This is a genomic window from Bradyrhizobium sp. DN3 (assembly GCF_041357655.1).
Taxonomy (GTDB): Bacteria; Pseudomonadota; Alphaproteobacteria; order Rhizobiales; family Xanthobacteraceae; genus Bradyrhizobium.
In genome coordinates, this window is record NZ_JAULLN010000014.1 from 114,500 (window position 1) to 171,110 (window position 56,611).

At 62.4% G+C, this 56,611-nt stretch carries 54 protein-coding genes and 1 pseudogene (2 of these 55 cut by a window edge); 15 read left to right on the top strand and 40 right to left on the bottom strand.

Features of this window, described 5'->3' with window-relative positions; translation table 11 throughout:
* A protein-coding gene (locus AAE027_RS21380; protein ID WP_370986889.1) for a class I SAM-dependent methyltransferase crosses the window boundary here: on the bottom strand, window positions 1-26 show its 5' end (the start). The gene continues 589 nt to the left of window position 1, outside the view; the window shows 26 of its 615 coding nt (coding positions 1-26); its start codon is at window positions 24-26; the stop codon falls past the left edge of the window.
* Between the two features lie 204 nt (window positions 27-230).
* Window positions 231-1,103, bottom strand: coding sequence for a calcium-binding protein (locus AAE027_RS21385; protein ID WP_370986621.1), 873 nt, complete (start codon window positions 1,101-1,103; stop codon window positions 231-233).
* Between the two features lie 589 nt (window positions 1,104-1,692).
* Between AAE027_RS21385 and AAE027_RS21390 the strand changes: the two genes are divergently transcribed.
* Entirely contained in the window at window positions 1,693-2,337 is a 645-nt protein-coding gene (locus tag AAE027_RS21390) for a nucleotide-binding protein (protein ID WP_370986620.1), read from the top strand.
* A 99-nt stretch (window positions 2,338-2,436) separates the two neighbouring features.
* Here the strand turns inward: AAE027_RS21390 and AAE027_RS21395 are convergent, their stop codons facing one another.
* Window positions 2,437-2,796, bottom strand: coding sequence for a transposase (locus tag AAE027_RS21395; protein ID WP_370986619.1), 360 nt, complete (start codon window positions 2,794-2,796; stop codon window positions 2,437-2,439).
* A 1,461-nt stretch (window positions 2,797-4,257) separates the two neighbouring features.
* Here AAE027_RS21395 and AAE027_RS21400 point away from each other — a divergent pair.
* A complete protein-coding gene (locus AAE027_RS21400; protein WP_370986618.1) occupies window positions 4,258-5,070 on the top strand; it encodes a hypothetical protein in 813 nt (270 codons plus the stop codon).
* 132 nt (window positions 5,071-5,202) lie between these two features.
* On the opposite strand, the gene AAE027_RS21405 is transcribed toward AAE027_RS21400, so the two are convergent.
* The 14 genes from AAE027_RS21405 to AAE027_RS21470 form a co-directional block, all read right to left on the bottom strand.
* Complete coding sequence (locus AAE027_RS21405) at window positions 5,203-5,772, bottom strand: tetratricopeptide repeat protein (protein WP_370986617.1); 570 nt, start codon at window positions 5,770-5,772, stop codon at window positions 5,203-5,205.
* A gap of 40 nt (window positions 5,773-5,812) precedes the next feature.
* Complete coding sequence (locus tag AAE027_RS21410; RefSeq protein WP_370986616.1) at window positions 5,813-6,211, bottom strand: hypothetical protein; 399 nt, start codon at window positions 6,209-6,211, stop codon at window positions 5,813-5,815.
* 12 nt (window positions 6,212-6,223) lie between these two features.
* Window positions 6,224-7,876: a type II and III secretion system protein family protein gene (locus tag AAE027_RS21415; protein ID WP_370986615.1), complete on the bottom strand. Its 1,653-nt coding sequence runs from the start codon at window positions 7,874-7,876 to the stop codon at window positions 6,224-6,226.
* Between the two features lie 558 nt (window positions 7,877-8,434).
* Window positions 8,435-8,851 (bottom strand): TadE/TadG family type IV pilus assembly protein, encoded by a 417-nt coding sequence (locus AAE027_RS21420; RefSeq protein ID WP_370986613.1) that lies wholly within the window; start codon window positions 8,849-8,851, stop codon window positions 8,435-8,437.
* The gene (locus AAE027_RS21425) at window positions 8,851-10,221 is read right to left on the bottom strand and encodes a pilus assembly protein TadG-related protein (RefSeq protein WP_370986612.1); all 1,371 of its coding nucleotides are present in this window, start codon (window positions 10,219-10,221) and stop codon (window positions 8,851-8,853) included. Before AAE027_RS21425 ends, AAE027_RS21420 begins: the two co-directional genes overlap by 1 nt.
* 8 nt (window positions 10,222-10,229) lie before the next feature.
* The gene (locus AAE027_RS21430; RefSeq protein ID WP_245473187.1) at window positions 10,230-10,730 is read right to left on the bottom strand and encodes a hypothetical protein; all 501 of its coding nucleotides are present in this window, start codon (window positions 10,728-10,730) and stop codon (window positions 10,230-10,232) included.
* Between the two features lie 24 nt (window positions 10,731-10,754).
* Window positions 10,755-11,402, bottom strand: a complete 648-nt coding sequence (locus AAE027_RS21435) for a methyltransferase family protein (RefSeq protein WP_370986611.1) — start codon at window positions 11,400-11,402, stop codon at window positions 10,755-10,757.
* A gap of 2 nt (window positions 11,403-11,404) precedes the next feature.
* Window positions 11,405-12,313, bottom strand: a complete 909-nt coding sequence (locus AAE027_RS21440; RefSeq protein WP_370986610.1) for a type II secretion system F family protein — start codon at window positions 12,311-12,313, stop codon at window positions 11,405-11,407.
* Complete coding sequence (locus tag AAE027_RS21445; RefSeq protein WP_370986609.1) at window positions 12,310-13,242, bottom strand: type II secretion system F family protein; 933 nt, start codon at window positions 13,240-13,242, stop codon at window positions 12,310-12,312. Before AAE027_RS21445 ends, AAE027_RS21440 begins: the two co-directional genes overlap by 4 nt.
* Window positions 13,239-14,615, bottom strand: coding sequence for a TadA family conjugal transfer-associated ATPase (locus AAE027_RS21450; protein WP_370986608.1), 1,377 nt, complete (start codon window positions 14,613-14,615; stop codon window positions 13,239-13,241). Before AAE027_RS21450 ends, AAE027_RS21445 begins: the two co-directional genes overlap by 4 nt.
* Window positions 14,612-15,814: a CpaE/TadZ family protein gene (locus AAE027_RS21455; protein WP_370986607.1), complete on the bottom strand. Its 1,203-nt coding sequence runs from the start codon at window positions 15,812-15,814 to the stop codon at window positions 14,612-14,614. Before AAE027_RS21455 ends, AAE027_RS21450 begins: the two co-directional genes overlap by 4 nt.
* Window positions 15,814-16,770, bottom strand: coding sequence for a Flp pilus assembly protein CpaB (cpaB, locus tag AAE027_RS21460; protein WP_370986606.1), 957 nt, complete (start codon window positions 16,768-16,770; stop codon window positions 15,814-15,816). Before cpaB ends, AAE027_RS21455 begins: the two co-directional genes overlap by 1 nt.
* A 1-nt stretch (window position 16,771) precedes the next feature.
* Entirely contained in the window at window positions 16,772-17,275 is a 504-nt protein-coding gene (locus AAE027_RS21465) for an A24 family peptidase (RefSeq protein ID WP_370986605.1), read from the bottom strand.
* Between the two features lie 103 nt (window positions 17,276-17,378).
* The gene (locus AAE027_RS21470) at window positions 17,379-17,588 is read right to left on the bottom strand and encodes a hypothetical protein (protein WP_370986604.1); all 210 of its coding nucleotides are present in this window, start codon (window positions 17,586-17,588) and stop codon (window positions 17,379-17,381) included.
* A gap of 344 nt (window positions 17,589-17,932) precedes the next feature.
* Here AAE027_RS21470 and AAE027_RS21475 point away from each other — a divergent pair, with 344 nt between their 5' ends.
* From AAE027_RS21475 to AAE027_RS21495, 5 genes are all read left to right on the top strand, one after another.
* Window positions 17,933-18,136: a hypothetical protein gene (locus tag AAE027_RS21475; RefSeq protein WP_370986603.1), complete on the top strand. Its 204-nt coding sequence runs from the start codon at window positions 17,933-17,935 to the stop codon at window positions 18,134-18,136.
* A 361-nt stretch (window positions 18,137-18,497) separates the two neighbouring features.
* A complete protein-coding gene (locus AAE027_RS21480) occupies window positions 18,498-19,892 on the top strand; it encodes a hypothetical protein (protein WP_370986602.1) in 1,395 nt (464 codons plus the stop codon).
* Between the two features lie 251 nt (window positions 19,893-20,143).
* Window positions 20,144-20,602, top strand: coding sequence for a hypothetical protein (locus AAE027_RS21485; RefSeq protein WP_370986601.1), 459 nt, complete (start codon window positions 20,144-20,146; stop codon window positions 20,600-20,602).
* A gap of 141 nt (window positions 20,603-20,743) precedes the next feature.
* On the top strand, window positions 20,744-22,480 hold the full coding sequence (locus tag AAE027_RS21490; RefSeq protein WP_370986600.1) for a type I secretion system permease/ATPase: 1,737 nt from the start codon (window positions 20,744-20,746) through the stop codon (window positions 22,478-22,480).
* Window positions 22,477-23,949: an HlyD family type I secretion periplasmic adaptor subunit gene (locus AAE027_RS21495; protein ID WP_370986599.1), complete on the top strand. Its 1,473-nt coding sequence runs from the start codon at window positions 22,477-22,479 to the stop codon at window positions 23,947-23,949. Before AAE027_RS21490 ends, AAE027_RS21495 begins: the two co-directional genes overlap by 4 nt.
* 15 nt (window positions 23,950-23,964) lie before the next feature.
* On the opposite strand, the gene AAE027_RS21500 is transcribed toward AAE027_RS21495, so the two are convergent.
* From AAE027_RS21500 to AAE027_RS21515, 4 genes are all read right to left on the bottom strand, one after another.
* Window positions 23,965-24,747: a LuxR family transcriptional regulator gene (locus AAE027_RS21500; RefSeq protein WP_370986598.1), complete on the bottom strand. Its 783-nt coding sequence runs from the start codon at window positions 24,745-24,747 to the stop codon at window positions 23,965-23,967.
* A 209-nt stretch (window positions 24,748-24,956) separates the two neighbouring features.
* Window positions 24,957-25,541 (bottom strand): hypothetical protein, encoded by a 585-nt coding sequence (locus AAE027_RS21505; protein WP_370986597.1) that lies wholly within the window; start codon window positions 25,539-25,541, stop codon window positions 24,957-24,959.
* A gap of 309 nt (window positions 25,542-25,850) precedes the next feature.
* On the bottom strand, window positions 25,851-29,180 hold the full coding sequence (locus AAE027_RS21510) for an adenylate/guanylate cyclase domain-containing protein (protein WP_370986596.1): 3,330 nt from the start codon (window positions 29,178-29,180) through the stop codon (window positions 25,851-25,853).
* 46 nt (window positions 29,181-29,226) lie between these two features.
* Complete coding sequence (locus AAE027_RS21515; RefSeq protein WP_370986595.1) at window positions 29,227-30,669, bottom strand: FAD-binding oxidoreductase; 1,443 nt, start codon at window positions 30,667-30,669, stop codon at window positions 29,227-29,229.
* 659 nt (window positions 30,670-31,328) lie between these two features.
* On the opposite strand from AAE027_RS21515, the gene AAE027_RS21520 reads away from it, so the two are divergent.
* The gene (locus AAE027_RS21520) at window positions 31,329-32,747 is read left to right on the top strand and encodes a cytosine permease (protein ID WP_370986594.1); all 1,419 of its coding nucleotides are present in this window, start codon (window positions 31,329-31,331) and stop codon (window positions 32,745-32,747) included.
* Window positions 32,740-32,919: pseudogene (locus AAE027_RS21525) on the top strand (acetamidase/formamidase family protein); the annotation flags it as partial. The gene AAE027_RS21520 and the pseudogene AAE027_RS21525, both read left to right, overlap by 8 nt.
* Before the next feature lie 3 nt (window positions 32,920-32,922).
* Here the strand turns inward: AAE027_RS21525 and AAE027_RS21530 are convergent.
* The 8 genes from AAE027_RS21530 to AAE027_RS21565 are packed head-to-tail and all read right to left on the bottom strand — an operon-like array spanning window position 32,923 to window position 42,186.
* Window positions 32,923-33,693: a polysaccharide deacetylase family protein gene (locus AAE027_RS21530; RefSeq protein WP_091883575.1), complete on the bottom strand. Its 771-nt coding sequence runs from the start codon at window positions 33,691-33,693 to the stop codon at window positions 32,923-32,925.
* Window positions 33,690-34,535: a polysaccharide deacetylase family protein gene (locus tag AAE027_RS21535; protein ID WP_370986593.1), complete on the bottom strand. Its 846-nt coding sequence runs from the start codon at window positions 34,533-34,535 to the stop codon at window positions 33,690-33,692. The genes AAE027_RS21530 and AAE027_RS21535 overlap by 4 nt, the downstream gene beginning before the upstream one ends.
* Window positions 34,532-36,073 carry an ABC transporter substrate-binding protein gene (locus AAE027_RS21540; protein WP_370986592.1) on the bottom strand — a complete coding sequence of 514 codons (1,542 nt, stop codon included), beginning with the start codon at window positions 36,071-36,073 and terminating at the stop codon, window positions 34,532-34,534. Before AAE027_RS21540 ends, AAE027_RS21535 begins: the two co-directional genes overlap by 4 nt.
* 14 nt (window positions 36,074-36,087) lie before the next feature.
* Entirely contained in the window at window positions 36,088-37,695 is a 1,608-nt protein-coding gene (locus tag AAE027_RS21545; RefSeq protein ID WP_091883588.1) for an ABC transporter ATP-binding protein, read from the bottom strand.
* Window positions 37,692-38,504, bottom strand: coding sequence for an ABC transporter permease (locus tag AAE027_RS21550; protein WP_370986591.1), 813 nt, complete (start codon window positions 38,502-38,504; stop codon window positions 37,692-37,694). The genes AAE027_RS21545 and AAE027_RS21550 overlap by 4 nt, the downstream gene beginning before the upstream one ends.
* Window positions 38,501-39,445 carry an ABC transporter permease gene (locus AAE027_RS21555; RefSeq protein ID WP_326898749.1) on the bottom strand — a complete coding sequence of 315 codons (945 nt, stop codon included), beginning with the start codon at window positions 39,443-39,445 and terminating at the stop codon, window positions 38,501-38,503. The genes AAE027_RS21550 and AAE027_RS21555 overlap by 4 nt, the downstream gene beginning before the upstream one ends.
* A 12-nt stretch (window positions 39,446-39,457) precedes the next feature.
* The gene (locus AAE027_RS21560) at window positions 39,458-41,023 is read right to left on the bottom strand and encodes an ABC transporter substrate-binding protein (RefSeq protein WP_370986590.1); all 1,566 of its coding nucleotides are present in this window, start codon (window positions 41,021-41,023) and stop codon (window positions 39,458-39,460) included.
* A complete protein-coding gene (locus AAE027_RS21565; RefSeq protein WP_370986589.1) occupies window positions 41,023-42,186 on the bottom strand; it encodes a C45 family autoproteolytic acyltransferase/hydrolase in 1,164 nt (387 codons plus the stop codon). Before AAE027_RS21565 ends, AAE027_RS21560 begins: the two co-directional genes overlap by 1 nt.
* Window positions 42,187-42,285: 99 nt before the next feature.
* On the opposite strand from AAE027_RS21565, the gene AAE027_RS21570 reads away from it, so the two are divergent.
* Complete coding sequence (locus AAE027_RS21570) at window positions 42,286-43,200, top strand: GntR family transcriptional regulator (protein ID WP_370986588.1); 915 nt, start codon at window positions 42,286-42,288, stop codon at window positions 43,198-43,200.
* A gap of 17 nt (window positions 43,201-43,217) precedes the next feature.
* Window positions 43,218-44,564, top strand: a complete 1,347-nt coding sequence (gene aptA, locus AAE027_RS21575; RefSeq protein WP_370986587.1) for an omega-aminotransferase AptA — start codon at window positions 43,218-43,220, stop codon at window positions 44,562-44,564.
* 69 nt (window positions 44,565-44,633) lie between these two features.
* Here the strand turns inward: aptA and AAE027_RS21580 are convergent, their stop codons facing one another.
* The 11 genes from AAE027_RS21580 to dapA form a co-directional block, all read right to left on the bottom strand.
* A complete protein-coding gene (locus AAE027_RS21580; protein ID WP_370986586.1) occupies window positions 44,634-45,563 on the bottom strand; it encodes a dihydrodipicolinate synthase family protein in 930 nt (309 codons plus the stop codon).
* A gap of 18 nt (window positions 45,564-45,581) precedes the next feature.
* Window positions 45,582-46,373 (bottom strand): amino acid ABC transporter ATP-binding protein, encoded by a 792-nt coding sequence (locus tag AAE027_RS21585; protein WP_370986585.1) that lies wholly within the window; start codon window positions 46,371-46,373, stop codon window positions 45,582-45,584.
* Window positions 46,370-47,101, bottom strand: a complete 732-nt coding sequence (locus AAE027_RS21590; protein ID WP_370986584.1) for an amino acid ABC transporter permease — start codon at window positions 47,099-47,101, stop codon at window positions 46,370-46,372. The genes AAE027_RS21585 and AAE027_RS21590 overlap by 4 nt, the downstream gene beginning before the upstream one ends.
* A gap of 19 nt (window positions 47,102-47,120) precedes the next feature.
* Window positions 47,121-47,957, bottom strand: a complete 837-nt coding sequence (locus AAE027_RS21595; protein ID WP_370986583.1) for an ABC transporter substrate-binding protein — start codon at window positions 47,955-47,957, stop codon at window positions 47,121-47,123.
* 122 nt (window positions 47,958-48,079) lie between these two features.
* Window positions 48,080-48,382, bottom strand: coding sequence for a hypothetical protein (locus tag AAE027_RS21600; RefSeq protein WP_370986582.1), 303 nt, complete (start codon window positions 48,380-48,382; stop codon window positions 48,080-48,082).
* A gap of 11 nt (window positions 48,383-48,393) precedes the next feature.
* Window positions 48,394-49,335 (bottom strand): dihydrodipicolinate synthase family protein, encoded by a 942-nt coding sequence (locus AAE027_RS21605; RefSeq protein ID WP_370986581.1) that lies wholly within the window; start codon window positions 49,333-49,335, stop codon window positions 48,394-48,396.
* Between the two features lie 8 nt (window positions 49,336-49,343).
* On the bottom strand, window positions 49,344-49,775 hold the full coding sequence (locus AAE027_RS21610; RefSeq protein WP_370986580.1) for a MaoC family dehydratase: 432 nt from the start codon (window positions 49,773-49,775) through the stop codon (window positions 49,344-49,346).
* Between the two features lie 3 nt (window positions 49,776-49,778).
* Window positions 49,779-50,186: a MaoC/PaaZ C-terminal domain-containing protein gene (locus AAE027_RS21615; RefSeq protein WP_370986579.1), complete on the bottom strand. Its 408-nt coding sequence runs from the start codon at window positions 50,184-50,186 to the stop codon at window positions 49,779-49,781.
* A gap of 11 nt (window positions 50,187-50,197) precedes the next feature.
* Window positions 50,198-51,361, bottom strand: a complete 1,164-nt coding sequence (locus AAE027_RS21620; protein WP_370986578.1) for an acyl-CoA dehydrogenase family protein — start codon at window positions 51,359-51,361, stop codon at window positions 50,198-50,200.
* On the bottom strand, window positions 51,358-52,548 hold the full coding sequence (locus AAE027_RS21625; protein ID WP_370986577.1) for a CaiB/BaiF CoA transferase family protein: 1,191 nt from the start codon (window positions 52,546-52,548) through the stop codon (window positions 51,358-51,360). Before AAE027_RS21625 ends, AAE027_RS21620 begins: the two co-directional genes overlap by 4 nt.
* 16 nt (window positions 52,549-52,564) lie before the next feature.
* Window positions 52,565-53,470: a 4-hydroxy-tetrahydrodipicolinate synthase gene (gene dapA / locus AAE027_RS21630; RefSeq protein WP_370986576.1), complete on the bottom strand. Its 906-nt coding sequence runs from the start codon at window positions 53,468-53,470 to the stop codon at window positions 52,565-52,567.
* Window positions 53,471-53,657: 187 nt separating this feature from the next.
* On the opposite strand from dapA, the gene AAE027_RS21635 reads away from it, so the two are divergent.
* The 4 genes in view from AAE027_RS21635 to AAE027_RS21650 are tightly spaced (at most 15 nt apart) and all read left to right on the top strand, a layout consistent with a single transcriptional unit that may run on beyond the window.
* Entirely contained in the window at window positions 53,658-54,749 is a 1,092-nt protein-coding gene (locus tag AAE027_RS21635; protein ID WP_370986575.1) for a LacI family DNA-binding transcriptional regulator, read from the top strand.
* Between the two features lie 3 nt (window positions 54,750-54,752).
* The gene (locus AAE027_RS21640; protein ID WP_370986574.1) at window positions 54,753-55,121 is read left to right on the top strand and encodes a tautomerase family protein; all 369 of its coding nucleotides are present in this window, start codon (window positions 54,753-54,755) and stop codon (window positions 55,119-55,121) included.
* Window positions 55,122-55,136: 15 nt separating this feature from the next.
* The gene (locus AAE027_RS21645) at window positions 55,137-56,279 is read left to right on the top strand and encodes an acyl-CoA dehydrogenase family protein (protein WP_370986573.1); all 1,143 of its coding nucleotides are present in this window, start codon (window positions 55,137-55,139) and stop codon (window positions 56,277-56,279) included.
* 4 nt (window positions 56,280-56,283) lie between these two features.
* A protein-coding gene (locus AAE027_RS21650; protein ID WP_370986572.1) for an acyl CoA:acetate/3-ketoacid CoA transferase crosses the window boundary here: on the top strand, window positions 56,284-56,611 show its 5' end (the start). It continues 1,256 nt past the right edge of the window; 328 of the gene's 1,584 nt are visible here — the first part of the coding sequence; the start codon lies at window positions 56,284-56,286; the stop codon falls past the right edge of the window.

Genomic DNA, 56,611 nt, shown 5'->3' on the forward strand with positions numbered 1-56,611 from the left:
GAGCCCGCATTGAGCAAGCGTTTCATCTTGGCAGACAAGATCCGTTCCTGGCATCGGGCGCCCGGTGAGCGCCAGGTGATAATATTAGCAAATCAGAACTTCTCCAGCATCGAAGCAAGACATGGCAATGATAAGACGACAGGAGGCGGAGGACGGCTTAACTCTCGAACTCCAACGCAAAAGCCCCGCCGTGAGCGGGGCTTTCACACACGTAGCTTGCAGGAGCCGGATCAAAGCTTCGGCAGATGGACGTCCTGATCGGTGAAGTGGAAATCCTCGACGCCACTGACCGCGACCGTCTGGTTGTCGCTGAAGTGTAGGGTGTAGGTGCTCGTTTTCGCGTCGACGTCGATCTTCGTGACATCGAAGAAAGAGCGATTGGCAAAGTCCACGGTGTCCGTGCCGGTGCCGCCGACGATCGTATCGTTTCCGGTGTGGGTCTGGACGTGGAACGTATCGTCGCCGCTTCCGCCTTGCAGCGTCGAGTTCGCAGCAGCCCCGCCGCCGTAGACCCAGAACACGTCCTTGCCGTCACCGCCTTGGAAGACATCGCCCTGCGCGCCGACCAGCGTATCGTTGCCGTCGCCACCGGACAGCGTGCTGTGCCCCGACGCCAGATCTTTCAGGAAGTCGTTGCCACCGTCGCCTTCGAGCAACTGAGCGCCGGAGCCCGCCTCGAGACGGTCGTTGCCGGTGCCGCCGGTCAACGTATCGTTGCCAGTGCCGCCATAGATGCTGTCATTGCCGGCGCCGCCGAACAGCGAGCTATTGCCGTGCCCACCGTGGATCGCATCGTTGCCGCTGCCGCCATAGACCGTGTCGTCGCCGCTATCGTACAGGTTCACGCTGTCGGAACCCTTGCCCATGGCGACGAACACGTCGTTATCGCCGCCGATCACGTCGAGCGTCTTGCCGCCGGCGTCATCGAGGATGATCGCCTTCAGGTTCGGCGTGGTCTCGACCGTGGTGGACTGCGAAACGTCGAGGACGTTAACGACCGGCGGAACGCTCCCTCCGGAGAACGATCCGGACTCGAACCATGCTCTCGAAGCATCCCCGGGATCGTCACTGAATACACCGCTTTGCTCGAGCGAGTCGATCAACGCCGATCTGACGCTCGCCTCGATGTGGTTTCCGTTCTGGTGAAGAAATTGGCCCAGCTCAGTCTTCGTCAGGTACGAGACGGCCATGGTACCCCCTTTCAAGTTTTACTGATGATGATCCGACGCGCCAATCAGCGGCAAAGGTGCTTGAGGCTGAATGTGCTGCGACTTGAACGGGAGCAAACAGGTTGCATCCGCCCGGCTCACCCGCGCCTTATGTTAGAATGTTAAGGCGCTGGCTAGTTTTGTTATGGTGAATGTTAGTCGCGGCGCACAATCACTGTCAAGGATCAAATTCACGCGCTGTTAACTCGAATTTGAGGCAATGTCATATTGTGTTAACTATCGCGCGGCGATGCAGGGGAATCCGTGATCGAATGACGCTTTTCTCGCCATGTGCCGGCGGTTTGATCCGTACCCATACGAAATTCGTCGACGAGGCATGTGTGGAGACCATATGTACGAACTTCGCCCGCCTCACTGCGCGAGGAGCAAGCGGTCGGCAGCCCGCGAGATGAAGGGCACCGACCGAATCTGCCGAGAATACGATCACTTGTTATTGTAGCGCCGCATGAATTCTCCCCGACCGATGCGGACAACCATCACAGTCACCCAACGCAAGGGCGGGGTCGGCAAAACGACGATCGCGATCTGTATCGCCGCCGAGTTGACCCGCAGGGGTCACGATGTCGCGCTGGTCGACAGCGATCCTCAGCGCTCCGCCGCTCATTGGGCGGAGTTGGGCAATCTGGAATTCCCGGTCTACGAGATGGCCCTGGAGGACATTTCCGTATCCGCTTGGGCTCAGGAGGTCCGAAACGTCGAGGCCGGCATGGTGGTGATCGATACTGCCCCCAACGCGCGCGGAATGGGAGCATCGATCGCGGTGGCAGACTTGATCCTAGTCCCCTGCACTGCCTCAGGGCTGGATCTCGATGCAACGACGCAGACGCTGGCCATCATTGAGGCGGCGCGCGAGCGCCGGCGAGATCGAGTTCAGGTCATTCTGGTTCCGAACCGGGTCGATGGCCGTCCCCTTGAGGGGCGCCAGCTTGTCGAGGAACTGAGTGAATTCGGCGAGATCGTTGGGCCCCCGATCGCAAGCCGCCTCGCGTTCGTTCGGTCCTTCACTTACGGACAGTCGGTCGCGAGCTTCGTGGCTGGCGATCCGGCCGATCGAGAAATTCAAGCCCTGGCAGACGAAATCGAGAAAATCGTCGGAATCGCGCGATAGCAGCAGCCGACAATCGCACGACGCGCGCTCAGCACATCCACTGCATGATCCGCAGAGATGCAGGTACTCGTTCGACCAGTGAGATGAATGATATTCGAATCAGGCTTTGCGTGCCTGGCCAGCGCGGAGCGCCGGTGTCGAAGTCTCTTCAAGCCTCATCTTCTCGAGCATAAGATCCGTGACAAGCTTGCGCAGGCGCTGGTTCTCGACCGTGAGTTCTTCCAGCACACGACGCATTTCACTCATAGTCGGGAGATCGGTGGGCGCGTTCGTGCCAGCTTCGCGAAGGTTCGAAGATTGCGCCTCGTCCTTGCCTAGCGACAGTTTCCGCCAACGATGCAGTGTCATGATGCTCACCCCAAGCGCTTTGCAAATCTCCACCTGGGAATTGCCCGCTCGGGCCAGTTCATCTGCCCGGACAAGTTTCAGCATGATTTCTTCGTGAGAATGCTTCTTCATATTCGCGCCTAGTATTCGTTGCGGCCCGTAAGCTCGCGCAGAATTCGCTGTCTGGCTTGGCCAGGGCTCGACCTGACCAGCGTCAAATAACATATACGCCGGGATTCGGAAAATGACTCAAGGTGATGCTATCATACTTATGCCAAGTTCATGAATGATATTTTTGGTTATGCAAACTAATTCCTAAGTGTTAGCTGCAGTGCAATTAACGTTTCCGGAACTTTAATTGCAATTCGGACGCCGCTTTCAGTCGGGCACCTGCCTAAGTTGCGGAGGTCGCGTGTCGCGCCGTCGACATGGGTGAAGCGAGTTGTATTGGGCTTCCTCAGCCATCCGAGCTGGACGATAGTTTGTGCTTCATGCCCGTGCCGGCCAGTCGGGCGATGTGACGTTTGCCCAAAAGATCGCGCCCGAAACATGAGAGCAAAGTGAACGCGGTCGCCACTAGGTTTACTCGAGCGGCTTTTAATTCAGATTGGCTAGGCCTCTCCGTTAGAACAGAGAATAATCGCGAAACTGAGTCGCTGTGGTCCCGCCTGCGCTGCGTGATAGGAGCCCACTTCGCCGCCGCTCGTTCGGCAGACTTCCTTCCGACGGTCAGCAGCGCTTCGCACTTCTGGCAAATGTCCGCTTCGCGCCGCCAACAGCAGACCTCTCGCTCTAAAACGGCGAGCGAACTCGCCGCCCACGTTGCGCCGACTGGGGCGGGTATGGATCATGTCCCGTGGCATGGTGTAGCTGAGTGCGGGTCGCATTCGCCGGCATGGGGCCGGATCGGTCAGCTGGCGATTGCCGGGAAGCTGATGGCTCTCGCTCCAATCCATCATGGGCCAATTTGAGCAACCTCCAGCCAAACGACGCAAGCTAGAGCATGCCGCCAGAGCTCCTCCCAATGCGGCGAGAAAGACACCGAGCGAGAACGCCAAGATGAGGGTCCGGTTGATATCGATGCCAATTGACTACGCCATCTCGCGGTCGCTGGTGACCGCCGGAATCAGGCGCCCAAGCCGGATATGGTTGATCAGGAGCCCGCAGGCCGATGACGACGAGGATGGCCATCCCGACAAGCAGAATCTGGTAGCTTGGATTCATGACGCCATCAATGCTCGACGTGCAAAGCAATCGTATCGGTGCATCTTCGTAGAACGATTGCAAGCGGATCAGGCGCTCGAAGTCCTCCAGAAGGCGGCGAAGTCGTTCGTCTGTAAGGCGAACCGTTGTGCGCGGTGCCCCGCGCATAGGGCTTGTGCTACGAAACGATATCTGTGGTTCCGATGTCCTGATCCAATGCTGCCGCCGTTGTCCTCAATTGACATAGGCTTTGCCTTTCGGCACGCTTTGCGCCCACGGAAATGGTGAATGATTTACAGACCCGGCGACGTCGGCACGCAAACGCAGCGTGCAAACGACCGTTTGGTGCCCTATTCGAAGCCGCGTCGGCGCACCCGCTAAAGTTGATAGATGACTCTTTCGAAGAAAACTATCCGCCAGCCTGATCAGCCGATGGGGCGTGATCCGTTCCACACCGCCGCTCATCGGCCGGTGGAGCGTCACCTGCCCGAGAACCAAAAGCCGGAGCCACGCGCCGAGCAAACCAACAAAGCACCTATAGTTCATCCGGCCCAGGAGGCCTCTGCTGCGTCATCCGCACATTTCGGTTCTGTACGAGGTGTGTCCGCCAGTGTGACCGCCTATACAGATTGGATGAAGCGAGGACGCCAAATTTGGCACGAGCATTTGCAGCGCGGTCAACTACCCGAGGGGCCCACAGGGTCGATGGGAAACATCGAGCGCTGGTTGCTCGGATTGCTGAGCGTTGTTGTTCTCGTGAGCTGCGTTTGCGCGACGATTGTCTTCACGCAGGTCAAGTCGCTCAAAGTGGAGATCGCCACGCTGCAACGCGAGATCATCGCGCTCAAGCTCCGCGTAGCCAGGCTTGATCAGATCGCAACCGCCAACGAGGCACGTGAGAAGCCAAGCAGTGAACCGCCTAAGCCGCCGCCAGAGACCCGGCCTGATCAGGCTTCGCTCATCCTGTCGCGCGAAGAGATTCAGCTGATCCGCGACTATATCAAGCCTGCCCCGGTTGCGGGGTCCGTGACTGAGTCGATCAAGGTCGGCGATCCCGTCTCGGGAGAAACCATCCCCTTCCCTTCTCCGATCACGGAGAAGGTGCGGAAACTGCTTGGCGCGAGATTTACCATTCGCAACGGCGTCATTGTCATTACGCGAAATGGGAGCCACTACGCTGATGCTGTGATCGGGTCCAATTGACGAGCGGCGGCCCAACGCCCTGCAACGACTGTGAAGCTTATAGAATGGCGCGCAAGGTTCGATAACCGATCTGCACGTTCAAGGGCGAGCGCCAAAGCCCGCCTGCAATAGCTTTGCAGGTAGTTATTCGACTTATGGCTGGTTGTTCGGCGGCCGTTCAATGAACCGTCGGCTGCCGTTCAGTAGCTCAAGGTTATTGGCGATAACCGGGTTGCCTGGATCGAGCGAATAGGCCTTCTCAAATTTCCGCCGCGCCGCACTCAGATTGCCACGCAGCATGTACGAATATCCCTGATCATTCAGGACTTGCACGGTTTCGCCTCCCAGCCGGATCGCCTGGGCATAGGCTTGGTCAGCCAGATCAAAACGACGTATCCGATCATAGCTCGCAGCCAACCCGATCCAAGCGGTCACGTCCCTGGGCGATTTCTCGACGCCGTCCTTGAAATAGCGTTGGGCAATCCCGTAGTTGCCGCGGTTGAAATGCTCCAAGCCCAGCCGTACCGGTTCGTCCGAGGGATAATATTTGACGTCGGTCGGCTCCTGGACGGGATCCCCGCCAGGCGGCTCGACGGGAGCCACGACGGCGGCCTCCCTCAGTGTCTGGTCACAAGCCGCAAGGCCTATCCCTAACCAACAACAGGTCAGCATCAAGAAGATGCGCCGCATAGGCACTGCCCCCACCCGGATCAGCGGCCTCATGGAAATATCATTGCTAAATTACGCAAAGCCCCCGCGCCCCTTACCTGCCTGGTGCACCACCGACCGGCACCGATACTCCAGCAGTCGATCCAGCCCCCAATCCGGTTACGTTGACATTCTGGGTGACGGGAGGCCGCTGGCCCATTTGTTTCGTCGGATCGCCCATGTCGGGAAGCTGATCCACCGGCTGTTGCGTATTGCCGTAACGCGAAACGGCTGCCCCCACGCGCCGAGCATCGTAAGCGATCCGGCGATCACCGACGTATCGCGGCCATGGGTGGATGGTGTGGGTGACGGCGTTGACCTCTTTGGCGTTGCCGGCGCTCATCGTGATGGTGTCGGAACGCTGGAAGTAACGGTCCACCTCGTCGTGACCGGCGAGCCCGTAACATCCCCCGAGCAGGAGCGGTGCGAACAGAGCCAGATACCTGATGGTCATCTCTCGCTTCCTCTAGTTCAGTGTTTTCACGACCGGCTGCTCGACAGCAGCGGCCGGAGCTACAACGGGCGCCCTGACTTCAGGAGCGATGATGTGCCCGTACGGCCCCTTCACGTCGCCGCCGGAATTGACGTAGTCATTGTAACGCTTGCGGACTTCCATCTGGCCATTGAGGAAAAAATCGACGTCGTTGGCCGGCAGGCGCGAGTCGAGCGGTGAGGCCAATTGCTGACCGGGCGCCGCCGGCGCGACCAGGCGCGGGGTGACGATGATAACGAGATCGGTTTCCTGCTGCTGGTACGACTTGCTGCTGAACAAGGTTCCAAGCACCGGCACCGAGCCGATCCACGGCAATTGGGACACAGCCTGCTGATTGCGGGTCTGGAGCAGGCCGGCGATCGCAAAGCTCTGGCCGTCGCGCAACTCGACCGTGGTGCGCGCGTCGCGGCGGGTCAACGCCGGGATTTGTGTGCCCGCGATGGTCACAGCATTGCTGAAGTCGAGCTCGCTTACAGAGGGTTCAACACGCAGATTGATTGTACCCCGCGAAAGCACAGTCGGAACAAAGGCGAGTTCGACACCGAATTTCTTAAACTCGATTGTCACTGTTGGCAATGAACCGGCGACGGGCGTTGAAGCCACAGGCACAGGAAACTCGCCGCCGGCCAGAAATCGAGCCGCATCTCCGGAGAGCGCAATCAGGTTCGGCTCCGCCAACCTCCGGAGGACACCTTTGGTCTCAAGCGCAGTTATCAGGAGGTCCAACGTGTTGCCATTGTTGAGCTTCAAAACACTTGTCAACAAGCTGCCGAACGGTACAGCGTTTCCTGCCAACGTAGCGGCGGTACCAATCAGCGGAAGACCGCCCGGGGTTGACACATGGCCCTTAGTCACGGGATCCTGCAAAGGCGTGCCGGTCCTGTCCGCCTGGATACGTCCGGCTGAGGTCACCGCACCAGCTGATCCGCCAGCGCCAAGGCCGGTGTTGAATCCTCGCGATCCGCTAGCGTTGCCACCATAAAGATTGACTCCCAAATCGCGACCAGCATCCCGAGCAACTTCCAGGAACCGCACCTCCAGCATCACCTGCTGCGGCGCCGCGACGCTCATCGCGTTGACGACGACACCGCCTTTCGCAACTGTGCTGGTGGCGATGGCCATAGCCCGCTCAGCCGCGACCGCGTCATTGGCGGTTCCGCTGAGCACCACCTGTCCCTCGGAGGCCGAGACGCGAATGCCCTGCATGCCGGTGCTGGATCGGATGTTCTGCTGCAGATTCCCGGTGTCGATCACAACCTCGATGTCGAGGATTCCGATCTGCTTCATCGACGAGTCGAACAGGATGACGTTGGTGGTACCGGTCTGCTTACCCTGGATGTAGATCATGTGATCGCTCAGGGACTTCACGTCGATGATGTCGGACGAGCCCGCGACGATGGTCGAAAAAGCCGTGTCGACCTTGAAGGTGCGTGACTTGTTGACGACCACCCTGACCCGCTGGACGTCGCTCATTTCGCTGACGATCACGCCGCCGGAGGAGCCCCGCCGGTCTGCAGCCGCCGCGAGGTCTGCGGACCCAAGCAAGGCGAGCGCCGCGCCAAAACTCATCACGCTGAAGGCGAGAAGCCCCCCTACCGCCTTATCCGAAACGCGACCGCCACCCATTCGAGTCCCCCCGCCGCGATCCGCGGCATCCCCGCAAATCTACGTGCTCGACGTCCCTCAACAGTTCCCCTCTGCGCACCACGTCGCAGAGCTTACAATCTGTCCCACTACAATTCGTTACTTCATGTTTCCAAGATCATCGCCCTTCATCCTGCCTCCTTGCAACAAGAGACACTTACCGCACAGCCACAAGCTGCAAAGAAAACTTTCCAATGTTGCCAGCGAGCATCATTTTCTCTGCAGCTCTGTTCAGAACTATCCTGCCGCACAACCACCTTGCGCGAGGTTCCGTCGTCGCCCCGCCATCGAACGGGTCGACTCGCAGTCTTGAGATGCGCTTGGCCAGGCGCGAATTGCTCTGACGCAGTTCGATGCCAAGCGTTTGGCCAGTTCCACCGGCGCCGCCGCGAAGCGGCGCCCGCCAATATGCGTCAGGTATATTGCCATATTTAGGCCTGCGGCGGGGTGGCACTTGCCATGGCATGTCTTGGCTTCGCGTCCGGCATCATCGCCATCGCCAGGGGGGCGGGTGTTCATTGGCCGATGCTCGGGAGTGCGCTAGAAGGGAATTTGCGTGGACGCGCTCGGCGCATTGAGTGCTGTGCCCCATATCGGCATCAGCATGGCGAAGCCGGCTTGAGAAGCTGTAACAGTCAAATTGTTGCCGCTGGACGCCACACTCAGCGTCGGCGTGAGACCGCCGAAATACAGGAACGGCGCCGCGTTCTGCTTAGCGCTGGTGGACATGGGATCGCCGGTGCAGCCGGCCGGCGACTGAGGCGGGCTCTGAAGCAAGTCAGGCGTATAGCAGTTGATCATGACCGCCCGGGCGCCGGCGCTCGCGAGCGTCCGCAAAGACTGCATCGTGATGGCATAGCGTCCGAGATCGAAGATGGCGAAGATCAACATGAAAAGCGGCACGAAGACGAGGACGAATTCGAACGCCGCGATACCCCGCTGATCGAGCTTTCTCATCACTGCACCAAGCGGACAACTTGGGTGTAAGGGACGGTGACCGGATTACATCCATCCGTGCTCAGGAAGCCGCCACCGCCCATGGTGAGTGTTTTGGCGATCACTTGTGAACAGGTCGTATTAGAACTTTGTGTCGCTCCGTTCCACGTAACGTCGACGTGCGGGAAATACATCGCACCACCCAATTTCACGTTACCACCATTGATGGTGACCTGATTACTGCTCTTGCTCGGTGCCTGATCATCAATCAGAACGCCGTTCAGATCAGAAGAGAAGGTGTTGGTGTAAGGGGCGGACAGCTCAACGCTGGCGCCGCCAGAGATCGAAATGCTCGAATCCCCGAGCAATACAAGGGTTACGCCTAAACCCGTGCCCGCCGGTGGCCAACGTGTACAGCCACTGCAGGTGATGGTTCCGCCATTAAATTTTATTGTCCCATTGTAGAAGAAGTACGTGCCCGGAGTAAAATCTACCGTGTTCCCAGTCGTGCACGTTAGGTTGCGGTACAGGTTAGTGCTGCTTGGCGGGGTATTGGGCCTCAACGTACCACTGCAGGCCAAATCGTTTGGCCTCCCGCTCGAGGTCAAGCTGTTGAACGTTTCGCTGTCCAATTTGCTAAGTGGATTGTTTGCGTACGGCATAAAATAGTTGTGTGTGACGCCGGGATTGGCGCAGGTGCTGGCTGGACTACAGCCAGTTGCACCCAAGACGGCCCATCCCGAACCGGTGAAAGAGGCAGTGCTGGCAAATTGAACACTGGCATCCGACATTATCGGGCAACCCGTTCCGTTGTTGCTGACGTTGCCGGCAATTTTAAGCGCCCCTCCGCCGCCGCTCGGATCAGGCCCAAGCGCCAAGGCGCACACCTTGCTCGGCAACTCGACCAGAGCGATGGCTTGGGCGGGGATGTTGACGGTCGTCAAACCCAGCACTCCCGACAAGTAGGCCGGCTGTTGCTGGCTGACCCTGGCGCGAACGGCGTTACCGCCTCCTGCGGGCGGCGTTGTGAACGCACCCGCACTGTAGCTGCCGATATCGATCTGCACGGCCCGCGAGATTCCTGTCGGAAGGCTGGTCGCACAATTGGTGCCCGGATAGGCCGTGTCGCCGGAGTTGCAGAACCCGTTCTGTGCCGCGAATTCCTTTGCGTGATAGTCCACTGATGTATCGCAGAGCACACCAGCATTCGCGCATGCAAGCCGCAAGGCGCCCGAATAGGCCGCCGCGTCGGCGGCATTCTGCGCCTGTTGCCTTGTGACGTACCACGATCCAGCCTCAGCCCCGAGTGCGACCACGCCGATGAGGGGGACGAGCGCGATGACGGTTGCGAATGCGGCGGAGCCTCGTCTGGAACGGAGCAGACTACGCATGGAAACACCTACTGGAAGCGTTCAGAGTAAGGCAGCGTGTAGGTACAACCGCTGGGACACAGCACCGACGTCAACACAATCGGGGCCAAAGTGACAGTTGTCGAAAACGTAAAGTACTTTGGAGTCGAACCAAGATTGCCGGAGTTGCATGCAGTGCTTCCGCACATGACCTGGATGTTGCCGATCGTATGCCCTGCGACTGTTGTCTGCAGCGTTGACACCCAGGTCCCCGGGTTCGCCGGGTCGGGCGGATTCTTGTATTGGATATATTGCCCGAAGGAGCGCAACGCGGTCCACGCGGAGATAAAGCGGAAGCCCGCGGCGGCTACGTCGGCGAGCGGCATCAGCAGGAACGACACCAAGAATATGTAGACGAACACTGTCTCAAACGCGACGGCGCCGCGCTGATCTGCGATGAAGGACTCCCTACGGCACGCGCGCCTGACTTGACCGATACCTACGACTTCCGATCGCGGAGCCCGAGCCTTGGCGATTTGAACCATGTCCATGACAATCCGGCCACGCATAGCCGCTCACCAAACATACGGGATCACGCGCCAACGTGATGCTTCGTAGCTGGAATATTCAGGGCAATTGCGCCGAAGCAGGTCTTCTTCGTAAAGAATCCGGCATGCCTGGATGCCCATATGCAGGACCAGTACCATCACCGTAACCGGTGTCAGGTATTGCAGCACGACGCCCAGGACCACGATCTCTTCTGCGACATAGAGTGGGTGCTTGATCCATCGATAAGGACCGGTCTGCACTACCGAACGCGCCTGCGGCACCAAACTGAACGACCGACCTAGATGTCGGATGGTGACAAGCATCATGATCGTGCCGACCAGCACGCAAGCTGTCGATGCCAGGTTTGGCAGCGTTTCGTCGGTTTTGCCCAGGAAGCTGATCGTCCATGGCAAATAGCTCCCGACGAACGCAGCTATTCTCGGAAGTAGGCCGTCTGCATGCGCCTTTGCTGGAGAGCGAGTGATGATCAACAGCGCCAGGAGCATGTAGAAAATGGCAAGGCAAAAACCCGACAGAAGCGATGGCCAGGGATCGGCAAGCGATGCCCCAATCTTGACGGCCACGCAAAGCGCCAGCAACAAGAACCACATGCTGCCGAACAGTCGCATGATCCGATCGTGCGAATAGTTTTTCGAAAGGGCGATTGTGCTCATGGCTACTTACCGAAGCTTGCGAACGAACGCACGAGGTGCAAAACGGGGCTTCCTCCCATGATGACAAACATGGCTGGAAGCAGGAAAAGCACCATAGGAATGGTCAGCTTGGCGCCCAATTTGTGTGCTCTTTCCTCGAGCTTGGTAATACGTTCTCGCCGCAGGTCGACCGCTATACTGCGTAGTGCTTGGCTCAAGGGCGTTCCGTATTGCAGGCTCTGGCTGATCATGGTGCCGAACCGGCGAAGCCCCTCTGAGGTATTTGCCAAATTCTCGAATGCATCGATGCGATTTGGCAATATCCGGAGATCATCAAGGAGACGGTGCAATACCCAAGCCATGGCAGGATTGGTCTGCTTCATTTCTTCCGCTACACGTCCCAGCGCGCTCTCCATGCCCATTCCCGCTTCGCTGCACACGACCAGCAAGTCGATCATGTCCGGCGCGCCCAGCCGAATGGTCGCATCAAAACGGCGCTTCAGCACCGTCAGAATCAATCGTGGCCCCATGATTCCGATCACGACGCCCACCAGCGTGAAGACCAGCACGTCGGCAGGCCCCCTTCCCGAGAGTTGCGCAAGAAGAAGCGCAATCACCGGGAAAAAGAACATGCTGACGACCTTGACGCCGATCCAGATCGGCAAGCTTCGATGATGATTGAAACCAGATGAGTGAAGGATCGTTCGCAGTTCTTCCAAATTCTCCTCGGCGTAGAAGCGCCGATACCGCATGCCGAGCCATGAAAACCAGCTGGTCACGTCTTGGAAGGTCGCTGACCGGTAAGGGATACCCATCACGGCGTTTGACACCCGCGTGTCCATCGCGCGGACGTGCATTTCGCGGATGATCAACAGGCAGGCCGCAGTTCCAGCTGCTACTGCGAGGGCCACCAGACTGAGACCAAACGTCATAGTTCTGTTTCCCGTCTGACCATCCAGCTTATCACTAGGTGTCCGATAAGCACCGAGGCTATTGCGTAAGCCAGAAGCTTGTTTCCCACCGGATCAGAGAACAACAGATCGACATTTTGCGGATTGGCGGCGTAGAGCAACGCTCCGGCAATCAGGGGCGAGACCGTAAGTGCTCGCGAGGAGAAAATCACCTCTCCTGCCAGCGCCTTGGCGCGAGCAGCTAGCGCAACACGCTGACTTACTGTGTCGCCTAGCGTCTGCAAGGTTTCACCCAAGCTGCCGCCTGACTTCAATTGGACTGCAAGTGTCACCGCGAACATCGCATACTCTGCCACCTGCGTTCGCCGATAGATGGCTTCGACGGCTTCCTCCGGCGGTCTACCCAGATTCACTTCGCTGCATACGATGGCAAACTGTCCAGCCGTTGGTTGCGGCATCTCGCGCGCGATGGTACGAAATGCTTCGTGCACCGGAAGACCCGATCGAACCGTACTTGTTACCAGCTGGATCGCGTCAGGCAGCTGTCGAAAAAGTTGACCGGCGAAGCGACGTTGCTGCCATCCAAACAGACCTCGCACGACCACTATGGCGGCAACTGCAGCCGCGACGGACACGTATAGAATGGAAAATCCCAGCAGGCTATTGGCGTAGAAGATTGCGGCCACCGTGATGGCGGAGGCCAGTAGTACATACGCCGGATGCCAGGCGTGAACCATCTCAGGCCTGTAATTGGCCAAACCGTGGAGAAGCAGAGATCGGGATCCGGTCTCCGCCCGACGAATGGATGGCAGGCTGGCCGGATGGGAGGCCGGTAGAGCTACCGCCAGCCGGCGATGCATGCGTCGTTCTCGGGCGTCGAGCCACAACGAACCGACTGCTGCGCAGATCGCGAGCACCAGAACAGCGACGATCACGAACTCAGGTATCATATTTGCCTCATGACCTCGGCCCAAGCGCGATCAAGGCCGAAATAGACAAGACGGCTTTTGAATTTCGGGACTGCAAGGGTAGACTTGTAAGTGCCCGATATCCGCCCATGCTCATCCTCCTCCTGGTACTCGAAGGCTGCGATGTCATTGGTGGTGACCACATCCCCTTCCAGCCCCATCACCTCGGTGATCTGGATAATGCGACGTTGTCCATCGCGCATGCGTTCGACTTGCACGATGAGATCCAGCGCAGCGACGATCTGAGCTCGAATGGCCCGCGACGGCAGATTGACCTGTCCCATCTGCACCATATTCTCGATGCGGGTCAGGGCATCGCGGGCACTATTGGCATGGACCGTGGAGATCGAACCATCATGGCCCGTGTTCATCGCCTGCAGCATGTCAAACGCTTCGGCGCCGCGCACCTCGCCCACGACGATCCGGTCAGGACGCATGCGCAGGGCATTCCACAACAGATCGCGTTGTGTCACCTGCCCAGTGCCTTCAAGGCTGGGAGGCCGGGTCTCCAGGCTGATCACGTGCGGCTGCTGAAGCTGCAACTCTGCCGCATCCTCGATGGTGACGACGCGTTCACTGTGATCAATGAACTGGCTCATGGCATTGAGCAGCGTGGTCTTGCCGGAGCCGGTGCCGCCGGAGACCAGAACATTGAGCCGAGACCGAGCGGCAATCTCCAGTAATTGTCCGATGGCTGCGGTCATTGAGCCGTTTTCGACCATTCCGGCGATGTCCAAACGGCGGCTTGGAAATTTTCGGATCGAAATACAGGGGCTGTGGATCGCTAGCGGCGGAAAAATGATGTTGACCCGGCTGCCGTCGGGCAAGCGGCAATCCACCATCGGACTGGATTCGTCAACGCGTCGCCCAACCTGACCGGCGATTTTCTGCGCCACCGACGCAATGTGATCATTGTCGCGGAATCGCACCGCGATCCGTTCCAGCCTGCCAGCTCGTTCCACGTAAACGTTACTCGGTCCATTGATCATGATATCGTTGATCGATTGATCGAGCAGAAGCGGACGCAGCGGCCCGTAGCCGGTCATGTCGTCCGCAATCTCGTCAGCCAGCTGAAGCTGCTCGCGACCTGACAGTTCGAGCCGTTCCTCATTGGCGATTCCATGAATGATTTCCTCGATCTGCCGGCGAAGGACATCGCGCGAAACAGTCGCGGCCACCGACGGCTCAATCTGCTCAATGACCCGTTCGCGGAGCGATGCTGACATCAGGGGCCGCTGAGGCAATGGCTCGTGCCTGGGCGCAGTTGCAGGCAAGCTCGGCGTCGACGCGGGCCGTGGCATCGATGCAGGCAAACGAGCTGGCGTGTCGTCGTCGCGCCGACCAAAGGTCTTCATAATCCGAGCAGCCTCCTCAGCCGTCCCTTCCGCTCGGCGCCGAGCCCTGTAATCTCGCGCACAATCGGGGCGAGGTGACGTCGCAGTCCTGATACGTGCTTCAGCGCTGGAATTCCGAGATTGACCGCCTGGGTCATCCCCTTGCCGAGATCGGGTACCACCATGTCTGGTTCTGCGCCCAAAGCCTTGACAATCGCAGCCCTGGGAAGGCCGCCGGGGCGATTGGCGCGGTTGAGCAAAGTAAAGACCCGATCTTTGCCGGCGATGTTCGTGACAGCGGTGCGCAGTGCGTGGGCATTGCGAAGTCCGGTTATCTCGGCTTCCAGCAGCACCAGCACGTGACGAGAATGAGTGATCACCGGATGGATAGATGGCGGAAACGGGACCGGTACATCGACAACAATGTAATTGAACCGTTGGCGGAGCAGACCAAGCACGTGTCTCACGCCCGCTTCAGTGATGTCGAGCTGCGCATCCAGTTCCTCATCGGCGGAGATCAGGCAAACCCGTTCATTGACCTCAATTGCCGCGCGCTCCAGGAACAGTGTGTCCGCCCGCATGGGATTTTCCAGAGCGATGCGCAGCCCTGGTCCGGGCTGAACACCCAGCATCACGGCCGTCTCGCCGGCTTGCAGGTGAAGGTCGAGCAGCGCGACCTTGGCCTTGGTGGTCTCGGCCAGCTGCAGCGCGAGATTGATTGCGATACTCGTTGCGCCGGCACCGCCCTGCGCACCGCAGATCGAGATCACATGTCCGCCCCGATCAATCGAACCGGCCGTCACGTCGCCAAGCAGCTTCGGACGCAGCTGGTCCAGCACCATGTCCCGCGTGAGCGGCCTGGGCAGGTACTCGGTCAAGCCGAGTTCCATAAGCTCGCGGTAGAAGGTGATCTCCCTGCTCTCACCGATCAGAGCCACCCGGACATCGGGTGGGCAGACGCCGGCCAGCCTCTCCAGTTCGGCAAATGGATCATCGATTCCACTGATGTCCGTCACCAACGCGAATAGTTCGGTGTCGGTTTCGAGCATCCGTATGGCATTACGGATCGTGCCACGCTTGATCGATATGTTACTGCCTTCGAGGCCCTTGCGCAGAGCCGCAGCACTAAGCTCGTCATTTACAAAACAGACGATCCGGTTGCGCGCTACGACAGATGTGGCGTCTTCAGGCGAACTGACGACTGCAATGTTAGCGCTCATCAATGTTTCTCCAGCAACTTGCCTGCCTGAACCACCATCGTCGTACCCCGGCGGGAAACTTCCGACCCATCGCAGTTGACCATCGTGTCGCCGTCGCCTGAATCCTGTTTCCTGACCGAGTATTGCTTGACCTGACCGCCAGCATGAACGACCACCGCCGCTGTGCGGCCGGCAATTGCATTCTGGCGAGCAATTTCCGGCGACACATCGCAGCTGGACATGGCGCCAGTGTCCGCCGTATCCCACTGCTCGACTGCTGCCCGTACGGCCAGAGAGAGCGTTCCGAGCTGCCTTGCGACAGTGATCTTTTTGACCTGGTCTGGCGCAAGCTCCAACGACACTGTTTGCGCTTGCTTGCCAGCCACCGAGCTTATGGTTCGCCCGCCTTGCACAATCTCCTGGTCAATCGCAATGACTCGGACGTTGCCTAGGACGGTTTCACTCAGGGCCCGACGCGCGGGTTCTGCCTTTTCGAACACCTGGGTCAATAAGACATCAACATAATCACCCGGCCTGATCAGCCCCGAGACGCCAGACTCCTCGTCCACCTTGATGCTGATTGCACGGCTATCCGGTGCCAAGACGCTGGCCAGGAAACCCCGATCCCGCGGCCGCAATACGTCCTGCAAGGTGATCGGACTGCCGGCGTCGACGAACTTGCGAACCAGAGAGCCGGGAAGTCCGACCTTGGAGTCTGGCGTTTCAAGAATCGCCCCTGCTGGAAGACGTTCAGGCGGCACCGAGCGTACTGCGAAATCTTCTTCGCGGGCCAATGTACCTTTCGACAGCGGACGTGCCGCAACAAAATAGCCGACGGTCGAAGGAGGCGCCGGCGCCGGCTCCGCGACCGCCACCGGAACCTGCTTCGGCAGGTTCATGTTGTAGCCAATCAGCCCGAACGCAGCGGTTGCGAGCAATAGCACCAGGATAATTGAGAGACGCAACGCGGATGACATGTCACAATCCTTTGCTCAAGATGGCCCAGATGCCACCGCACGCTATGGCCACGCCGTAAGGGAGCGGCGCGTGTCGCACGTGGCGCCAGCGCTCGATCGCGTAGACTCGGCGTGCGAGCGATGATCCGACTGGCGCCAGCTTCGGATATGGCAGGACGCGCATCATCAGATGCACCAGGGCCAGCACGCCGCCGGCCAACGAGGTTACGGTCACCAACTGCATCAACGCTGTCGGCGGCAGACCAATGGCCAAAGCTACCAGCAATTTGACGTCGCCCCCGCCAATCCACCTCCGCTGGAAAATCATGAAAAGCAACAAGAACAGGATCGTCGCGGCAGTCAGGGATTCGATCAGTTGCATCGGGCTAGCAAGTTGCCCAGCAATCCCGAGGAGCGCCAGCACCAGACAGACGTCATTTCTGATCAAGCGGGTCGCGACATCGAGCGTTGCGACGTACAGCAACAACAAGATTTCCAGTATTGAGACTATGTAAACCCAGCCCATAGGAATGCATGCCTCAAGGAGGTGGTAGGCACACTAAAATCAAGGGAGCCCATTCAGGAGGGGGACACGTTCCAATGCCCCCCTCTGGCGTCAGTTGGTAGAATCAAACTGCCGCAGTGAAAGCGGTGGTGATGGCGGTAATCCCGCCTGTCAGCGCCGTCCCGATCGCACCACCAGCCCCAACACCGAACACCGCCGACACTGCGCCAATGATACAAACCGCGACGATGATGTACTCGAACGACACCACGCCATCCTGGTCCGTCCGCAGACGCTTCAACGCTTCCTTGGTCTCGACGTAATACTTCAACATAGGAGAAACCCCTTCTTTCAACATGGATTTGTAGACACCTCGGCAACTTTTAGCGGCTGCGGCTTTTAAATCCCAGCCGCCACCGATAAACTCTTCATTAAATATCCGCCCCAGTCAATATTTAAAATAAAATTGTCCTTAAATTAACCAATTTGAATTTTATCGCCAAAGCGAATCATCGTTGGATCGCGCCTAGGACGAACAGAAACTCCCGTGATACGAATACGATAGCTACCCCCTCCCTTCCGGTCAGACTGTTGGCAGAGAGCCGGAAGCGTTCTCCGGAATAATACGGGGCACGTCCGAGAGATAATAATCGGAATATTGGAGAAAGACCGCCTGTTGTGCGGCGGCATTTAATTTGCGTGCCACGCCGATGTGTCAGGCTCCCACAATCGCGAGGACGCTGCGAGGAAGTACTCGGCCGGCACGCCTGGAGCAGTTTCGCAAGGACGATCGACGTGCAAGGGCGCGAAGCGGTACACCTACCCACGAGGCTCAGGCGCGATCCTTCTGAAGGCCCTGATCGCTGCGTTGCAGCCACATGATTTCGCCAGTTGTACTAGGGTGACGCAATCATCGATTCGAGCTCGCTCATCGATATCCGCACCGTCAGCCAGCAGAAGCTCGACTACCTCGTCATCATCCCGCGCTTGCGGCATAGTGCAGCGGTGTCCAGTCGCTCAATCCGCGTTGCTGCACGTCAGCACCTCGCGCGCCACATCAAACTTAGTCCGCTCTGCGCCCCAAGAGCGGCCCACTCGAACGGATGTAGCCGATGTAACGGCTGTCACCCGAAGCGCTATATCCGAACTGACGACTGGGCTTTCGATCTTCCCAGGATGACATTCCGTCCGGACTGCAGAATCCCTCCGATTGCGCGGAGCGATTGCGATGAGGGAGGTTACAATGGATTTTTCACGACTGTCGGATGGAATCCGGCTGCATCACGCCTCCCATCACCACCATGGCTACGATGGTGACGACGACTCCGGTCCGGCACCGCGTGTCCCGCACCTGATCGACAGTGGCGTCAAGGTCCATAGTCCAAGCCCGATTGCGGGCCATGGAGCCGCTCATGCCCTGCCCCATGACTCTGGCCCAATTCAATTCGAACATCTCACCACATCGGTGGGGCACTTCGGCCACCACACCGCGGCGGGCCAGAATCCTTGGGCCACCGAGTCGGCTTCGGGCGCAGGCCATTTCGGGATGGGCGCCGCCACGGTCGAGAGCGGAACGAACACGGCTGGGAACGGCGGAGACGGCTACTTCTACGGCGGCATCGTTCACGCGTCTTTGCTGATCTATGAGCCGATCAACATCTCGGTGAGTTCAGGATACGGTTCGGTCGCTCTGGCCAACCAGTCCAACAATTTGAATGTCGACCAATCCGCCTTTCAGATGGCCGGCGGCGGCGGACATGGTGGCAGTGAAAACGTTGCATCGGGAGGGAGCGTCAGTACTTCCTCGGGGACGAATGTGATCGCCAGCGGCGACAACAGTGCCGGTAACGGCGGCAGCGGCTATTTCTCGGGTGCGTTGGTGGACGTTCCTGTGGTGATCTATCATCCGATCAACATTGCGTTGGCGAACTCGGGCGGCTCTGCTCATGCAAGTCAATCGAACACGGTCGACATCGATCAATCGGTCTCGCAGATCGCGGGCGTCGGCGGAAATGGCGGACATGGCAATGTGGCGGCCGGCGGTAGCATCCTCACGCTCGACCCTAGCTGGGGATCAAGCACCGGAGTGAGCGCCTGGGACGTTCAAACCGGCGGGAGCCAGGCCGGCAATGGCGGGGACGGCGCGTTTTACGGGGAACTCGTCCATACCTCGTTCGTGCTGTACAACCCGATCAACATCGCGATCGCGGGCTATGGCTCCGGCGCCTACGCGGTCCAGACAAATGATGTTTCCGTGGATCAATCCGCGGTTCAGATCGCCGGCATTGGCGGACACGGCGGCAACGACAACGCCGCAGCGGGCGGCCATGCAAACCTTCTCTCCCATAATCTGTGGGGCGGCTCCGATACGGTCGCGACCGGTTCGAACAGCGCAGGCAATGGCGGCAACGGCTATTTTGCCGGCAGTCTGATCGATGTCAGCGTCGCGATCTATGCGCCCATCAATATAGCCATCGCAGGTCCACATTCGACGGCCGTGGCCGATCAGGTCAACAACGTGCACATCGACCAGAGTGCGGTTCAGATCGCCGGAGTTGGCGGGGACGGCGGCTACGGCAATCTTGCGCTAGCTGACGATGCCGCGCATCTCTTGTCAGATCTTCACCTGGTGGCATAGCGACACTTCGTACCGCTTGCATGATCGATTGCATGGCGGCACGTGCAGTTGCCACTCCTCGCCTGCAAAGCCCCACGTAGAGGCCCCCTCGCCTGACGGATGGCGTACTTTCGTACGTAGGCCGACAAAGCCGGATTGTATTCGATTTGACATCTATCGCACTCGCGCACGGGCGGATCAGACTTGCCGCGCGCGTCCGCCTGATCGGGATGGATGTTGCACGACAGCCAACAGAACGACGGAGGCCTCAAATGATGCCAAAGGCAATCAACATCACGGATACGATCGACTTCAAATCGATCAACACCGGTGGTCAAAGTGCCGGAAATGGCGGCGACGGTACTTTCAAGGGAGCCATCATCAGCAAGCCGACTCTCAACTTCGATCCAACCAACAAAGCCGACGGTGCCGATGTGCATGTGAACACCGGCGATCACGTCAAACAGACGGCGGATTGGGACGCTGGGGGTGCAAGCACCAAGGCCTCATGGTTTTCCAAGGCCCATGGCGGAGACGCCGAGTCGAACGGAAGCCAGAAATCCTACAGCGGCCACGATACCTCCAAGGTATACGCCAATACGGATGCCACCCAGATCAACAAGCTCATTGTGGACCAGCACCAGGAAGTCGTGGCTGGCATCGGCGGCGATGGTGGAGACGGCAACTTCGCGTGGGGTGGAGGAGTGACCTTCCACCTCGATACGCTCTGACCAGCGGCTCGTCCGACTGGCGGGACCGGCGGCCACTGCCGCCGGTCCTGGATTTCACGTCAATGCTCCCGTGATGCCGTTGCCAGATTGCATTGGCCGTCGGGCAAGTGCGCCGGACCTCGATTTCAGGCGGTGACGATCATGCTGGTGCCGCCCACTCGATTGCCCATCCTGCCGCCAATCCGGACGCCGCTGCACGCGGCCCTCTGGTCCTGCGCGGGGCCGCTTGGTCTCGTATTCGCATATAGCTGCAGCTACAATTTGCTTCTTTTTGCGCCCCCCATCTACCTTCTTCAAATCTACGACAGGGTTTTGTCGAGCCGGAGTGCCGACACGCTGCTTCTGCTCACGCTCATTGTCGCGATCACGGTCATGGTCGGCGGTGTGTTCGATGCGTTGCGGCGTGCCGTCCTGGGCCGCCTTGGCTCCTGGCTCGACGGTCGGCTTCGTCCTTGCGTGCTTTCGGCCAGCCTCGAATCCGCGCTTCGCAGCGATTGGACGCGGGCGTCGGACGCATATCGGGATCTCACGGTCCTGCGCCAGTTCGTGGAGTCCGGCGCATGTCCGATGCTGTTCGACGCGCTCTGGGCGCCCCTGTTCCTCCTGGTCCTCTTTCTGATCCATCCCCTGCTTGGCGTGGTGGGCGCCTGCTGCGTGGCCTTCCTGTTCGCTCTCACGGTTGCCGGAGATCTGGTGACCGAGGACGTTCTGCTCAAATCCAACGCCGCGCTGTCCAGAAGCTACGGCCGCCTTCAGGCTGCCGCCAGCAACGTCCACATGATCCGCGCCATGGGAATGTTCGATAGCGCAGCGCGAACGATCTACCACGACGCGCAGGACGCCCGCAGAGAGCACGATCAGGCACTCCGGCGAGGCGAAATCGTGATGCTGGCCACCAAACCGGTCCGCGCGTTGTCGCAAGTCCTGATCATGGGAGCAGCCGCCTGGCTCGTCCTTGATCACGGGAAAAGTCCGGCGATCATCTTTGCCTCTACGCTGATGTTCAGCCGGGCGCTCGCGCCAGTCGAGAGTGCAATCGCAGGCTGGAAATCGCTTGTTACGGCCGTGAGTGCCTGTCAGCGGCTCGGCGCTCTTCTCGCCGCATTCCCCTCCACCGAGCAGCAGGATACGGAGATCTCGCCGCAACCAGCGCGGAGCGGTCTCCTCGTCGATAACGTTGGCGTAAAGCTACCGGGGCCCGACCACTTTCTGCTGAAAGATGTCTCGTTCAGCCTCGCGCCCGGAGAGTGCCTTGGCATTATCGGTCCGTCCGGTTCTGGCAAGTCCCTGCTTGGCCAAGTGATCGCCGGGCTGTCGATGCCAACGCAAGGCGGTGTCCGCCTCGACAATACCGACGTCTCGCTGCTTCGCGAGCAACGAAGCGGCCACCGTCTCGGATATCTCCCCCAGGACATCAATCTGCTCGGCGACACCATAAACGACATCATCGCACGGCTTGATGATGCCGATCGGCGGAAGGTGGTCGATGCGGCCAAGCTCGTCGGAATCCATGAGGCGATCATGCGCCTACCGCTCGGGTACGACACGGTGGTTCACAGTGAAAAATCATTCTCGCGCGGATATCGGCAGCGCCTCGGTCTGGCCCGAGCCTTTTTCGGCAGTCCGCGTCTCGTTGTTCTAGACGAGCCGAACGCCAGCCTCGACTACGGGGGCGAGCGAATGCTGCTGGATGCCATCGAGCGCATGAAGCGCGAAAATGTCGTCCTGGTCGTCGTCACTCACCGGATGGGTCTCCTCGCAGCCACGGACAAGATCGCCATCATGGAAGACGGTGCGGTCGTCGCGTTCGGCGACAGCGAGGAAATCTTTGAACGGCACCTGGCTCGGCCCCAGGTTACGTCGCAAGTTGCGCCATGATCTGGCATTTTCCCACAAGCTGGAAGCTTCCCGCGGTCTGGCAACTTCCCATGATCTGGGGCCAGATCACGCGAACACCCGTACGCCCCCCGCTCGCCGGGCGACTTGGAGGCGTTGTTACCGCAATCGACGATTTCGAGCCTCTCGAATTTCCATGGTGCTCGACCCCCACACCGGTCTCTCCGCGCGCCAGGCTTCGCGGGATCACCCTCGCGGGCAATCTGCTGGTGCTCGGCTTCATGCTTGGGCTTGGCACATGGGCGAGCTTCGCGCCACTTGAGAGCGCCGCAATCGCGTCTGGCGTCGTGGAATCGGAATCGAACCGCAAGACGATCCAGCATCTGGAAGGCGGTATCGTCAGGAGCATCTTGGTTTCCGACGGCGATGTCGTGCGAAGCGGGCAAACACTGATCACGCTGGACGACACCCGCGCCGATTCGGAGGTGCAAAGTCTTCAGGGCCAGTTGTGGGATGCAATTGCTCGTGCCGCGCGGCTTCAGGCCGAGCAGCAGAGATTTGAGAGGATCGCAGTCCCGAGCACGCTGGACCAGGACAGCCAACAGAATGGAGCGGCGGCCGCTGCGCTGTCGGCGCAGCAGTTCATTTTCCAGGCACGCCGGCAGGTTCACGAGTCGCAGCTTGCGGTCATTCGCGAGCGGAGGCATCAGGTCGAGAAGGAGATCGAAGGTCTCAAGGCTCAGGAGAGCGCCACCGGGCAGCGAAGCGACATCGTCCGGGAAGAACTCGATATGGTCACGACCCTCGTCAACAAAGGACTCGAACGGCGGCCACGGCTTCTGAATCTGCAGCGTGAACTGGCCGACGTTGAGGGACGTCGTGGTGAGATCGCGGCGCAGATTTCCCGCGCCGAGCAGGTCATCAACGAGTCGCAGGCAAATTTGTTCAAGCTCGAGAGCGAAAGGCAGAACGAGATCGCACAATCGCTTCGCGAAGCACAGAACCAGATATTCCAACTCCGCGAACGGTTGCTTGCGGCCAGGGACCAACTAACCCGAACGGAGGTCAAGGCGCCCGAGGACGGCGTGATAACTGACCTGCGGATTCATACGACCGGCGGCGTCATCGGGGCTGGTGCTCCGCTCATGGACCTCGTGCCGCGGCAAGACCGCCTCATCGTGACCGCCCGCCTGCGACCGGAGGACATTGACGTGGTTCATCCCGGTCTTAATGCCGAAGTGCATCTCCTACCGTACAATCAGCGTCGCGTACCGCGTCTGAAGGGAACCGTCGTGCACGTATCCGCTGACCGGCTTCTCGACAAGCGTACCGACCAGCCATACTACGCGACCAGGATTCGGATCGACGACGCACAGATGGCTGCAAATGGCGTCCAGATCGTTCCCGGCATGCCCGTTCAAGTGTTCATCACCACGGGGCGCGGCACCGTTGCACTTTATGCGCTGAGCCCCCTGCTCGACAGCTTCCGCGGTGCATTCAGAGAGGATTGATCCAGCTCCCCGTGACTAGGTCTCCGGCGTTGAGGCTGCGCCCGGATCGTGATCGCGACTCTGCGCGGGCAACCGGCCGCGCCAGCGGAGGACCGCTTCCGTGCGATTGTGAGCGGCACATTTCCTCATGATATGCTGAATGTGCATTTTAACGGTGCTTTCCGAGAGGTTCATTTTGGCGGCGATCAGCTTGTTGGGCAGGCCGAGCTCCAGTTCCGCCAGAACCTGCTGCTCTCGAGGCGTGAAATCGGTCAAGCTCCTGTCGATAGCCGCCCTGGCTGCTTCGTTCGTCAGATATGCGGACGCGAACCGACGCGCATCCGGTGGCTCGAAACCCGGTATCCTGTTTATTCCAGCGACGGGCAACGGCCTGTAGCAGCCTCCGACAAGAACAAGGCGCAGGCCGGCGATGACGACCTCTATTGGCAGCGAGGTGGGGAGAAAACCGCGCACACCCCGCTGCATCGCGGCCTGCGCGGTCGGCTCGTCGTCATGGTTTGACAGGATTGCAACGGCCGCGTTGGGACAGCACTCCGCGACGAAGGCGAGATCGTCCTCAACCGAGGGATCGCCGATGGGCTTGTCCGCGATACTCAGCAACACCAAACGAACATCGCGAGCTGACGCGCTGTCCAGACTTTGGACCGTTGCCATGTCAAGGATCTCGAATTCGGCCAATTCCCGCCTGAAGACGTTCAGAATGCATGTGCGAGGCAACAGGAGCGGCTCGATGATCACCAGAACCGGCAAGTGAAGCGATCCATTGAGCCGTTTTGAGAAGTTGGTTAGGTCATCCATGATTTCCTCGGAATGAAAAGAATCTCTGCCACAGTCCCACGATCCGTGCTGCGTATTCCCGTTGCGGCATTCATCCTGAATGCATCGTCACGCGCGGCGCCAACATTAGGATCGTATCCACTGCGGGATAGTCTGACGCCCGGGTGGAAATTCTTTCCGCTCAAATCACATGGACGCGTGCCGCGCCGTGGCGCGGTCGACGCATCCCCTTAATTGCAGATATTTCGATACGCGGTTGACGCCGCCGACCCCGACTTGCCGTCGACGACATATGCTTCATTCTCCTTCACGAGATACAGAAACGGTCTCTCTCCAGTCTCGCCACCTGACGCATTTCTTCCTTTCACACGACCGCAAATCGTATCCACAGCGCGCCCAAACATGTTCAATCGCATTGCGCGCTTCATGTCGCTGAACTCGGCCGATCCTGGATCGTCCATCTTCGATGCGATCGTGACCTTTGCCCTGTCCAGGACAGTATCTGATCTTTCCGCCGGGCGTTCGGGCGCCGGGACGCTGATCCTCGCGTGCGGGGCGGCCGCCTTGGCGAGATCGGCCGATCCGCGTTTCTTCGGGGATGGCCTCTTGCCGGACTTTGCCGAGGTTGCAGAATTCGATTTGACAATCGCAGGAGTTGGCGCCAATGCCGCCGGCGTTGGCTCTGCGGGTCGGGCGACTGCAACCCTGTCGAAACAGGGTCGCGCCGCACACCCAAGGAAATATCCTCGGGACGGCGCGAACCAGCCAAAGCCGACCAGAATTCCTGCCAGCACTCCAACAAAAAGCAGTCCCATCCGATTCCCCTCCTCGGGAGCTCGGCTCGCAATCGTAACTAGGACTAATTCCGCGCTGGTGATCTATCTGTTGCGCAAAAGCGTTAAGCGCTCATTAAGCGCGGAAGGTTGCCCGGCATCTGCCTGGGTGGGCCGGTCCGGCTCCAGGCCATGCGGAAAGCCCGTTTTGTCATCTCGCCGAGCGACAGCCGGGGGATGAAATCTTCCCCGATTGCTGCTCAACCCAGGTCAGCGCACAACCCTTACCGAATTGATCACCGCATTACCGAACGATGGACGGGGAGATGGGTCGCTATTGCGGTAACTTCGTCACAGGTCTGCCAGCAACTTGCGAGCTTCCACGAGATCGCGTGTTTCCAAGCCCTCGCTGAACCAGCTGTAGATCGGCACAAGAGCGTCGCGCGCCTCTCGCCGCATGCCGCGTGCCGCCTGGAGTCTGGCGCGCGCAACGCTTGCGCGAAGCTCGGGCAGCCTTGCTCCCTGGGCAGCGGCAATTTCAATCGCGGCCTCGAACTCCGCATCCGCTTGATTTTCGGCCTCCTCCCCGCCTGCCAGCAACAGCAGTTCACCGCGCCCCCGGTGAAGCTCGACGGCGCACCAGCTCTCGAGACTTGCGTCCGCAATTGCCACCGCTTCGTCGATGACGCGAAGCCCAGCCATGGCGTTTCCAGCCTTGCGATGAAGCGCCGCGAGCAAGCCAAGATGGTGCGGAATGCGTAGTCCCGCGCTGGTTCGCCGGAGATCCTCAAGCCCAGCATCAAAGTCCGCAAGACCTTCCTCAAGCCTGCCGGATTCAGCGATCGCCCAGGCGCGAACGAGGCTGGCCCATGCACCATAGTAGTCGAAGCGGTACTCGGCGCAGATGTCGCGTGACTCTGCGGCGGCTTTCAGCGCGGCATCGGGCTCTTGCCTGAACTGATACAGCATCGCCAGATAGTTGAGCGCGAGCGCGATGCTGAATGGATGTGAAATCTCACGCGCGACGGCGAGCCCTTTCTCAGCAATCCCAAGGCTACGAACAGGATAGCCGAGATGCCAATCGCAATGACTCATGTAGGCGCGGCAGAATACGCTCATATCAATTCCGTAGACCTCGGAATAATAGCGGCCGCGGTATTCGCCGGCTTGTGCGCTTCTCTCGAACCGGTCGCGCGAGAGTTGAAACTGGCCGAGGTGGAACGAGAGCACTCCCGCAAGATGATCGGCTTCGGCTTGACGTACGGGATCACCGCTTCGTTTCGCGAGCGCCTCCGTCTCCTCAACGAGGCTTGTGACCTCGCGCAGGTTGGCGCGCACGTGATAGACGTGGCCGAGCCCCTTCAACGCGGCGGAGAGATCAACCTCGCTCTGCAGCTCGCGGCTGAGCTCCTGTGCGCGCTGGAACGCCGCTTCTGCCTCGCGTGAAGCAAATCCTTTTGTTGCAATCAGCGGGCCGCCAAGCCCAAGCTGCAGGGCAAGCTCGAAGCGCGAGCGTGATGCTCCAGGAGGAAGTGCTTTGGCGCACTCGAGCCCCGATCTCAGATGGGCAATTGCCTCCATATTCGCCGATCGGGCGGCTGCGAGGCGGCCGGCCCTCAGCCAGTATGGAATGGCCTTCTCGGCCAATCCCGCCTCGCCAAAGTGACGAGCGACGAGCTCCGGCTGTGCTTCGACAAGTTGCGGAAAGAGCGCTTCGATCGATGTGGCAATCCGCGCGTGCAGCTCCTGGCGGCGCCGCTTGAGCAGGCTTTCGTAGGCGGCATCGCGCACCAGGGCGTGCTTGAAGACATAGGTCGCGGCAGGCGCGAGGCCGCGCCGGAAAACGAGCTCTGCCGCTACCAGGCGATCAAGTGCCGCGGTGAGCTCTCCTGCTGGCATCGACACGACCGCAGCAAGCAATTCGTGATCGAACTCGCGGCCGATACAGGCTCCGATCTGGGCGACCTCCTTGACTGGAGCAAGACGGTCAAGCCGCGACATCAACGAATCGTGCAGCGTCGCTGGGATCGCCAAGGACGGGAACGCGCCGGCGAGGACGTAGCGAGCGCCGGTGTAGCGGAGGATCCCGGCTTCAAGCACGGCCTTCGTGAGCTCCTCGGTAAAGAGCGGCACACCCTCGGTCCGCGCCAGAATCTGGTCGAGGACCTCGGCGGGAAGCGCTTTGCCTTCGGTGATCCGGTCAACGAGTACAACCACCTGCGCCTGTGGCAGGCGGTTTAGCATGAGCAACGTGACGTGCGGAAACCCGATCCATGGTGGCGGGAGTTCCGGGCGGAATGTGGCCACGACCAGCACTGGCAGGTCCTGAAGACGATCCACGATCTGGTCGAACAACTCGCGCGAGGTGGGATCGAGCCAGTGCGCATCTTCAAGCACCATCAGCACCGGGCCGCGAGCGGCAAGTCGATCGAGTCGGGCCAGAAATGTGCGGAACAGGAGCGCCTTCCTTTGCTGCGGCGACATCTCTGGCTGGGTGCTCGGCCTCTCAGTTGGAATGCCGAGCAGATCGGCAAGAAGCTGGATTGCATCACTGGACAGCCCTTCGCCGTTTTCGCCGAGGAGCAATTCGAGGCGCTTGAGCCGTGTTTCCGCGGTATCCTCAGGTGCGAACCGCGCCTCCCTCTCAAGCTGCGAGATGAAGGGAAAGAGCGGGCTGTTTAGGTGATGCGGCGAACAGGCGTAGCTAACGAGCGTGATTTGTTCGGCCTGTAGCCGTTCGCGCAGCGCGAGCACCAATCGTGATTTTCCGATTCCCGGCTCGCCAAAAATCAAGGCGACCTGTCCAGCCCCTCCTTTGGCAAGCTGCCACCGCGACAGCGTCAAATCGAGCTCCTCGCTGCGCCCGACGAGTGGCGTGACGTGGGCTCCGTGCAAGGCCTCGAACCTGCTTTCTGCCCGGCCTTCGCCGGTGACACTCCAAGCTTGCACCGGTTCGGCAAAGCCCTTGAGCCGAAGGGAACCGAGCTCAACAAATTCGAAGAGATCGCCGACCAGGCGGCGCGTGCTGTCGGCGATAACGACCGTACCAGGCTCCGCAACCTGTTGCAGACGGGCCGCGAGATTAGGCGTTTCCCCAGTGATTGCTTCCTCCTTCGCAGCACCTTCCCCGAGCAGATCGCCCACCACGACAAGCCCGGTGGCGATGCCGACGCGTGCTGCCAGCAGGCCTCCTGCGCCCGACGACATGCCGCTGACCGCTGTTGCGACCGCAAGTCCCGCCCGGACAGCTTGCTCTGCCGCATCTTCGCTTGCGCGCGGCCAGCCGAAATAGGCCTGCACTCCGTCTCCCAGAAACTTCGCGACGTGGCCCTCCAGTCGCGCAATCTCTCCCGCCACCGTGTTCGAGTAGGCCCGCATGACCTCGCGCAGCTCCTCGGGATCGAGACGGCGGCTGAGGTCGGTCGAGCCGACGAGGTCGACGAACATGAGCGTGAGCTGACGGCGCTCCACCGACGCGGGGGACCGCGCCGCCGCCAGGTCCGCTGGTAGCAGGTCGATTGCATCGAGAAGCTTCCGCCGGTGGCCGACAGCCAGGACTCCAATCTCCTTGAGATCTTCAACCGTCAGGCGGGGCAGGATCTCAAGGTCAATTCCGTTGTCGCGGAACGTCTGCTCGTAGGATTGCAGGCCCAGGCTGCGCAGCCATTCTCCGATGTCCAACTTCGTCTCCGTAGCCCCCTCGATTACGGATCCCCTCCTCCTCTTGTCAGGCGGCCGGTCGCTGTGCAGCGGCCGGCCTGACGTTCTGGTTTAGCCGGAACAGGTTGCCAGGATCGTACTTGGCCTTCAGCGCGGCAAGACGAGCGTAGTTCGGGCCGTAGGCGCCGGCTACGCGATCGGTCTCGTCCTCCGGCATGAAGTTGACGTAGACGCCGCCGGTTGCGTAAGGCGCGGTCTCAGTGAAGAGCCTGCGCGCCCAGGCGATCGAACGTTGCTCATCCGCCGGATCGCGCCATCGCGTGTGAACGTTCATGACAAACTTCGCATCGCGGTGGGGAAACGCCGTGGCGTCGACGGCCACGCGACTGGTGGCGCCACCAAGCTGACCGATGAAAATCTCGCACTCCCCGGTCGGCAGGCTTGTCGTATGGCTCACCAGCGTATCGAGAAGACCGTCGTTGAGTTCAACGAAATTGTGCGACTTCCAGTAATTATAGGCGCCGGGCGTGAGAAGTGGGTCAAACGCGGTCTGCCAAGCCGCGAAGGGCTGCATGCCGATCACGTCTGCGATCGGCTCTCCGAGCGCGCGCAACGGCTCCAATGCGCGCTTGCCCTCGTTCTCATCTCCCGCATAGCAGACGGCGAACGCGACGATCTCCTTGCCGTGAACCTCGGCGGGCAAGAACGGCAGCGGCGGCGCCTGCCTGAGCACCACCCAAACCGTCAGCTCGTCGGGCGCCCTGGCGGCGACATCGCGATAGCCCGCGAGCAGCTCCCTCGCCCGCGCAAAGGGATGGACGATGAGCCCGGCCAGAACCATCGGACCAACAGGATGCAGGCGGAACTCGAACGAACTCACCACCCCGAAATTGGCTCCGCCTCCGCGCAGCGCCCAGAACAGGTCGGTCTTCTCGGCGATGTTTGCCCGGACGAGCTCGCCCTCGGCCGTCACGACGTCGGCCGAGATCAGGTTGTCGGCGGCAAGCCCGTACTTGCGGCTAAGCCATCCGAAGCCGCCGCCCAGCGTCAATCCCGCAACGCCGGTCGTCGAGTTGATCCCGAGCGGGGTAGCAAGGCCGAAAGCTTGCGCCTCCTTGTCGAAGTCGCCAAGCGTTGCCCCCGGGTCCACGCGCGCGGTGCGGTGAAATGGATCAACCCGGACGGAGCGCATCAGCGAAAGATCGATCAGGAGCCCCCCGTCACAAACAGCATTGCCCGCGATGTTATGGCCGCCGCCGCGCACGGCGACCAAGAGGCCGTGCTCACGCGCAAGCCGTACGGCGCGAATGATGTCTGCGGCCCCTCTGCAGCGCACGACCGCGCCTGGGCGGCGATCGATCATCGCATTCCAGATCGTGCGCGCTTCGTCATAGCCCGGCTCCTCGGGCAGACAGACGTTGCCTCGCAAGATTTGGCGAAGGGCAGCAATTGCATCGCTTTCAAGCGTAATCGCCCCGCCCTGCAGCGAGGCCAGCCGGATCTCTGCCATGGCATCTCCTCCGTGACTAGCGGTCAGAATTTCGGCAGTCAGCTCTCATGTTCTTGGACGGATCAGCAGAAGGGGCGGCCACGCCCACGGCTCTTGCAACCGACGCGGCGCAGAATCGCCCCGCTGCACGCCGTTCGACATTGCGAACGGTAGATTTCCGCCTAGAGGTTAGTCCTCCGGCAAAACAAATGGTTCTGCGACAGAGTGTCTCGCGGATGAGGAGCGCTGACAAGCCCGCGCGGGTCGCGCTTTCCGTCACCTGCAAACCAAACCAAGAAAATCCGGTCCGCAAGGGGAGCTCGGAGGTCCGCTCTTGATGCTGTGGACGGCTCCTCCACGGGCACGAGCCGCTTTCCAGTCGGAGTGCAGCGGATTAAAAAACTGCGAAAACAACCCCATGCACAGTAGAACGCCGTTGTTTTCAAAGACGAATCCTGACGGCTAATCGACGCCGTCGACGGCTTTGACTCGTCGGGCAAAACAGGGGCATGATGCCATCATCGCCCCGGCTGCCGCTCCTGCACCCCGATCCAGATTTGCCCGCCCGTGATCCGCACGTCGCGGCCGGCATCGGCGCGCACCCGGCGCCAAGCGCTCTGCAACCAATGGCACGATTTATGCTGCGATGATGCGAAGCGTGCTTCGTATTGAGGGATGTCATGACGGATTCCGAACTTCGCGCTGATATTCACAGCATCGAGCCAATTCCCGATGCGGACCGGGACTCGACCGGCCCGCAGCAGATGTGGATCTGGGCCGGCGCCAATATCGCACCGGTCAACTGGGCGCTCGGTGCGCTCGGCATCATCTTGAAACTCGGCCTGATGGAGACGATCGCGGTCATCGTGCTCGGCAACATCGTGGGATGCGCGATCTTCGCGACCTTCACGGTGATGGGACACAAGACCGGCGTCAACCAGATGGTGCTGAGCCGCTCCGCCTTCGGCGTCCGCGGCGCCTACCTGCCCAGCATCCTGATGTTTCTGATGACGCTGGGCTGGATCGGCGTGAACACCTACTTCCCGGTGAAGGTGTCGATGGGCATCCTCGGCCAGTTCGGCGTGCCCGATACCTGGTTCATCGAGATCGTCGTCATCACGCTGGTGATGGCCGTGCAGGTGCTGATCGGCATCTACGGCTTCTACGCGATCCGCACCTTCGAGAAATACACGGTGCCGCCGACCATCGCCATCATGGTGCTGATGAGCGTGCTCGCGTGGACGCGACCCGGCGTCGTCAACTGGAGCTTGACGACCTCGCTGCCGCCGGGCGCGCATCTGGCGATGCTGACGTTGCTGATGACCGCGATCGGCGTCGGCTGGGGCATCTCCTGGGTGACCTGGGCCTCCGACTATTCGCGCTTCGTGCCGAAAAGCGTGCCGTCGAAATCAGTGTTCTGGTACAGCTATGTTGGCATGTTCGTGCCGACGGTCTGGCTCGGCATCCTCGGCGCGACCATCGCCTCGACGACGCTGGACACCGATCCTGCGAAAATGGTCAGTGCGGTGTTCGGCGGACCGGTCAGCATCCTCGTGCTCTTGATGGTGCTGCACGGCCCGATCGCGACCAACATCCTCAACGTCTACTCGGCGACGCTGGCGGCGCTGAGCGCAGGACTGAAATTCTCGCGCTTCTGGCTCACCGTCATCGTCGGCGTCGCAGGCTATCTGGTCACGCTCTACTTCATCTTCGCGCCGTCCTTTGCGAAGGCGTTCGACAACTGGATGATTAGCCTGCTGCTGTGGATGAGCCCGTGGGCCGGCGTCGTGCTCGCGGACTACTTCATCAAGCGCAAAGGCAAGATCGACGTCGCCGAGCTCTATCGCTCGCCGGAGACCAGCGCTTATGGCGACATCAACTGGGCCGGCATGGTCGCGTTCTTCGCGGGCCTCGTTGCGGGATGGCTGGTGGAGGACGGCCTCGTCGGCGCGCTCCAGGGTCCGATCTCGATCAACCTGCTCGGCGGCGCGGATCTGAGCTGGCTGTTCGGCATCGGGGTTGCGGGCCTCGTCTATCTTGGGCTCGGCAAGCTCGTGACGTCGCCCTCCTCGATCGTCGCGAGCAGCGCAGGCCGCTAGCGGCAAGCTCCGCGACATGATCGCGCTGCTCCGGGAACAATGCGGTCTCAGCGCGCGGGATGCCTACACGCTCTGCTCGATCGCTGCGGACCTCAGGGTCACGCAGCTGGTCGACGGCAACAAGGGCATTCACTGCGTGCTGGCCAAATCCCGCATGCCGCAGCGAACGTAAGGTTCAAGCCCCCAACCGTTGGGCGACCTCTTCGCAGGTCAGGAAAGCAACACCATCGAGACCGCGCAGCCAGCTTAGCAGATCGTCGAGCGCGGCAATGCGGCTGGCCCGCGCGCTGCCGTAGTCGCTGCGCGGATGCAGCGTCAGCGTGATCAGGCAGCGCTCGCGATGCATCGCCTCGATCTCCTCGCGCCACATCTTCATGACGCGAGCGTGCGTCTGGCGCTGGGCGTAGAGCGTCGCGTCGATCAGGATCTCCGCATGCGGCACCTCGACCATGTCGCGGCCGCCATCGGCGTGGAGCCGATACGGATGGTCGTCGTCCTGAAAGCTTGAATCATAGCGATAGCCGAGATCGGCGAGGTGCCCGAGCGTACGCTCCGTGAAGCGGCCATGCGGCGCCCGAAAGCCGCGCGGCGCACGTCCGACGATCCGCGACAGCGTCGCATGCGTGCGCTCCAGCAGCGCTCGCTCGTCGATCCCGGCCGCGTCCATCTCCTCCATCGCCCAGCCATGCGCGGCGATCTCATGCCCGCGGCCGCCAAGCGCCGCGATATAGGCGGGATTGGCTTCCGCCTCTGCGCCGGGCACGAACACGGTGGATTTGATGCCGTGGCGATCGAGCAGTCCGAACAGCCGCTCGCAGCCGACGGCATAGGCGTATTTTCCGTAAGAAGCGCGGCCGAACAGGGCGTCCTCCCCGAGCTGGGTCAGCTCCACCGTCTTGCCCTGGAGATTGACGGTGACGACGACGGGAACGATCAGCTTGCTCATTGTCCGCTCCAGTCCCGCCGCCAGTCGGACGGACGCTTCAGGCACCATTCCGCCAGCTCCAGCATGCCGACGAAGCGAACGCCTTCATGGCGCTTGGCATATTTAATGAGCCCTTCGACCGCCGCGACGCGCGCAGGCGAGCCCGAGCCATAGCCGACGCGCGGATGGAAGGTCAGGTTGTAGTAACCGCCCTCGGCGTAGATGGCATCGAACTCCTGCTCCCAGTGCGTCAACACTTCGGATGGTGGCGTGTAGCTGACGCGGTAGAACGGAAAGTCGTCGAGGCTCGAGGTGTTGTTGGGCAGGCAGACATAGTCGCTGCGCTCCTCGCCGTCGTAGCGCGCGAGATAAGGCAGGTCGAAATCCTTGTCGCTGGAATCGTAGACATAGCCGAGCTCACGGAGCTTGCTCAGCGTGCGCGCGGTCTTGTGTCCGGACGGCGAGCGCCATCCCCGCGGCGCGACGCCGGTGATCTCCGTGAGCAGCCGGTGCGTCCGTTCCAGCAGCTCCGGCTCGGCATCGCCGGGATCGACGCCCTCGTGAAAATAGCCGTGCGAGCCGATCTCGATGTCGGAGCGCGAGATGTCGCGGACGAGATCCGGGCTTTCCTCCGCGTCATAGCCGGAGACGTAGAACGTCCAGGGCACGCTGTGCCGCGTGAACATGTCGACGAAACGCGGGATGCCGCATTTGGCGGAGTAGCGGCCGTGCGAGCGCGCGCCGAGCGGCAACTGACCGCGGCCGCGTTCCAGCGACGTGCCGTCGAAATCGAGCGTAAGGCCGACGACACAGCGCGCGCCATCCGGCCAGGCATGTTGCTTGCGCTGGGCAAGAGAGATCATCTGACAACCTCGACGTTCCAGAAACGGGGTTTGCGGCCGGCCCATGGCGCATACCCGCGCACCTTGGGTGAGACCGCGGAGACGTTGACGCCGGAGCTCCACGCGATCATCGGCGCATCATCCACGAACAGCTTGTGGAGCGCATCGAACAGCGGCTGACGGGCCTCAGGCGCGGCCGTCTCCATCAGCCTGCCGAGCAGGTCGATCGCCTCGCGATTACCCCAGACGCGGTCCGGCTGCGCCGCCTTGTCGCCGATGACGCGATCAAGACCGAAAGCCGGATCGAGATAAGGCGTGTAATTCCACACCATGAGCTGATAATCGCCCTTGTTGTAACGGCTCAGCTGGGCGGCGAATTCGACGACCTCGACAGTGAGGTTGAGGCCGGCCTGCTGCGTCATCGCCTGCGCCAGCACGGCCACGTCGTTCATGACGGGAAAGCGCGAATTGGTGGTGATCTTGATCGGCTCGCCCTTGTAGCCCGCCTCGGTCAGCAGCTTCTTCGCACGCGCGACGTCGAGGCTGAAGCCCGCCTGCTCCACCGCGCCATAGTAGCGGCTCGACAGCGGCACCAGAGACGTACTCGGCTTGGCATAGCCGTCGGTCAGGCTGTCGCTCATACTGGGGTAATCGAGCGAGGCGGCAATGGCTTCACGGATGCGCTTGTCCTTCAGAAGCGGATCGTTCGTCTGTATCACGATCGCGTTCAGCGAGGCGACGGGCGCCGCGCTGATCACGAGACCGGCCGACTTCAACTCTCCCGCGAATTTGGGATCGGCCGACGGCCAGAGATCGAGATTGCCGGACTGGATCGCCGCTTTCGCCGCCGCCGGGTCGGGCACGATGGACAGCCTGACACCGTCAACCTTGGGCGACTTGGCCCCAGCGAGGCCGTCGGCCGGCTCGCTGCGCGCGGCATAGGCCTCGTTGCGGGCAAGCTCGATGAACTGGCCGCGGCGCCATTCGGCGAGCTTGAACGGACCGGTTCCGATCGCCTTCTGCCAGGAGCCGTCGGCTCCGGCTGAGTCCGGATGCGCGATGCCGGTGCCGTCGCAATCGGCTCGCGCCATCGTGCTGAAGAAGGCGCCGCTCGGCTCGGCCAGACGGAACACGACCTGCTCCGGCGACGGCGCCGTGATCTCGGCGATCTTGATCTTGCGCGTGCCGTCGAAATTTGTCCGGCATGGCCAGCCGGATTTCGGATCGAGGAAGCGCTCCCAGGTCCATGCCACCTCCCGCGAGGTCAACGGCGCGCCGTTGTGGAACGTCACGCCCTCACGCAGTGTGAAAGTGTAGGTGCGCCCATCCGCTGATGTCTCAATCGCCTTGGCCAGCATCGGGGCGACGGTCCCGTCGGCGCGCCAGGCAACGAGGCCCTCGTAGATCTGCTGCAACACGAGGCCGGTGTTGTCGTCAGGGCTGTTGCCCGGCATCAGGCCGCGGATGTCTGTGGTCACCATGCTGCGCAGGACGCTCTCGGCGCGGGCCGCGGACAGCGACGCAATGATCAGACACAACGCAACGACAGAACGCTTCATACGCATTATCCTGATTAACCCGAGGCACACGCCGCCGCCGCACCGGCGAAGTCCAGAACGGGCGCGGCCGCGAGCAGCGCCTTGGTGTAATCATGCTGCGGGTGATCGAACACGTCATCACGCGAGCCTTGCTCGACGATCTTGCCGCCCTGCATCACCACGACGCGGTCAGCGACCTGCTCGACGGCGGCGAGGTCATGGCTGATGAACAGGCAGGCAAAGCCGTATTGCGTCTGCAACCGCTCGAACAGTTTCAGCACCTGCGCCTGAATGGTCATATCGAGCGCGGAGACCGGCTCGTCCGCCACGACGAAGGCCGGCTCGCGCACGATGGCGCGGGCGATGGCGATCCGCTGGCGCTGTCCACCGGACAATTCATGCGGCCAGCGCTTGCCGAGACCGGCAAGCCCGACCTCGTCCAGCATCGCCTCCACCCGAGTGTCGCGCTCGGCTGTCGTCAATTCCGGGACATGGCGCAGTGGCTCGGCGACAATCTCGCCGACGCGCATGCGTGGATCGAGCGAGGAGTAAGGATCCTGGAACACCAGTTGCGAGGCGAGACGGAAGTCGCGATCGATCGTTGCCGTGACATCCCTGCCCCGGAACCTGATCTCACCGCCCGACGTCGGGATCAGGCGCAGCATGGCCCGGCCAAGCGTGGTTTTGCCGGAGCCGCTGCCGCCGACGACGGCGACCGTTTCTCCGGCGGCGATGTCGAGATCGACGCCGTTGACGGCGGAGACGCCGGTGTCGCGGCGGAACAGCCGCTGCCGCCCGGCGAAGCCTACCTTGAGATCACGTACGCTAACGAGGGGTTCGCCGCCCCGTCGCGCTTTGGTCGTGGCGCCGCGCCGCGGCAGCGCCTCGACCAGTCGCCTGGTATAGGCTTCGCGCGGCGAGAACAGGATCTGCCGGGTCGTGCCGGTCTCGACCATCTTGCCTTGCCGCAGCACCAGCGCGCGCTGCGCGTAGCGCGAGACCAGGCCGAGATTGTGGGTGATCAGCACCACCGACGTGCCGTGGTCACGGGCGAGCCCGACCAGGAGGTCGAGCACCTCGCGCTGGGTCAGCGTATCCAGCGCCGTGGTCGGCTCGTCCGCGATCAGCAGCTTCGGCTTCAGCAGCATCACCGAGGCCAGCATGATGCGCTGGCGCATGCCGCCGGAGAATTCGTGCGGATAGGCGTCAAAAGTCCGTTCGGGATCACGGATCTGCACCCGCGCCAGCATGTCGAGACAGCGGCGCCTGATCTCGCGCTTGCCGAGCCGCTCGTGCAGGCCGATCCCTTCCGCCATCTGCGCGCCGACGCTGATGGCGGGATTGAGCGAGACCATCGGCTCCTGGAACACCATGCCGACGGTAGGCCCACGCATGGTGCGCATCTGGCGCGCCGAGACGTTGGCGAGATCGACGCCATCAAGCACGATGCGGCCGCCGGCCTTGCGCAGACCCGGCGGCAACAGGCCGAGCACGGCACGCGCCGCCGCTGTCTTGCCGCTGCCGGATTCGCCGACGACGGCGAGAAACTCGCCGCGCTCGACGGCGAAGGAGACGTTGTCGACGATCACGGCATTGCTGGCGGCAACCTCGATGCGCAGATTTTCGACCGACAGCAGCGTCATCCCTGCGCCATCCTGGGATCGAGGCGATCGCGCAGCGAATCGCCGAGCAGATTGATGCCGAGCAGCGTCAGCGCGATGCAGAGGCCCGGTGCGATCGAGAGCCAGGCCGCCGTCTCCATGAACGGACGACTTGCCGCCAGCATGTTGCCCCAGGTCGGCGCCGGCGGCGGCACGCCGAGGCCGAGGAAGCTCAGCGCGCTCTCGGCCAGCAGCACCCAGCCGAACATACTCGTCGCGAGCACCGCAACCGGCGCGACCGCGTTCGGCATCACGTGGCGGAGCATCGAATAGACCTCGGAATTGCCGATGACGCGCGAGGCCTCGACATATTCCCTCTCGCGGATCGACAGCACGGTGCCGCGCACCACCCGGACCACCGAGGGAATGTAGGCAAGGCCAAGCGCCAGAATGAGCCCGACCTTGTTGGCGCCGACCACGATCATCACGGCCAGAGCCAGTAGGATGCCGGGAAATGCCAGCAGCGCGTCGTTGACGGCCATGATGATGCGGTCAACCCAGCCGCGGATGTAACCGGCCGCGCAGCCGATCACCATGCCGGCGGCTACGGCGAGCGAAACCGTAACCAGAGCGATCACCACACTGGCGCCCGCGCCGACCATGATGCGACTCAGCACGTCACGGCCGAATTCGTCGGTGCCGAGCCAGTGCAGTGACGACGGCGCCTGAAGTTTTGCCCGCAGATTGATGCGCAGCGGATCGAACGGCGTCCAGAAAGCACCGGTGACGGCAGCGCCCAGCAGGAGCGCAATCAGGACGCCGCCGATCGCGGTATTGGCGCGGATCCTCATGCCACCGTCACCCTCGGATCGAACAGCGGATAGCAGAGATCGACGATCAGATTGACGACGACGTAGATCACGGCGGTGAACAGCAGGCAGCCCTGCACCACCGGATAGTCACGCGCGAAGATGGAATCGACCAGGAGACGGCCGAGGCCGGGCAGCGTGAACACGGTCTCGATGACCGCGATGCCGCCGAGGAGATGGCCGAGCACGAGACCGATCAGCGTCCAGGTCGGCGCGAAGGCGTTCGGCAGCACGTGGCGGGCGAGCACGCGCCATTCCGGCACGCCCTTGGCGCGTGCGTGGGTGACATATTCGAGCCTGAGCACCTCGATCGAGGCGGCTCGCGCCATGCGCGTGAGCACGCCGATCTCAACCATGGTCAGCGTCGCGATCGGCAGCACGATGAAGGTCGCCGCCTGCCAGAAATTCTCGGCGAACGGCACGTAGCCGATCACCGGCAGCCATTTCAGCTTGAGCCCAAAAAGAAGCAGCAGCAGAAGACCGAGCCAGAAGCTCGGGATCGACAGCAGCAGCGTGGCCCCGCCGACGACGGAGAGATCGAGCAGGCTGTTCTGCTTCCACGCGGCCACAAGGCCGGCCGGAACCGCGATGCACGCGGCCGCCGCGACCGCCACCAGCACGATGACGGCGCTGACCTGGAAACGATCGAGGATCAGCGGCAGCACCGCGAGGTTGTTGGTGATGGAGTGACCGAAGTCACCGGCCGCAAGCTTGGCGATCCAGTGCATGAACTGCACCGGGATCGGCTGATCGAGGCCGAGCTGGGCGCGCAGCTGTGCGGCCTGTGCTGGATCGGCGGCATCGCCGAGCATGACCTGCACGGGGTCACCGGGGATGAGACGCACCAGCGCAAATACTGCGATCGCGACCAGCAGCAGTGTCGGGATCGTCATGGCCAGCCGTCTTGCGAGGTAACCCAACATGGTGCGCCTTGCCTATTGCACCGTGACGCCCCAGAACCGCGGCTGGGGATAAAGCCAGCCGGCATAGCCCTTGATGCTCTCGCGCAGCGCCGTCAGCTCGGCGCCGTTGAACAGAACGATCATCGGCACGTCGGCGATGAAGCGCTTGTGCATCTCGTCGAACAGCGCCTGCCGCTTCGTGGTATCGTCGATCATCATGGACTGGCGCAGCATCCCCTGCGCCTCCGGATTGTCCCAGACCTTGCGCGGCTGCGACGCCTTCGGCCCGGTCAGCATCTCGAAGCTCAGCGAGGGATCGAGCCGGGCCGAATAGACGAAGGCCATCGACTGGTAGTCGCCGCGGTTGTAGCGATCGAGCTGAGCCGCCCAATCCATCACCTCGAGCTCGATGTTGATCCCGACGGCCTGCGCCATCGCCTGCACCAGCACGGACGCATCGAACACGAAGCTGTAACGCTTGTTGGTGATCATCTTGATCGGCTGGCCGCGATAACCGGCCTCCGCCAGAAGCTTCTTCGCCTCGGCGATATTCTGCACATAGCCGTGCGACTGCGCCTCGTTGTAGAACGGGCTGCCGAGCGGCAACGCCGAATTGTTGGGACGCGCCGTGCCCATCATCACGGCATCGACGATCTGCGCGGTGTCGATCGACAGCGCGATGGCGCGGCGGATGCGGACATCCTTCAGCAGCGGGTCCTTGGTCTGGAACAGGATGCCGGTGAGGCCGAGCGCAGGCGTGATGCTGAGCTGCACGTCGGAGCGCGACTTGAGCTCTTCGAGATCGGGGATCGACAGGCTCAGGATCACGTCGAGTGAGCCACTGAGCAGCCCCGCTTTCGCGGCCGAACTGTCCGGGATCACGTTGAAGCGCACGCGATCGACCTTGACGTCCTTGGCGCCGGTGTAGCCGGTGCGCGGCTCGCTGCGCGAGACATAGCCGTCGAAACGGACGATATCGATATATTGTCCCCGCTTCCACTCGGCGAGCTTGAACGGGCCGGTGCCAATAGGGGCGATCCACTTGCCGTCCGCGCCGACAGAGTCGCGATGAATGATTGCGGTCTGCCCGCAATCGGGCCGCGCCAGGGTCGGAAGGAACAAGGCCGTCGGCTGATCAAGCGTGATGGCAACGGTCTGTGGATCGGGAGCCTCGACCTTCTCGATCCGCGCGATGCCGGTGGCGCTGAATTCAGACAGGCAGCGCCATTGCGTCGCCGGATCGAGCCAGCGCTTCAGCGACCAGACCACGTCATCCGCGGTCATGGTCGCGCCGTTGTGGAACTTGACGCCCTGCCGCAGGCGGAATGTATAGGTCTTTCCCTCGTTCGAAATCGTCCAGCTGTCCGCCAGCATGGATCCGATGGACGTATCGTCGCGGAAGGCGACCAGCCCTTCCACCACATGCGCGATCACGCCATCGGTGTTGGCGTCCCGATTGGTGCCGGGATCGGTCGAGCGGATGTCCGCGTTGAGCCGGGCCCTCAGTAATGTCTCGGCGCCGGCTTTCCCCAGCATGGCCCACAGGGCGAGCGCAGCCAGAGCGACCGCCCACGCCGGCGATGGCCGACGCCGCCGCATCACGCTGCCCCCGCCGCCGCGACCGACCGCTTGAACGCGGCCCGCCCGATCTCGTCGATCTCGAGCCGGTATGCGGTGAATTCGCGGTTGAGCGCCGGCAGCGGCGCCGCCTGCATCAACCCGCTCGCCGGCTCCATCAGGATCATCGCCACGGTGGCGCTGAGATTGTTGCTGAGATTGCGGCGCGGCGGGCGGCACACCGACCAAGGATAGGCGAACTCGTCGAACAGGGCGTTCTTGACGGTATCGAAGGTGATGCTGCCGATGTGCGGCTGAAGCAGATCGCGAACGCGAATGTCGCGGTAGAGACTATCAGGCGTGTTGAAGATGCCGGTGTCCTTCAACTTGCTCAGCGCGACGGGGCTGAGGAAGTTGTTGGCGTGGACCAGCAGGCCGTTCTGCGGATGCACCTGGAAGGTCTCGTCCGGGGCGCACTCGAAATCGATCGCCACGCCCTCGCGGTGGCTGACGATCATGTTGTTGGCCGCCGACTTCTTCGTGCAATAGACCGCCCGCATCGCCAGCGCCAGATGCTCGTTCTCCAGCACCTTGCGGCGGATCAGCGCCAGCGGCACGCCGACCTGGCGATAGTCGCGGTCGCTCTCGAGATAGTTGGCCGTGATCGCGATGCCGACGGCATTGAAGCCGCAGCGGCCGAGCGCGCCGGCTTCGGTGAAGGTCATGAGATCAGGACCGTCGTCGCGCCGCACCTTCAGCACCACCGCGGTCTCCGCGCATTCGCGCTTCCAGTCCCAGTTCTGGGCGTGGATCAGGCGGCCGCTGGCGGCCGCCTGCGGCATCACGACGACGCCGGTGCAGCCATCGGGATCTTCCGGTGTCTTCAGGCGCGCGCGGATCGCGGGATTGGCGAGCTTGATGATCTCGGTGCGGGCATTGAGCAACACGACATCCTCGAACGGAACGTCGGCGCCTTCCGCAATGCCGCGCATCTCCTCGATATAATCAGGCTCGAACCCTTCGATGACCGGCACATAGTCGCGCACCAGCGCGGCGACACCGTTTGCGTCGAGCGAAAGCTCCTTCAGCTGCGCGAAGTAATGCGTCGTCCCCTTCTTGATGCGGCCCGCCGCCTTCTGCCCGTACTGACGTCCACGCTCGCGCGGGGGGCCGGAGATTTCGATCAGGGGAAAGGGTTCGATCATGGGACGCCAAGTTCCTTCGTGAAGTTCCTTTTGCTTTCCCGGAAGGCTAATGTATTTTGTAATGACATGAAACAAAAATCTTCAGCCTCGAAATTGACCTTGGAAAAGGCGCCCCCAAGCCGTCTTCAGCGCGAACTGTCGGCCGGGATCATGGACCTGATCCGGAGCGAAGGGCTCGCACCCGGCACGCGCCTTGCCGAAGTCGCGCTCGCCGAGCGCCTCCAGGTCTCGCGCACGCCGGTGCGCGCCGCGCTGAAGCTGCTGGCGCGGCGCAAGCTCGTGCATGCCGGCGCCAGCCGTGGCTATTTCGTCGCCGAGGCCGCCCCCGCCTCGCACAAGGCACCGCCAAAGCCGAACCCCGACGATACCGACCGGCTGTTCCTCGCAATCGCGCGCGACCGCCGCGCCGGCCGGCTGCCGGAGGAAGTTTCCGAGCGCGACCTGATGCAGCGCTACGATGCGACGCGGCCGATCGTGCAGCGCGTGCTCACCAAGCTTGCCGAAGTTGCCGCCGTGCAGCGCAAGCCCGGCCACGGCTGGCGCTTCCAGCCGACGCTCGCGGACACGCAGGCGCGCGACGAGAGCTATCGCTACCGTCTGTTGATCGAGCCGGCCGGCCTGCTCGAGCCGGGCTTCAGGCTCGACCCGGCCTGGGCCGCCGAGATGCGCCGCCGGCATCAGGAGATGCTGGCGATGCCGTGGAGCGACACGGCCAGCATCGCGCTGTACGAAATGAACGCGGCCTTTCACGAGGGCCTCGCCGCCGCATCAGGCAACCGCTATCTGCTGGTCGCGGTCCAGCAGCAGAACCGGCTGCGTCGCTTCGGCAACTACGACTGGACCTTTGGCCATGAGCGCGTGATCGTGAACTGCCGCGAGCATCTCGCCATTCTCGACCAGCTCGAAGCCGGCCAGAACGAGGCTGCCGCCGCGCTGCTCCGCCGGCATCTCGAAGGCGCAGCAAAGCTCAAGCGCAGCCCGGCCAATTCCAACACGCCATCCAAAGCCTCCTGACGTTTGCAAGAGTTGCCATGACCATGAATGCCTTCGCTTCCTCCAACAGCCCCCTCACCCGCGAGGCCATGGAGCCGTTCTGGCTGCCGATGACGCCGAACCGGCAGTTCAAGGCGAAGCCGCGCATCTTCGTCGGCGCCGAAGGCATGCACTACATCACCGATGACAACAGGCGCATCCTCGACGGCATGGCGGGGCTGTGGTGCGTGAACGCGGGACATGCGCAAAGGCGCATCGTCGAGGCGATCCAGGCGCAGGCGGCAAAGCTCGACTTCGTCTCCTCGTTCCAGATGAGCCATCCGGCCGCCTTCGAGCTCGCCCGCCGCATCACCGAGATCGCGCCCGCCGGCCTCGACCATGTCTTCTTCACCAATTCCGGCTCGGAATCCGTCGACACTGCCCTGAAGATCGCGCGCGGCTATCACCGCGCGCGCGGGGAAGCCAGCCGCATCCGCTTCATCTCGCGCGCCAAGGCCTATCACGGCATGGGCTGGGGCGGCCTGTCGGTGAGCGGCATCGTCCGCCACCGCCGGGATTTCGGCCCGCTGCTGCCGGAGGTCGACCACCTCCCGCATACGCACGATCCCGAGCACGCGGCGTTCTCGCGCGGGCAGCCGCAATGGGGCGCGCATCTCGCCGACGAGCTTTCAAAGCTGCTGCAGGTGCACGATCCCTCGACGATTGCCGCCGTCATCGTCGAGCCCGTGACCGGCTCCGGCGGCGTGCTGCCGCCACCTGTCGGCTATCTCGAGCGGCTGCGAAAGATCTGCGACCAGCACGGCATTCTCCTGATCTTCGACGAGGTGATCACCGGCTTCGGACGCCTCGGCGCCGCGTTCGGCGCCAACGCCTTCGGCGTGACACCCGATATCATCACCTGCGCCAAGGGCATGACCAATGCTGCCGTGCCGATGGGCGGTGTCATCACCAGCGGCAAGGTCTATGACGCGCTGATGCAAGGGCCGGATAACACGATCGAGCTGTTCCACGGCTACACCTATTCGGCCCATCCGCTCGCCTGCGCGGCCGGTCTTGCCGCACTCGACGTGTACCAGGATCTCGGCCTGTTCGAGCGTGCCCGCCGCCTCGCGCCGGCGTGGGAAACCAAAGCGCATGGCTTGCGCGACCTTCCCCATGTCGTCGACATTCGCAACATCGGCCTGCTCGCCGCGATCGACCTGAAGCCGCGTGACGGCACAGCAGGTGCACGCGGAGCCGAATGTGCCAGCCGCTGCTATGACGATGGCGTCCTGATCCGCAGCAGCGGCGATACGCTCCTGATCTCACCGCCTCTGATCATCACCGAGGAGCAGATCGACGAGATCTTTGCCGCGATCCGCCGTGCGTTGATCGCCATCAGCTGACGGCCGGCCGGGAGCATCACGGCGATCTGACAGTCGAAGGCAACCGCGCAGCCGGCGAGAACGGGTGGCTTAGAGCACGCCGGCGACGCGCAGTGCCTGCTCTAGCGCCTGCAACTCACCGCGTGTCGCCGCCGGTTGCGGCGGCCGCGCCGAGTCGCATGGCAGACGCCCGAGCAGCTTCAGGCAGGCCTTGAGCCGCACGGTCGCGCGTCCTCCCGGAGGGTCGGAGTAGATCGCGACCGCCAGTGGATACAGCTTCTCATGCGCGGCGCGTGAACGCTCCCAATCGCCGGCTTCGGCCGCAGTCCAAAGGCTCACCACAAGCTCCGGTACCACACAGGCGAGGCTCACCTGGCTGCCGGCCGAGCCGATGAGGTAGCTCGCCAGCAGATGTTCGTCGCCCGAGCCGAGCACGACGAAGTCCGGTCGCAGCTTCCCAATCAGCCGCAGATTCTGTTCGTAGGCCGCAACCTCCCAGCTGCCTTCCTTCACCGCAACGAAACGGGGATCGGCGACTAGCCGCGTGAGCAGCGGCGGCGCGTAGGCCATTGCGCCCGCGCCGACGGGCGCAGCGTAGAGCATCAGCGGCACTGTCGTCGCATCGCGGATGCGGCGGTGATGCTCGATCGCGCAATCGTCGGCGTGGCCGAGCGCCCAGCTGTTGGGTGGAAACACCAGCAGCCCGTCGGCGCCGGCCTGTTCCAGCGCAGCCGCCTCGCGCACGGCCTCCAGGCTCGATTCATGATTGACCCCGGAGACGATCAGGCAGTCCTTCGGTGCGTGCCGGCGCGCCAGCTCCACCACGCGCCGCTTCTCGGCCAGCGACAGCACGAAGTTCTCACCGGCGTGGCCGTTGACCAGGAGCCCGTTGATGCCAGGCGTGGACGCAACCGATGCGAGATGGGCTGCGAGCTGCGCCTCGTCGATCGCGAAATCGGGAGTCATCGGCACGATGGTGGCGGCGTGAATGCCGCGCAGGCGATCGCTGAATCTCCGCATCCCGGCCGACATCGCCACCTAGTGAATGATCTGGTCGAGGAACGTCCGCGCCCGTTCGGACTTCGGATGCTTGAAGAATTCCTCGGGCGCGGCCTGCTCGACCACCTTGCCCTCGTTCATGAACACGATACGGTCGGCGACCTCGCGGGCAAAGCCCATTTCGTGGGTCACGCACAGCATGGTCATGCCCTCTTCCGCCAGCTTCTTCATGGTCTCCAACACCTCCTTGACCATTTCCGGGTCGAGCGCGGAAGTCGGCTCGTCGAACAGCATGATCTTCGGCCGCATGCACAGCGCGCGTGCGATCGCGACGCGCTGCTGCTGGCCGCCGGAGAGCTGCCCGGGGAATTTTTCGGCCTGATCGGGAATCCGGACCTTGGTCAGGAAATGCATGGCGAGGTCCCTGGCCTCGGCCTCCGACATACCGTTCACGGTCATCGGCGCCAGGATGCAATTTTCCAGCACCGTCATGTGCGGAAACAGATTGAAGCTCTGGAACACCATGCCGGTGTCGCGCCTGACCGTGTCGATGTTCTTGCGCTGGCGATCGAGTTCGGTGCCATTGACGTAGATCAGCCCGTCGTCGTGCTTCTCGATGTGATTGATGCAGCGGATGAGCGTTGACTTGCCCGAGCCGGAGGGACCGCAGATCACGATCTTCTCGCCCTTGACGACCTTGAGATCGATCTGGTCGAGCGCGGTGAAGTCGCCATAGTGCTTGTAGACCGCCTCCATGCGGACCGCGGGAACCTCACCGAGTTGCGTCTGCACTGTTGCACCTTCGGCCGAGGTCATCGATATCTCGCTCATGCGCGGGCCTCCACACTCGTCTGTGCGACTGGCGCGCTCGCTGCGACGCGCCTGGTTTTCGCCGCGCTCGAGCGACCGAAACGCTTCTCAAGCCGGCGTTGAACCGCGTCCCAGACCGATGTGAGGATCAGGTAATACGCCGTTGCCGCCGCATAGACTTCCAAGATCTGGAAATGCTCCTGCATCAGCATGTCGCTGCGGCGCATGAGCTCCTCGACCGAGATCACGGAGGCGAGCGAGGTCGCCTTCAGTAGCGAGTTGATGGAGTTGCCTAGCGGCGGGATCATCAACCGGAACGCCTGCGGCAAGGTCACGCGGCGGAACGTGACCCAGGGCGACAGGCTGAGCGCCCAGGCGGCCTCGCGCTGTCCCGCCGACACCGCCATGAAGCCGCTGCGCACGATCTCGGCGAGATAGGCCGCCTCATTGAGGATCAGGCCGACGAGCGCGCAGGTGATCACGCTGAACTTGATGCCCAGCTGCGGCAAGCCGCTGTAGATCACCACCAGCTGGATCAGGAGCGGCGTGCCGCGGAAGAACCAGATGTAGAAGCGCGCTGCACCCGCGAGCACCGGGTTGGACGACATGCGCAGCAACGCGATGCCCATGCCGAGGATCAATCCGCCGACGACCGCCGCCACCGTCAAGCCGATGGTGACGAGCACTCCTTTCATCAGGAAGTAATTGAAGAAATAGCTGACGGCGGCCGTCGGACTGAAATGGCTCATCGGCTCGTCTCCGTAAGAATCAGGCCGGACCGGGGCCGGCGATCGCAAGCGGCTGGTCGGCCGGCATGCTGGTCAGGCCGAACTTGTCGAACAGCGCCTGGTAGCTGCCGTCGGCCCGCATAGCGTTCAGCGCCTTGACGACGGCATCGACCACCGTCTTGTTGCGGAAGCCGAGCGTCGTGCGCGCAGTGCCGAGCCCGCTCAGCACTTCCTTGACGCGGCCCCGGCTGGTGAGATCGCGCGCCACGCTATCGACGAGCAAGGCGTTGTCGACCTGTCCCGCCAGCAGCGCGCTGACGACGTTGGTGGCAGTGGGGAACGTCCGCATCTCGACGGCGGCTCCGCCTTTCGCGGCGCTGGCATCGCTGAGCTTCTTGAGCCAGTTCATCTGGTAACTGCTGACCTCAACGGCGGATGATTTTCCGATCAGATCGTTTTCGGCAGCAATTTTTGTGCCGCTGTCGGGAGCAACCACGACCGAAATGGCCTGAATCGCGTAAGGCACCATGTACATCAGCTTGGAACGTTCCTCGGTCCAGAACATGCCGGTGTCGATGCCGTCGATGCGGGCCGCGTTGAGCGCAGGGATCATCGCCGGAAAATCCATCCGGACGAGTTCGACCGGAAGACACAACCGCTTGCCGAGTTCGGCGGCGAGCTCGACGTTGAGGCCCTGCAGCTGGCCGTCCTTGTCGACGAATTGCTGCGGCGGATTGGTCGGGTTGATGGAGAGCTGCAATTTGCCGGGCGCAATCAGATTGTCGTCGGTGATTGCGGGCGTACAGGCGGCATGCACTGCCGTGGATGCGAGAACGAGCGCGGCGGCCGCACTCAAGCGAAGCAGTGTCGAGACCATGAATTCCTCCAGTAAGACGCCAATGACCGATGCAGTTCCTCGCCCGGGATTCCCCCTCGCCGTTTCTTGGATGCGGCCTGCCGGATCGGGCGACACGGCAGGCAGCATCATCTTCGATCTGCTCAAGCCGGTCCCGACATCGGCCTCAGCTGGATGCGCATGAAATTCTTCACCAGGGATTCGAACGGACCAAAACCCTTCACCTTAAGGAACTCCGGCGTCTCGAACGCCCATCGCCCCGCGACTTCGTACATGGCGGCGTATTTCGGACCGTCGCCGATCGAGACGAAGCGCTTAGCCGAGAGCCAGCCGGGACAGGCGAGCAGATCAGGAAAATGCCTCTGCTCGTACCAGGTGTTGAACGCATCCTCGTGCTCGGGATCGATGTCGACCCGCACGATGTGGATGAAGGCTTCGTCCGGCATCGGCTCGACCCTCATGCCAGGAGGATGTCGCCGGCCGCGCGCGCCGCGCCGACCGTCGTCGCAATGGCATCGCACAGCGCAGGCAGAACCGGCAGCAGCGGTGGCCGCGGATCGGCGTTGCCGATCAGGCCGAGCGCCTTCAGCCCGACCTTCATGCGCGTGTGCATGTCCATGATCGGCGCAGGCCCGTAGATGGACCGCACGATCGGATAAAGCCGTTCATTGACGGCGCGCATCGCCTTGAGGTCGTCGGCGAGCGAGGCCTGCCACAGCGCGACGAACAGATGCGGCGCGAGGCTGACGAGGCCGGAGAGAATGCCGTCGCCTCCGACGGCGAGCTGCGGCAGGAACCAGTTGAAGTTCGACGGTAGGATCGCGACGGAAGGATCGGCTTGCTTCACCGCCCGCCGGTTCTCGTCATAGGCGAAGATGGTATCGCTGCCTTCCTTGATGGCGATAACGCTATCGATCGCCGCGATCTTCGCCAGCGTCTCCGGCGAGTAGCCAAAGCCTGATGCCAACGGATACTGGAAGATCGATACCGGGATTCCGATCGCGGAGCTGACCGCCTGCACAAAAGCCACCGGCGCGCGCGAGGTCGCCGAGGCTCCGCCGCCGAGCGGTGCGGGCGGGAACAACACGGCGCAATCGGCGCCGGCAGCTTCCGCGAGCTGCGCCTGATGGATCGCTTCCGCGGTGGAATGCGCGATGATGCCGGCCAGTAGCGACTTGCCGCCGATCTGCCGGCGCGTCCGCTCGATCACCGCCTGGCGCTCGTCGTCCGAGAGCGATCCGCCCTCGCCGGCATGTCCGTTGACGAACACGGCCGCGATGCCGTCCGGGCAGGCGCAATAGTCCAGCACGCGGGCATAGCCGTCCCAATCGATCGAGCTGTCGTCCCTGAAGGGCAGCACGGTTGCGACCGTGACGCCGCGCAAATCTGGTTTCTTCATCGCCTTGCTCATGACGGTTTGCGCCGCGGAAATTTCAGGCTCGCGCGTGCCTTCAGCACTTCGAGGCCGCCCTCGTTGCGCGCGCTCGCTTCCCAGATGATGGTGCGGGTCTCGTCGTTCTGCTCGGCGATCCAGACGTCGAAGGTGAGCGTGTCGCCGTAGAACACGGGACCGGTGAACCAGAACCGGTCCTCCACCGACACGCCGATGGTGCCGACCAACTCGCTGGTGAGGATGCTGGTGCAGAGGCCCGCGACCATGATCCCCGGCGCCAGCCTGCCGCCAAAGCGCGTCGCGCCGGCATAGACCTCGTCGACATGAACGGGGCCGAAATCGCCGGTCGCGGCGATGTAGAGCGCGCCATCCGCCTCGGTGATGGTCTTGCTCAGGCTGACCCTGTCGTTGACCTTGAGATCGTCGAAGGATTTCGGCTCGTACATGGTTCAGCCCTTCGTGAAAGGGACCAGCGTTGCGGTGCCGTCGACAACGGTCGTGCCGGATGGCGACAGGGTGCAAGTCACGCGGCAGGTTGCCTCGTCACCGGCGACCGAAACGATCTCGGCCCTCGCTTCGACGGACTCGCCGACGATCACGGGCGAAGCAAAGTTGAGCGCGATGCTGCCAATCCGCCGCGTCGGTCCACCGAGCTGGCTGAGGCAGGTGGTGGCAAGACCGCCGACGGCGAGCTCAAAGGCCACCATGTTGGAGGCGCCCGCCTTCTTGGCGCGGACGGCATCGACATAGAGGCCGCCGAGATTGCCGCTGATGCCGGTGAACATCGCCTGCTCGGCGACCGTCATGGTCTTGCGGAAGGTGAAGGCTGTGCCGGGCTTGAGAGGTGCGTGAGACATCGATCGCTTCCCTAGAGCTGCAGGCCGTTCTTGATGGTGCTGCGCGCAACCAGCATGCGGTGGATTTCGGAGGTGCCGTCATAGATGCGGGTGACGCGGGCGTCGCGATACATGCGCTCCAGCGGCAGGTCCTTGCTGAAACCCATGCCGCCGAACACCTGGATGGCGCGGTCGACCACGCGGCCCTGCATCTCGGAGGCCGCGACCTTGATCATCGAGACCTTGTCGCGCGCATCCTTGCCCTGATCGATGTCCCAGGCAGCGTTCATCACCATCATCTTCACGCCAAAAATCTCGGTGGCGGAATCGGCGATCAGCTTCTGCACCATCTGGAAGTCACCGATCAGCTGGCCGAACTGGCGCCGCTCGCCGGCATGTCTGCGCATCATCTCGAGCGCGCGCTGCGCCATGCCGACGGCGCGCGCGCCGATATGGGCGAGCCGGATCTGCAGCACGCTCTGCATGATCAGCTTGAAGCCGCCGCCAACCTCGCCGAGCACGGCCGCTTTCGGAATGCGGCAGTCCTCAAAGCTCAGCTCGGCATGGCCGTAGCCGCGATGGCCCATCATCGGCTGGGTGCGCGCGACCTTGAAGCCGGGCGTGCCGCGGTCGACCAGGAACAGGGTGATGCCCCCGCGGGCCCGCTTCTCCTTGTCGGTCAGCGCCATAAGGATCACGTAGTCGGCAATGTCGCCGTCGCTGATGAAATGCTTGGTGCCGTTGAGGACCCATTCGTCGCCGTCGAGATGCGCCGTGGTGCTGATCGACGCCGCATCGGACCCGGCGCCCGGCTCAGTGATCGCCATGGCGCAGATCTTGTCGCCCTTGACCGTGGGCAGCAGATAGCGCTCGACCTGATTGCCCTTGCAGGCCATCAGCATCGGATAGACCTGGCCGAACACGCGGCGGATCAGCGCATTGGAGGTCTTGCCGAACTCTTCCTCGACCAGGCAGTGCTCGACGCAAGTTAGCCCGCCGCCGCCGACATCCGCCGGCATGTTCATAGCGTAAAGGCCGAGCTTCTGTGCCTTGGCCTTGGTGACCGCAAGCACGTCGGCCGGCACCTTGGCCGTCAGCTCCACCTCGTCTTCGAGCGGCTGCACCTCCGTCTCGACGAAGCGGCGAACGGTATCGACCAGGAGGCGCGTCTCTTCGGGGACAGAAAAATCGATCATCGCGCCACCCCGACGGCCTTGCCGGCGACCATCGCGTCGATCTCCGCGGCGCCGTAGCCGATCTCGCCGAGCACCTCCCGCGTCTGTGCACCCAGCCGCTGCGGCACCAGCCGCACCTCCGGCGTCCGGCCATCATAGCGCGCGGGATGCGCGACCATCCGGATCGGCGCGCCTCCCGCACTCTCGGCGCTCTTGAACACGCCGAGGTGTTCGAGCTGGGGATCAGTCTCGAGGTCGCGATAATCCTGCACCGGCGCGTGCCAGACCCGCGCGGCTGCCAGCGCGGACAGCCAATCTGCCGTCGACTTCTGTTTCAGCCTGGCTGCAACGATACGTGTGATCTCCTCGCGCTTCGAAAAACTGTCGGTGTCACCGAACTGCTTCAGCTTCTCGTTATCGAGCGCGACCGCGAGCGCCTTGGGCGACGCCATGGAAATCGCGAGATGGCCGTCCGCCGTGGCGTGAATGCCGTAGGGACCGGGGCTGAACCACGCCGCGATGCCCGCCGGACCGCGCGACGTCGGCGACGGCGCGCCGTTGAGCCAGGCGGTCAGCGGCTCGACCTGGAGATCGAGCGCGGCCTGATAAAGGTTGACCTCGACGAGCTGCCCCTTGCCGGTTTTCGTTCGGGCAAACAGCGCCGCGAGGATGCTCATGGCATAGAGCGAGGCGGCATGCTGATCGACGATGACAGCGCCGACCGCCGTCGGTTCGCCGTCCGCCCGCCCGGTCCGCATCGCAAGGCCCGACATCGCCTGGAGCAGAAGGTCCTGGCCGGGGCGATCCTTGTAGGGCCCTTGCGACCCGAATCCGGTCGCTACCGCATAGATCAGGCCGGGGTTGATTGCCTTAAGCGTGTCGTAACCAAGACCGAGCTTGGCCATGGTGCCGGGGCGAAAATTCTCCATCACGACGTCGGCGGTCGCGACCAGCTTCTTCACCGCGGCGATGCCGTCGGGATGCTTGAGATCGACGGCGAGACTGCGCTTGTTACGTCCGGTGGCCAGATGATTGACGCTGTCGCCTGCGACGAAATGATTGGCGACCGCCCAGTTGCGCTGAAACGCTCCCTCGATCGGCTCGACCGCGATGACGTCCGCGCCGAGATCGGCGAGCGTCTGCGCGGCCAGGGGACCAGCGAGATAGTGATTGAAGCTGAGGATCTTGACGCCGTCGAGCAGGTTCATCCGTTCACACCTCAATTCAAGCAACTGCAATTGGCGCGCTGCGCCACACGAGATCGAACGTCTTGACCAGGGCACGTGCGGCCGCATCCTGTGCAGCCGGCAGCGGTAGGCGCGGCGGGCGCGGATGGCCGGCCGCAAAGCCCATATGACTAAGCAGCGCCTTGCTGCCTGCGACATAGGCCTGGCCGCCGACGAATTCGATCACCGGCAGGTATTTAAGATAGAGCTCGCGCGCTTCCTTGATGGCACCGTGGTCGGCGACGAGGCTGAAGGTGCGGGCCATCTCCGCCGGCACCACGTTGGAGGCCACGGCCACCCATCCTTGCGCACCCTCGACGAAGGATTCGAATCCGAGGATGCCGCCGAACACGGTCATCCTGTCGCCGCAGAGGCGGATGATGTCGCGCACCCGCGTCACCTCCAGCGTCGACTCCTTGATATAGAGACAGTTGTCGATCTCGGCGATGCGCGCCACGAGCTGCGGCTTGAGGTCGACGTTGGCGGTTGCCGGATTGTTGTAGACCATGATCGGCAGTGCGATTGCATCGGCCACCGTCTTGTAATGATGGACGAGCTCGTCGTCGGTCGGCGTCGAATAGAACGGCGGGACGATCATCACGCCGTCGGCCCCCAGTTTTTCGGCACGGCGACTGAGACGCACCACTTCACGCGTATCCTCCGCGCCGGTGCCGACCAGCACGGGGACACGGCCCGCGGCCTGGCGAATGACGACCTCCGCAACCAGCGCCTTCTCGTCATCGTCCATGGACAGGAACTCACCGGTCGAGCCAAGCGGGATCAATCCATGAATGCCCTGCGCGATCTGCCAGTCGACGAAGGCGCGCAACGCCGCGACATCGACCGCCCCCGCTGCCGTGAACGGGGTGATCATGACGGTGTAGGTGCCGCGGAACGTCTTCATCGGGAAACTGCCGGGTGCTCGGGTGGATTCAAGCGATAAGTGCTGCCTGCGGAATATCCGCACGCTTTATGCAATCGTTTGCATAAATGGCTCTGCATTGGGCAACACCATCCATTTTTTGAGCTTGATCCGCGTAGAATAAGCTCATAGCGTTTCTGCAATCGTTTGCAGTCTATCGGCAGGTTGGATGAGCGTCACGCTCAAAGATGTGGCACAGGCGGCCCGGGTTTCAGTCAGCACTGCTTCCCGAGCGCTGACGGGAACCGGCCTGACCAGCGAGCGCACGCAGCAGCGCCTGGTGCGCATCGCGCGCGAGCTCGGCTATCGGCCGAACCCGATCGCGCGCGGCCTCAAGACCGGGCAGTCGCGGCTCGTGGCACTCCTCGTCCACAATCTCACCAACGCCTCGTTCCAGGTGATGGCCGAAGTGGTGCAGGCGCGCCTGAAGGCGCTGGATTATCAGATGCTTCTGTGCATCGGAGGCGATGATCCGCAGCAAGAAAGCGACACCCTCACTACGCTGATCGACCACCGCATCGACGGACTGATCGTGGTGCCGACAGGCAAGAACGGCGCGCAGCTCAAGGCACTCTCCAAGGACGTCCCCATCGTCTGCCTGGTGCGGCGCGATGACGCGACCGATCTCGAGACCGTGCTCGCCGACGATCCGCAAGGCGCTTATCTGGGCACACGCCATCTGATCGAGCTCGGGCACAAACGCATCGGGCTAATCGTCGGCCGCCAGGACACGACGTCGGGCCGCGAACGGTTGTCCGGCTATGTCCGCGCCCTGCGCGAGGCCGGCATCGCCAGGGATGACACATTGATTCATGCCGGTCATTTCGTGCCGGAGACCGGCGCGACCTGCGCCCGCAAGCTGCTCGACCTCCCCCGGCCGCCCAGCGCGATCTTCGTCGCCAACCATGAGGCCACGCTCGGCGTGCTTCGCGTGACGGCGGAGCGGAACATCGCGATCCCCGACGACCTCTCGCTGCTCTGCTACGAGGACATGCCCTGGTTCGAATGGCATCGCCCGGCCATCAGCATCGTCGACAACGGCGCGCGGGATCTTGCCAATCTCGCCGTCGACCGACTGCTGCATCGCATGGATGCCAAAGGCAACGGCAATGACGGCGTGCGCGAATATCGCGTCGGCGCGCGCCTGGTGCAGCGCGACTCCTGCCGCCGGATCGAATCCACAGGCACCGCCAAGGCCGGCAAGTGCAGGCCGTCGGCTTCCAAATCCAAATCGTCTGCGACCAAGCCCGCGAAGGTCTGATCGATGCCCTATGTCGAAGTTCTCGCCCCGCAAGTCCCAAGGCAGCGCAAGGCCGCGCTGGCGAAGTCCGTGACCGACGGCCTGATGACGGCATTCGGCGTGACCGCAGATACGGTCACTCTCTATTTTCTCCCGATCTCACCCGACGACTACGCCCACGCGGGCGAATTCGAACCGCAGGGCGCCGGCCAGCGCATCCTGCTCAAGGTGCACGCCTTCCGGCGAACCGAGGCCGAGCGGCGCGCCGCCGCCATCGCGCTGACCCGCGGCGTGTGCGGCGCCTATGGCGTGCCGGGCGACGACGTCGCGGTCTATTTCCTCGACCGCGACCGCAGCGAGGTCTCCCACGATTCCAAGCTCGCCAGCGACTGACGGGAGCCACACGCCATGGATCGCTTCTACTCCCAAGACCAGAAAGCCCTGCGCGAGACCGCCCGACGCTTCGCCGAAGCGGAGATCCTACCCCGCGCGGCCGCGATCGACCGCGAGGACCGCTTCGATCGCACGCTCTACAAGGGCATGGCTGACCTCGGCCTGTTCGGCATTTGCCTGCGCGAAGGCGCTGGCGGTGCTGGGCTTGATGCAGTGGCAGCCTGCATTGCGATGGAGGAACTGGCGCGCTGCTCCGGCGCGGTCGCCAACGCCTTCGCCATTCCGGTCGAGGCCGTACTGTTCTTCGACCATCACGGCACCGAGGCGCACAAGGCGCTGATCCCAAAAATCCTGAGCGGCGACATCATTCCCGCCACCGCCGTCTCCGAGCCCGATCACGGCTCAGACGTCGCGGGTATCCGCACCAATGCGGTGCGCGAAGGCAATGGCTGGCGGCTCACCGGCACCAAGGCCTGGGTGACGCTCGGCGGCGTCGCCGATCGCATCATGGTGTTCGCGCGAACCGGCGCGGATGCCGGCCACCGCGCCATCTCCTGCCTGCTGGTCGACGGCGCGCTGCCCGGCATCGCGCGCGGCAAGAACGAAGAGTTGCTCGGCATGCACGGCCTCGACGACTGCCAGATCACCTTCTCCGACGTGCGCCTGCCCACCGACAGCGTGATGGGGCCGGAGAACCAGGCCTTCAAGATGGCCATGAGCAATTTCAACTTCAGCCGGCTGATGATGGCCTCGATGGCACTCGGCATGGCGCAGGCGGCGTTCGAGGATGCCACCAAGTACGCCCGCGACCGCAAGCAGTTCGGCCAGTCCATCATCGGCTTCCAGGCGGTGCAGTTCATGCTCGCGGATATGTCGACCGACATCGCCGCTGCGCGCCTCCTGATCCACCACGCCGCGCGCCTGCACGATGCCGGCGAGCCGATCGCCAAGGAGGCGGCGCAGGCAAAGCTGTTCACCACCGACATGGCGATGAAGCATGTCTCCAACGCGCTGCAGATCCACGGCGGCAACGGTTATTCGCGCGAATACCGCATCGAGCGGATCTTCCGCGACGTGCGCCTCGCCCAGATCTACGAGGGCACCAACCAGATCCAGCGGCTGATCATCGCCCGCCAGGTCGAGAAGGAGGCCGCGTGAGGGCATGCTGAGCATCATCACGGCGAACGAGGCCGCCGGCCTGATCCGCGACGCCGACACGCTGATCGTCGGCGGCAATGGCGGCACGGGCGCGGCCGAAGCTATTCTCGACGCGCTGGAGCAGCGCTTTCTCGGCGGCCAGGGCCCACACGATCTGACGCTGATCAACATCACCGGCGTCGGCGCCGTCTCCGAGAAGGGCCTCTGCCATCTCGCCCATGAAGGCCTGATCGCGCGCGTGATCGGCGGCAATTTCGGCCTGCAGGTGCCCTTCATGCGCCTCGTCCGCGACGAGCTGATCGACGCCTACAATTTCCCGCAAGGCGTGATGA

What these genes read in the sequence shown, in the direction of transcription:
- AAE027_RS21515 (WP_370986595.1), bottom strand. Translation starts at nt 30,669, where the DNA reads ATGGCAGAGATCCGGCTGGCCTCGCTGCAGGGCGGGGCGATTACGCTT.
- AAE027_RS21395 (WP_370986619.1), bottom strand. Translation starts at nt 2,796, where the DNA reads ATGAAGAAGCATTCTCACGAAGAAATCATGCTGAAACTTGTCCGGGCA.
- AAE027_RS21540 (WP_370986592.1), bottom strand. Translation starts at nt 36,073, where the DNA reads ATGAAGCGTTCTGTCGTTGCGTTGTGTCTGATCATTGCGTCGCTGTCC.
- AAE027_RS21595 (WP_370986583.1), bottom strand. Translation starts at nt 47,957, where the DNA reads ATGGTCTCGACACTGCTTCGCTTGAGTGCGGCCGCCGCGCTCGTTCTC.
- AAE027_RS21615 (WP_370986579.1), bottom strand. Translation starts at nt 50,186, where the DNA reads ATGTCTCACGCACCTCTCAAGCCCGGCACAGCCTTCACCTTCCGCAAG.
- AAE027_RS21610 (WP_370986580.1), bottom strand. Translation starts at nt 49,775, where the DNA reads ATGTACGAGCCGAAATCCTTCGACGATCTCAAGGTCAACGACAGGGTC.
- dapA (WP_370986576.1), bottom strand. Translation starts at nt 53,470, where the DNA reads ATGAAGACGTTCCGCGGCACCTACACCGTCATGATCACCCCGTTCACG.
- AAE027_RS21425 (WP_370986612.1), bottom strand. Translation starts at nt 10,221, where the DNA reads ATGCGTAGTCTGCTCCGTTCCAGACGAGGCTCCGCCGCATTCGCAACC.
- AAE027_RS21535 (WP_370986593.1), bottom strand. Translation starts at nt 34,535, where the DNA reads ATGATCTCTCTTGCCCAGCGCAAGCAACATGCCTGGCCGGATGGCGCG.
- AAE027_RS21580 (WP_370986586.1), bottom strand. Translation starts at nt 45,563, where the DNA reads ATGCGGAGATTCAGCGATCGCCTGCGCGGCATTCACGCCGCCACCATC.
- AAE027_RS21530 (WP_091883575.1), bottom strand. Translation starts at nt 33,693, where the DNA reads ATGAGCAAGCTGATCGTTCCCGTCGTCGTCACCGTCAATCTCCAGGGC.
- AAE027_RS21490 (WP_370986600.1), top strand. Translation starts at nt 20,744, where the DNA reads ATGCTGGTGCCGCCCACTCGATTGCCCATCCTGCCGCCAATCCGGACG.
- AAE027_RS21445 (WP_370986609.1), bottom strand. Translation starts at nt 13,242, where the DNA reads ATGATACCTGAGTTCGTGATCGTCGCTGTTCTGGTGCTCGCGATCTGC.
- AAE027_RS21585 (WP_370986585.1), bottom strand. Translation starts at nt 46,373, where the DNA reads ATGAGCGAGATATCGATGACCTCGGCCGAAGGTGCAACAGTGCAGACG.
- AAE027_RS21465 (WP_370986605.1), bottom strand. Translation starts at nt 17,275, where the DNA reads ATGGGCTGGGTTTACATAGTCTCAATACTGGAAATCTTGTTGTTGCTG.
- AAE027_RS21500 (WP_370986598.1), bottom strand. Translation starts at nt 24,747, where the DNA reads ATGGATGACCTAACCAACTTCTCAAAACGGCTCAATGGATCGCTTCAC.
- AAE027_RS21405 (WP_370986617.1), bottom strand. Translation starts at nt 5,772, where the DNA reads ATGAGGCCGCTGATCCGGGTGGGGGCAGTGCCTATGCGGCGCATCTTC.
- AAE027_RS21455 (WP_370986607.1), bottom strand. Translation starts at nt 15,814, where the DNA reads ATGAGCGCTAACATTGCAGTCGTCAGTTCGCCTGAAGACGCCACATCT.
- AAE027_RS21635 (WP_370986575.1), top strand. Translation starts at nt 53,658, where the DNA reads ATGAGCGTCACGCTCAAAGATGTGGCACAGGCGGCCCGGGTTTCAGTC.
- AAE027_RS21495 (WP_370986599.1), top strand. Translation starts at nt 22,477, where the DNA reads ATGATCTGGCATTTTCCCACAAGCTGGAAGCTTCCCGCGGTCTGGCAA.
- AAE027_RS21640 (WP_370986574.1), top strand. Translation starts at nt 54,753, where the DNA reads ATGCCCTATGTCGAAGTTCTCGCCCCGCAAGTCCCAAGGCAGCGCAAG.
- AAE027_RS21420 (WP_370986613.1), bottom strand. Translation starts at nt 8,851, where the DNA reads ATGAGAAAGCTCGATCAGCGGGGTATCGCGGCGTTCGAATTCGTCCTC.
- AAE027_RS21410 (WP_370986616.1), bottom strand. Translation starts at nt 6,211, where the DNA reads ATGACCATCAGGTATCTGGCTCTGTTCGCACCGCTCCTGCTCGGGGGA.
- AAE027_RS21450 (WP_370986608.1), bottom strand. Translation starts at nt 14,615, where the DNA reads ATGAAGACCTTTGGTCGGCGCGACGACGACACGCCAGCTCGTTTGCCT.
- AAE027_RS21520 (WP_370986594.1), top strand. Translation starts at nt 31,329, where the DNA reads ATGACGGATTCCGAACTTCGCGCTGATATTCACAGCATCGAGCCAATT.
- AAE027_RS21645 (WP_370986573.1), top strand. Translation starts at nt 55,137, where the DNA reads ATGGATCGCTTCTACTCCCAAGACCAGAAAGCCCTGCGCGAGACCGCC.
- AAE027_RS21555 (WP_326898749.1), bottom strand. Translation starts at nt 39,445, where the DNA reads ATGTTGGGTTACCTCGCAAGACGGCTGGCCATGACGATCCCGACACTG.
- AAE027_RS21400 (WP_370986618.1), top strand. Translation starts at nt 4,258, where the DNA reads ATGACTCTTTCGAAGAAAACTATCCGCCAGCCTGATCAGCCGATGGGG.
- aptA (WP_370986587.1), top strand. Translation starts at nt 43,218, where the DNA reads ATGACCATGAATGCCTTCGCTTCCTCCAACAGCCCCCTCACCCGCGAG.
- AAE027_RS21440 (WP_370986610.1), bottom strand. Translation starts at nt 12,313, where the DNA reads ATGACGTTTGGTCTCAGTCTGGTGGCCCTCGCAGTAGCAGCTGGAACT.
- AAE027_RS21565 (WP_370986589.1), bottom strand. Translation starts at nt 42,186, where the DNA reads ATGATCGAACCCTTTCCCCTGATCGAAATCTCCGGCCCCCCGCGCGAG.
- AAE027_RS21435 (WP_370986611.1), bottom strand. Translation starts at nt 11,402, where the DNA reads ATGAGCACAATCGCCCTTTCGAAAAACTATTCGCACGATCGGATCATG.
- AAE027_RS21620 (WP_370986578.1), bottom strand. Translation starts at nt 51,361, where the DNA reads ATGATCGATTTTTCTGTCCCCGAAGAGACGCGCCTCCTGGTCGATACC.
- AAE027_RS21600 (WP_370986582.1), bottom strand. Translation starts at nt 48,382, where the DNA reads ATGCCGGACGAAGCCTTCATCCACATCGTGCGGGTCGACATCGATCCC.
- AAE027_RS21470 (WP_370986604.1), bottom strand. Translation starts at nt 17,588, where the DNA reads ATGTTGAAGTATTACGTCGAGACCAAGGAAGCGTTGAAGCGTCTGCGG.
- AAE027_RS21625 (WP_370986577.1), bottom strand. Translation starts at nt 52,548, where the DNA reads ATGAACCTGCTCGACGGCGTCAAGATCCTCAGCTTCAATCACTATCTC.
- AAE027_RS21430 (WP_245473187.1), bottom strand. Translation starts at nt 10,730, where the DNA reads ATGGACATGGTTCAAATCGCCAAGGCTCGGGCTCCGCGATCGGAAGTC.
- AAE027_RS21415 (WP_370986615.1), bottom strand. Translation starts at nt 7,876, where the DNA reads ATGGGTGGCGGTCGCGTTTCGGATAAGGCGGTAGGGGGGCTTCTCGCC.
- AAE027_RS21545 (WP_091883588.1), bottom strand. Translation starts at nt 37,695, where the DNA reads ATGACGCTGCTGTCGGTCGAAAATCTGCGCATCGAGGTTGCCGCCAGC.
- AAE027_RS21480 (WP_370986602.1), top strand. Translation starts at nt 18,498, where the DNA reads ATGGATTTTTCACGACTGTCGGATGGAATCCGGCTGCATCACGCCTCC.
- AAE027_RS21590 (WP_370986584.1), bottom strand. Translation starts at nt 47,101, where the DNA reads ATGAGCCATTTCAGTCCGACGGCCGCCGTCAGCTATTTCTTCAATTAC.
- cpaB (WP_370986606.1), bottom strand. Translation starts at nt 16,770, where the DNA reads ATGTCATCCGCGTTGCGTCTCTCAATTATCCTGGTGCTATTGCTCGCA.
- AAE027_RS21390 (WP_370986620.1), top strand. Translation starts at nt 1,693, where the DNA reads ATGCGGACAACCATCACAGTCACCCAACGCAAGGGCGGGGTCGGCAAA.
- AAE027_RS21550 (WP_370986591.1), bottom strand. Translation starts at nt 38,504, where the DNA reads ATGAGGATCCGCGCCAATACCGCGATCGGCGGCGTCCTGATTGCGCTC.
- AAE027_RS21505 (WP_370986597.1), bottom strand. Translation starts at nt 25,541, where the DNA reads ATGGGACTGCTTTTTGTTGGAGTGCTGGCAGGAATTCTGGTCGGCTTT.
- AAE027_RS21605 (WP_370986581.1), bottom strand. Translation starts at nt 49,335, where the DNA reads ATGAAGAAACCAGATTTGCGCGGCGTCACGGTCGCAACCGTGCTGCCC.
- AAE027_RS21485 (WP_370986601.1), top strand. Translation starts at nt 20,144, where the DNA reads ATGATGCCAAAGGCAATCAACATCACGGATACGATCGACTTCAAATCG.
- AAE027_RS21560 (WP_370986590.1), bottom strand. Translation starts at nt 41,023, where the DNA reads ATGCGGCGGCGTCGGCCATCGCCGGCGTGGGCGGTCGCTCTGGCTGCG.